The organism is Moritella sp. JT01 (assembly GCF_001574435.1).
In the GTDB taxonomy this organism is placed as follows: Bacteria; Pseudomonadota; Gammaproteobacteria; order Enterobacterales; family Moritellaceae; genus Moritella.
Map to the genome: position 1 here is coordinate 75,300 of NZ_LOCN01000015.1, position 57,671 is coordinate 132,970.

Sequence of the window (57,671 nt, forward strand, 5' to 3'; positions counted from 1 at the left end):
ACGACTCGATGCCTATCACTTGGTTTTCGTTTATAAGTGTCGTCGTCATTTTATGGGTAGAATCTGTATTTATACGCGTTGCGGTTAAGGTACTCAGCATATAAATACGCCTAACTGTAATGATTTCTTAGTGCCGCTAATGCTGTAACGAAACAGGTAACGCTTACAACCTTGTCGATTAACAATGAGCTTTAAACCTGAACATCCTTCATCTGTGTATTCTGTTTCTCGGCTTCTACTATCGGGTGACGTTGGCGGTAGATTGTCCATTTTTAAATTTACGTGATTGCATGAATCCACCTTAGCCATGATTCGACTCATTGATACCTAGTATTTTCATTAATTCAGTCTAGAGTGATTGAGGAATTAGTTATGAATAGCATCAATTTTCTTAGTATTACAATCCTTCCAATTGTGAAAAATTATTGCTCACCCCCTTGCGTCTGAACCTACGCGTTTCGCTCAATCTGGATCAACAACCATTGACAATTTATTTTTCAATATGTGTCTATCAGGGAAATTTTGTATTCAGCAATTCCCTTCTCAATACCTGCCGCGATCAATTTAGTCTGCTCTCTGCTTTGACCTGGTTTTTTAATACCGTTAGCAATGCGTGTCGATTCAGTTTGCACTTCTGTTGATACTTTCTGTGTCATGGATTTTTCACTCTTAATTCAGTTATCTTGATGATAAATAACTCAGGTCCATGTTGCAAAGCGAGACTTGCACGTTTGACGGATATATTTGACGTGTTGGTAATCCGGTGAGGAATAACTGAATTTTTACGCTCATGAGTTGGATTGAGCAAGATAATAACTTAATCACGGTTTCAACTTCAATAGCTCTGAGAGTATTGGTCTTTAATAATTGAGCCCATCCATGATTATGGATGGAGGTGTGTTTCGTACTGCGTGAGCGAGAAAAAGTAGGTAATGCATATGGGTTTAAAATAAAAAACAATATTATCAACTAGATAACATACCCCTTTATTTTTCACTGTCGTGCCTAATGCTCCTTTATAATCACTTGATATCAAATTGATATTCACTTGAAATTAATTTGATAATCATTTGATAGCCATTGTATTGAACTAGCAACAGACCCCTATATCATCCTCCTGGTAATTTAAACCCAAAACCGCACTTTAATACACCAAGGAAAAATAAAAATAAAATGAAACTAATTAATTGGCTAGCTTTGTCGTTTATCAGCCTTTCCACATACGCGAATGAAGTTCAGCATTCTTCAGTCGTTAATTTGACTTATTATAATAATATTGAAATGCAATATCATGACAATCTATATCTCTTTCAGCTCTTACTTTCTAGGCACTGTGTAACATATAAACAAGAAGAACAGACTTGCCGTCAGTATTTAGACAATAAAATACCGAACATACTATCGGCTTATCAAGCTGCGCCCGCAGGAGGTAAAAAAGAATACTTAAACATTAAACTTAAAATGGCCGTTGATACAAGCTTTATTTTAGCGGGTTTTCATCATGGTTTCCCGCACTACATCAGTCCTATTGTTGAAGATACCATCACGATTACGCAGGAAAGGGTCAATAATAAACGTAAGGTCATTCGAAAACAGGAACTCGATAATAATAATGGTCGAACAGGCCTTGATTTTAAAGGTTTAAATCAAGTGTTGCATGAAGACTACATCGATAAAGTGCTTGACTATAAAGTTGACGTTATCGACTATAAAATTAGAAAGATCGGGCCTAACCATGTGATTATACCTCCGACAAAATCTGAGAAAATTGAATATAATACTTTACAGTTCATCGAGAAATACCTTGAACTTCAACTCTCGCCAACGTCAGGTAAAAAAGAGTTAGATGATTTACTTAAAGGGGTTTTTAGAGACTTAACACGTTGCGCAGAATGTACCACGAATATTATTGTAAAAATTAGCAAGCATGACTCCACATGGTATGACGAAATAGCAATCTCAGAATATTTACTTTTTGGGTTTAGCAAATTTGGTGATGGCACAGGTACGTTTGAATTGCTTTATCCTAAGGAATATCTTACACCTAGATACGCAAGTACATCAGTAATTCAATTTATCCATTACTTACATCAATATATTGTACAAACACACGGTACTAACTTTGTATCTAGAGATATAGTAGAGCGTGATAATAAGCCTGCTAATATAGACCAAGTATCGTGGAACATGATGAGAGCCATTCTTCACACCCAAGATTGGGGGAAAGATGCACTAAAAAAAGGCTTTGTGCCTAATATTCGCAGGCTATTCAATTCACTTGTCAAAGTATTAACAGGCCCAACAGGTATCACATTTATTGAGCCAGTATCAGCAGCATTGAACAAAGCAGTCACAACGAATTTTAAACTCGCGCATATTGGAAAAACGTTTACTGCGGTCAGTGCTATCAACGCGACAGTTAAACACATACCAAAAGTTATATATGGCGAATCTGTGAAAAAGCTTTGTAACAGCAACCATTTTACGGGTTCGGGCTTTTCTAATGGTGTATCACTTGAGGATATCTGTATTTACGTGCCGAGTTTTAATTCCCGAGTTTTTCCAATCACTATTAGTACTACAATGGACACAGATGAAGGTTCCGCTGCTATTTCACTACTGACGAATAAAGACCCACTTAGCCTCTTTATATATGATATTTTACCTTCATCAGTAAACCCGTGGGAATCATTTTTTTCTGCTGTGAGTATCGTAACTGACGTTGACTTACGACAATATGGACAGGATCTGGTGGGTTACACCGTTATGCTTATTCACGATAGTGGTTCTATTGTTTATCGCAATTTCGCGTTTGCGAAGCAAGAAATCAAAATCAATAAATCTGATTTGATTGACAGTCACGTTGAACACTATAGCTTAAAAATAATCAACAATCTTAATGGTGTCGAAGTATCTGATTTCCCACTCAATGAAGCAATGTTTACTTTCCCTGTTGGTGGTGTAGTCAAAGGCAATAACTTTTACTTCGTAGAACAGATTGAAGATAACCAGAAGCGTGAATATTTAGATCTCTGGCGCGTACCGAAATATTGTGAGGGGGATGATGCATACGGAGATTCGTTCGACTGTCTAGACGATAAATTCCATCCTAATATTATACCTGATTTTTATCTTCAAAATATGAGAGAAATTCCGATGCCACACTAATACCAATTGTCCATCACCACAGGATAGGGTTTAGAAGTCAACGACCAATCAAGATGGACTGAGATAAAATTGGAATGCAAGTCTAGTCCACTAGGCCGTGATTATATAGCGTTTTCGATGTCTAGTCGTGACTATGGAAATGCAAAATACGTTGAGGTGAGTAACCGTTTGATTACGGTTACTTTCGATAATTCGATTCAACGGGTAATTATTAATTCGGACTCTTCAGTGAGCATTGATACCCACGAGACGTATACAATTTACACTTCTGTTGATACTTTCTGCTGTGTCATGGATTTTTCACTCTTAATTCGGTTATCTTGATGATAAATAACTCAGATCCATGTTGCAAGTTGGCAACATGGACTAATAAAGCCAATTAATGATTGGCGCCAACACTAACAAAAACATGCTCCCATGGGAAAAACTACCTATAAACCGTCGAATACTTAGCCATTCATACGTTGTATTATACGTTTTATAAAATCTTTCAATTTCGGTTTATTTTCTGGTGAAAAACTGATCGGTCGACAAGCTGTAATCGCAGCCAAACCAATACGTGCAGTATACACGCCAGCACCAACACCTTGGCTTAAACGAGCACCGGTTATTCCCGCTAAACTTGTTGTGCCAAATTCTTGCAACATTTCATCAAGCGCAAGTTCACTCACACCAATTAATGCCAAATAACGCAGCACGCTCTTTAATAGCTTGTAACGGTTGGCCAACGAAGGACGCATACCATATACCTGCCCTACCTCGTCAATCATTTTCATACTACGCCATAATGCTAATAACATATCAACAGCTGCCCACGGGCTCGCAGCCACCACCACGCCAGTTTGTAAACTGTGTTTAGATACACGGCGTAATGCTTCTTTATCCAGTGGTGCTAAAAACACATGTTCAAGATGCACCATAGCTTCTTTATCACTACTATAATCGGGCATTGTTTTAATGCTTTTAGCCAACAGTGGCGCTTGTGGTTTGCCTTTATAAAATTGCGTGAACTTAGCGATGAAGCCTTTCGCTTGACCAACATCATTGGTCATTTTTAATTGCTCGGCCTTATCTTGTAACCCTGCTAACGCAGCCATATTTTCTTTGTCAGCCATAAAACTAAATACGCTACGTAAGGCCAACATAGCAACAATGATAATCAATCCTGAAAAGCCAGCAGCAGCGATCCAATGCAGGGCTAAGGCACTTTGGAATACGGTATAGATTTGCCATAACGACATCACACCAAAGATACTCGCAATACCGATAACAAACGATTTTAACCCTTTGATTGGTAATGCTTCGAGCGTTAATCCGCGGTAAGTATCATCAACAACATCTTCAGCGCTAATGGATGCAGGGACTTTACTCAAGTCATTATCGAGATCGGGCATAAATATTTTTGCTTCACGGCTCACCGTAACCACAGCCTCTTCTGCTTGCATATCGATGGTTTTACCCTGATTACGTGTCATACTGCTATCAACTTGCTTGGTCATAGGCATTTGTCCCCTATTAATTCATTTAAAATAGTATCAATTCGAATATGTGGTAATACATCCTGATTACTGTACGACAGCCCTTGTGGTGGATTTAACAAGGGTATTTGCCAATCTAAAAATGGCTGCCACTGTTCTCCCTCGGGGATACGCGTTGGTATGGTTGGATGAATGTAACCAATCGGTTCACCATTCACACCGCGTCCCGCTATACCACGATCGCCTTGATGCTTTATCTCTTTAGAAGAACGAACCGCCGCTGTTGCTTCACAAATTGGTTGTACACCTTCATGCTGCGCGCTCTTATAAGCTTGTTTGACAATGACACCCAATAACTGACGAACCGCGTCATGATCTTCACCTAATACTTGATCGATTTTAGTTGCGGCAAACACAACCTTGTCTATTTTAGGCTTAAATAATTGCACTAATCGATTTTGACGACCATACGAAAAACTTTCAGTAATACTGGTTAACGCCTGACGCATATCATCAAGATATTCAGGCCCTGCATTTAAGGTATTAACCACGTCCACCAGCACTAATTGTCGGTCAATACGGCTAAAGAATGTTTTGTAAAAGGGCTCAACCAAATACTTCACATAACCTTGATAATTACGTTGGCAATACTTGTAATAACTGTTGTCAGCCGCACCATTAAGCACATCTTCACTGTATTGCTGACAGCAAAGTAAAGGCACGAAGTTCAATAATTCTGTATCCTCAACCGTACCCGGTAATAAAAAACGCCCAGGTTGGATCAAACTTAAACTGCTGTTTTTGTATTTACAGTCATGAAGAAACTGCACAAATTTGGTGTTCAATGATGTCAATACGGCGTCATCAACGGCTGATAATGGGTCTAGCTGTGTTAATTCGTCGAACAATTCCCCCATCAACGCCCGTCGTGGTGATACTTGATACTGCGCTTGGCATTGTTCGCTCCAACGTGCAAAGCTCATTTCACGTAAAGGTAAATCGAGTAGCCACTCGCCCGGATAATCGCGGATTTCAAGAAACAAAGAGAACTGTTCTGCTTTTAACGGATTTAAACGTCGTCCCGAACGCGATAGTCTTAGCTCAAGTAAACAACCACTAATATTAGTGGTTGATGCAGGCCATTTAGCTTCTGCTTGCGTTAAACTTTGGTAGTTCTTCTCATACGGAAATACCGGAATACCGGCATCCGCTAGCGGGTGCATTTTAACACCAAGAAGGCGTTCACTCAATACTGGTGAAAAACCAGCGAGGTTCGCATTTTCATGGTGCATCAATTGATTAATTAAGCTGGTGATAAACGTCGATTTACCACTTTTACTCAAGCCCGTTATGCCGATACAAAAGTAACGATTCTGCAATTTAGCAAGACTCGCTAGCCCGTCAGCTTTAAGAGACGATGCTTTGTTCATTAATTTATAAAACTTTTTGTCTGGGTCTCGCATATACCTACTTCATGGTTAAAGGAAGGAGAACAAGGAATTACCTTACTGTATATTTATCTTACTATAGATAGAGAGTATGCCCAAACAAACTGAACAGGAGATGAACTCGATAGGTTTATACTCTATATCTTACATTTATAATATAAAGCATCCACAATTCATATAACAAAAAATGGCTAAGGTATCTCAACCTTAGCCATTCATACAAACTATGATGTCGAAGTACTATAAAACCAGTACGACCGATATAGTGAATGTAACCTTCAATTATGTAGGAGTATATTACTGCTCTATTCTATAGAGACCACCGCTAAAGAATGACGTCACCAATAGATTTCCTTCATTAAATAAAGGGTTACCTTCTGGTAAGTTTGGCTGATAAACAATACTACTCGGTATCACTTTCATGCGGATGGTTGAATACTTTTTAGCGGTATCTTCAAATTCAGCTGGTGTCAAGATAACAACAGCACCTGGTACAGAAATTTTAGAGTAGGCTATATAGCCTTCATGAATAGCAAAATCATCAATGGTCGCAAGTTTTGACCCCTTGTAATGAACATTTACGTCACTCGCCGAAAAATTTGGATTTATTTTGGCTTTAAGGATATTTGAGCCACCCGTATAATAAAGAGTATCCCCTTCTATTTGCACACCATTAGGAAAGATCTCGTTTCCTGAGATCCACGTTTTATGGCTAAAGTCCAAAAAGCTAGTATCACCATTGTCTGTGATCGTGACTTGCGAAATTGTATCTCCGTTAGGTGCAAAAAAGGCCTTGGTATTACTGATATAAAGATGCCCTTCACTATCAACCGCCATACCGTTTGCCATAAACCAGTTTGGGTCAAACGGTTTTTCAGCGTCCCCTTGAATGAAATTTCTATCAGTCATATGACCTGTTTTGATTCTTTCACTGTTTAGCGTAGTTTCTACTTGGAATAAGGAAACAGCTTCAGTCCTTAAGCCTAATAAGCCACTAGTCTGAATGCACGCAGCATAAAGCAATGAGCCACTAGCCGTTAACCCAGTAAAGGTACATTTTTCACCTTCAGGAGCGTCATTGATACCACCTAACGCTGTCCCATCAACCGTTCCTTTAACATAGGGAGTATGCGTATATGAACCATCATGATTTTTTATAATTTCAAAAATCCAACTTTCTTTATCTCTATTTTCCCCCACAACAAACAAGCGACCATCTGTTGTAAAAGCACTATTCTCAGTTGCTTTAATCTCTTTATGTGAAATCGGTTCAGAGACGATACAACCCTGCAAAAGGCCCGTGAGCGTTAGAATTAATGGGAGTTTTATTATTTTATTCATTTTTATTTCCTTATCATCGGCAAAGCAATAGGTATATAAAGCCAAATGCTTGCCATCCTTTTTATTTTTACCTTATCAGGACTTAGTTTCTTTTTTGCTATCTAGCAAAATTTAAGCGGTCGCACATAAGCCCTGCACCTTTAGTTTGCCAAGTTTTTCGACTCAATCCACCAATAAATGGGTTATATCCTTCGATTTGAGAACCTAGTCTCAAATTATAGGCCGGTTCTTTGGGAAATAAGTCCTAATCGACTGATTATGCTGAAATTTAAAAGATAGAGGTTATAGCTTAAATTAGAAAGGACAATATGACGGGGTAAATCACAACTCTTACTTTTAGAGCAAGACGCTATGTCACAAGCTGCCAAAGGATCACAACAATCAAACCATTTTCAGGTTATGGTTAGAAATCGAGTAAAAAAATGGCTAAGGTCTTTCAACCTTAGCCATTCATGAACTAAAAAGAGTATCCAAATTAATGATTTGGCTTAGTGTCTTTCTTCGCACGATTATTTGTTTTTTTACCATAAGAACGGTTTTTAGCACGACGTTTGTCATCAGTACGGCTATTGCCTTTACTTTTACCGCCGCTATTACGACCATCATCAGCAGGCTTACTCAGGTCAGGTTCATAACCCGGTAACCATTGCGCCACTAAACGAGTATCAAGCAGTGTTTCAATTTCTTCTAACAACCAGTTTTCACCAATGCTCACTAATGACGTAGCAGTACCAGATAAACCAGCACGACCGGTACGACCAATACGGTGAATGTAGTCTTCTGCTTTAAACGGTAATTCAAAGTTGATTACGTGTTTAAGTTGTTCAATATCAAGACCACGGGCAGCAACATCTGTCGCCACTAATGCGCGTATTTTACCATTTTTGAAATCTTCAAGACCACGTTCACGTGCGCCCTGTGATTTGTCACCGTGTACAGCAATTGTCTTAATACCATCTTTGCACATTTCTTTTGCTAGGCTATCTGCGCCCTGCTTTGTACGCGTAAAGATAAGTACTTGGTGCCAGTTGCGAGAACCAATCAAGTAAGACGTTAATTCACGTTTACGATCGGTATCAACAGCATAAACAATCTGTTCAACTTGTTCAGCTGCAGCATTACGCGTATCAACTTCAATTAATAATGGATCGTTTAATAAGCTCTTGCTTAGTTTAAAGATTGCATCATCAAATGTTGCCGAGAACAACATAGTTTGACGTTTTTTCGGTAGGTGTTTTAGGATACGACGAATTTCTTCCATAAAGCCCATATCGAGCATACGGTCGGCTTCATCGAATACGATCTTTTCAACAAACTCAAGTGTTAGCGTTTCACGATCTAATAGATCCAATAAACGACCTGGTGTTGCCACTAAAATGTCAGCACCTTGTGCAAGCGCTTTAACTTGTGGGTTAATGCTTACGCCACCGTAAACAAGTTCAGCCGTTAATTCACTGTCTTCACTATATGTAACAAAACTTTTGTGTACTTGCTGTGATAATTCACGCGTTGGCGTTAATACTAAAGCTCGAATTTGTTTTTTAGCTGTTGAGTTAGCAGTTAACTGCTGGGCCATTAACTGGTGAATTATGGGCAATGCAAATGCTGCCGTTTTACCTGTACCAGTTTGAGCACCACCCATGATGTCACGCCCTTCCAAAATTGCCGGAATAGCCTGAGATTGAATTGGTGTAGGCGTTTCATAGCCTAACTTGGTAACAGTATTAATTAAATTTTGATTAAGATTTAAAGCAGAAAAACCCATAATGACCTTACTAAACACAACAACAAAAACGATATGCCGCGCAGTTTAGCAGAAGTATTACAAGATTGCAGATAAAGTCGGTAAAGCAATGATTTTAAGAACTAGAGGGAAATTTCTGCATATAAAAAAGCCAACTACATGTACAGTTGGCCACAACTTAAAGACTTAGTTAATTTTAAAACTTATATGCAACGGAAGCATAGAATGAGCTTAAAGTATAACTATCTGAACGATAGTAATTATCAATAACAAACAGATCTACTTCATATCCAAGACGAGCGCTCAAACCACGAAGGGCGACAGGTGCGTATTCGAGTCCAAAGCCATAGCGAACACCAACGCTAACCTCATCACTTGGATAAGTAACAGACTCACCTAAGTCGATAGAAGATAAACCAATCACACCAAACGGTCGTAGCCCATTATGGAATGAGTAGCCTAAGTTAGTTGCAATTGAAATAGCCGACGGAGACCAAGAATAACGATTATTGTCATTCCTAATGTCACCATATTGAGTATATTGACCTTCCAGTGAAAACACTCGGCTGAACTGATAGCCCGCTATAAATTTGAACGTATTACCATCTTCTTTAAAATTAGGGGCATCAAAATCAAGACTATCAAATTTAGTACTACCTACACCGGCACCTAGATAGAAGCCTTTCACTTTTTGCTGGTCTTGCACTACGACTGGCGCTGGTTGTGCCTTCACTGGTACAGATTTTTGTGCAGTATTGTCTTCAGTCGTTACTAACTTCGCATGCGCAGCAGAACTTGCTAAAACTAAAGCCATCAGCCCAATTGTTTTATTCATAATTATTCCTTTAATTATTATAATGTTAACCAAATAAATTATTGTTGATTTATAACACAGCCACGCTAACTAATACTAACCAAAGTAAGCCTAAATCAACCTTTCTCATGAGTAAATGGTACTAAGCGCTTAGATTTACACATCAATAATCTAATGACAATAAACACAAACGGTATACAGATCATTTCAGCAGAAGTCTTACACTATTGTTGATAAAATAATGATTGTAAGGATTATCGACAGGGTATAAAAAAACCAATCGCATCTGCGATTGGTTCTAATTTCAAATATAAGGGTTATCTAGAATTTATAAGACGCTGATACATAAAATGCGTCAAGCGTATAATCATTTGTTACACTACCAAAATCAATTGCGAAGAAATCAACTTCATAACCAACACGTACAGCAAGACCCTTTAGTTGTACCGGTGCGTATTCAAGACCAAGTCCATAACGAATAGCGCCACTACTATCGTCTTCAAATTTCTGCCCAGATTCATCTAAATCCAACACGGCTACACCAATTATACCAAACGGACGTAAACCATTATCAAAGCTATAACCAAGGTTAGCGCTTAACGAAAAAGATGTTGGTGATAACGAATAACCAGGAGTAGCTAGTTTACTGTATTTTGTATACTGCCCTTCTAATGCAAATACTTTACTGAACTGGTAACCAGCCAATATTTTAACTGTTTGACCATCGTCTTCAAACTGCGATGTAGTTAGATCGTCACTGCTATCTAACTTGGTACTACCAAGACCGGCACCAACATAAAAACCTTTATATTTAGGTGTTAGATCTTCATCAAAATTTTGCTGTACGTTTGCATGAGCTGTTGAGGTAGCTAAAAGTAAAGCAGCTATTCCAATTGATTTTTTCATCATTAGTCCTTTATTTATTATTGTTTTATGTGTTCTTATTCAGGGTTTTATAACCCTTTATTCTTCATATTAATAAACTACAACAGCCACTGCTTTTAGCTCTATTTATATATACCTATAAACTGGTAATTACATTGGTGATTAATATCACGTTTTGGATGTTTAATATGTGTTCTAGATCTGGTCGACCTATGAATAGAAACAAGAACGCCCCCTTACATTAAGGAGGCGTTTATCAATAATTATGTCGAGAATTCTAAACTAACCTTTTAAAAACATCAGATTAAGCTTTGGCAGCTTTACGTACAGATGTTCTTTCTTGTGCTGCTACAGGATTTACCATCGGACGTTCTGCCTTTGGTGTTGAGTACCAGTAACCTAGCCCCATGAATGCAGTACCAGAGATGATATTACCGAGTGAAACCCATAATAGGTTATGGCCAATACCAACGAGGTTGAATCCTTCTTGGCTATCACCGAAATAAGACATAGCAAAGATAGTCATGTTAGCGATTGAATGCTCATAACCAGACGCGATAAACGCTAATAGGCACCACCAAATAGCGATGAATTTAGCAGAACCTTCAACACGTTGACACATCCAGATTGCGAGACAAACTAACCAGTTGCATAATATACCTTTGAATAATAGAACCATTGCCGGTGCCGTTGTTTTCGCTAACGCAACCTTGTGTACCAAGCTTTCTGAGTTACCTAATAATTTACCGCCACCCGCGTAATAAAATAACGCGGCCACTGCGATTGAACCGATCAGGTTATATAACCATGTTTTTGGTAAAATACGTAAGTTATCACCCCAAGTAATGGCACCTGTTTTAGCGCCTAACGCTAAAAACATAGTGTGACCAGTGAACAGTTCAGAACCCGCTATAATAACGAGGGTTAAGGCGATACCAAATGTCGCGCCCATCACTAATGGACGAATTGATGGATCAACCATATTGCCTAACGTGAAGATCAAGATAATACCAATACCCACATACGCACCAGCCATAGCACCGCTGATAAGAAAGCTAAGTGGATCTGTCTTGTCTAGTTTTACAATACGGGCAGCGTTGGCTGAGCATTTTTTAATTGTATCTGCATACATAAGGGACTTCCTTTTAAAATTAATCGCTAATCTCAACGGTATCTTTGTTCACTCTGATTTTATACGTTGCAAGTGACACAACATCGTTCTCCAAACATTGCCCTGTCGATAAATTAAAGCGTTGTTTCTTCAACGGACTTGCCACCCAAAGTTGTTCTTCATGTTCACAAATTAAACCACGTGAAAGTACATTTGATTTAGCAAACGGGTCCATGTTGTCGATAGCAAATAACTCATCATTGTCACGTGGACGGAAAATCGCAACTTGTTTACCATTAACCAGTGCACACACACCTGTATTTGGGTTGATATCGTTTAGTTGGCAAACGCTAATCCATTTACTCATGCGTGTTCCTCCACTGTGATTGTATAAGTATCCGCTTTCTCTGCAATTGAAGCAGGACGATGTTGGTCACGTGCACTCACAAAGCGCACATTGCTGTCTTGCTCATCGCTATTAATAAAGTGAGCGAAACGTTTTTGCTGTTCCTCACTTTCGACTACCTCAGACCATTCACATCGGAATTCACTAATCAGTTTATTGATATCAGTTTCTAGTTGTTCATTGATACCCAGTTTGTCATTAACAATCACTTCACGTACGTAATCAATACCACCTTCTAAGTTATCCATCCATACCGACGTACGTTGTAGCTTGTCTGCTGTACGCACGTAGAACATGAAGAAACGATCGATGTATTGCAGTAACGTTGCTTCATCGAGATCCGAGGCAAGTAAATCAGCGTGACGCGGGTTCATGCCACCGTTACCACACACATACATGTTCCAACCAGAGTCAGTCGCAATAAGACCTAGGTCTTTGCCCTGTGCTTCAGCGCATTCACGCGTACAACCTGATACACCAAACTTCATTTTATGTGGTGTACGAATGCCTTTATATCTGTTTTCAAGTAACACACCGAGACCAACACTGTCTTGCACACCAAAACGGCACCACGTACTACCAACACAGGTTTTTGCCATGCGTAGTGCTTTTGCATACGCTTGACCGGTTTCATAACCACCTGCAATCAGTTTTTTCCAGATTGTAGGTAAATCACCTTTGTGAGCCCCGAACAAACCAATACGTTGTGCGCCAGTGATCTTGGTATACAGATTATATTCAGCGGCAACATCTGCCAGTACCGCTAATGCTTGTGGTGTAACCTCTCCGCCAGCCATGCGTGGGATCACTGAATAAGTTCCGTCTTTTTGCATGTTACCTAAGAAGTTATCATGGGTATCTTGCAGACCAACATTATCACGGCTTAATACATGGTCACCCCAGCAGGATGCTAAAATTGAAGCAACAATGGGTTTGCACATTTCACAGCCGTAACCTTTACCGTATTTAGTCAATAATTCGTCAAAGGTCTTAATGCCTTCAATGCGGATAAGGTGGAATAATTCTTGGCGAGAATATTCGAAGTGACCACATAAATGGTTTTTCACTTCAATGCCTGATTTAGCCAGTTCCGAATTCAGTACCTGCGTGATAAGTGGTAAACACCCTCCACAACCTGTACCCGCTTTCGTCACAGCTTTGATTTCACCGATTGTTGTATGGCCATCGGCAACTGCTGCAACAATTTTACTTTTGGTTACATCAAAGCAAGAACACAGTACCGCAGTGTCTGGTAATGAATCTGCGCCCATTGTTGGCTTATCGCCACCCGCATGCGCCGGTAAAATCAAACTATCTGGATGTTCAGGTAAATCCATGTCATTCAATTTAAGTTGTAATAAGTTACCGTAATCAGAAGTATCGCCGATTAATACCGCACCCAGTAATTTCTTACCGTCTTCAGAAACAATAATACGTTTGTATACTTCCTCTGTTTCATCTAGGTATACGAAACTCTTACAACCTGGCGTACGACCATTTGCATCACCGATACTCCCTACTTTTACGCCAAGCAATTTCAGCTTTGCACTCATGTCTGCGCCTTCAAATGCACTTTCATGACCTAATAAATGATCAACAGCAACTTGGGCCATTTTGTAACCCGGTGCCACTAATCCAAAGAATTGTTCGTTCCAAGATGCACACTCACCGATCGCATACACATCGTTATCGCTCGTCACACATTGGTCAGAAATAGTGATACCACCACGGCGGCCTGTTGCTAAACCTGATTGATGTGCCAACTTGTCTTGTGGGCGAATACCGGTTGAGAATACGATAAAATCAACTTCAAGCTCGGTACCATCAGCAAACTTCATGGTATTACGTGCCGTTTCACCTTGCGCCACAATTTCTAATGTATTCTTACTGGTATGCACTTGCACGCCCAGTTTTTCAATTTTTTTACGAAGCTGTTCGCCACCTTCACGATCTAGTTGCTCAGCCATTAATACCGGTGAAAACTCGATAACGTGTGTTTCGACACCCAGCGCTTTTAATGCGCCTGCCGCTTCTAGACCTAATAAACCACCGCCTACAACGACACCGCTTTTGCTACGCTTTGCCGTTGCTTCAATGGTTTTTAAATCTTCAATGGTGCGGTAAACAAAACAATCTTTACTTTCGTTGCCTTTAATTGGTGGAACCCAAGGCGTTGAGCCCGTAGCCATAACCAATTTGTCGTATTTTATTTCACGGCCTGAGTTTGAATAAATGATTTTCTGTGAGCGGTTAATAGTGATAGCACGTTCACCAATTAATACATTAATCTTATGCTTGTCGTAAAAACCTTCTTTTACCAGAGATAATTCATCGGCAGTATGATGAGAGAAATAAGACGAGAGATGGACGCGATCATAGGCAACGCGGGGTTCTTCACAAAACACGGTTACATCAAAATTTTCAATTTCAGCTTTTTCTACTAAGTCTTCAATATAACGGTGGCCAACCATACCGTTACCAATAATAACCAGTCTGACTTTGCTCATAAGTATTCCTATATATTTATTATGTAGGTATTTTGAGGTATTACTTAGGAGTTAATAATGATGCAGATCAATCTTAATTATGAGGTAACATGAAGGAGATCAAAAGTGTGAACTTGAACGTAATTTTATAACGTAACATGGCGTTTAATAATTAAAAATTGATAAATACTGCCATTAATGTAATTTAAAAACAACAATAACACCAACTAAAACACTCACAAATAGGTATTTATGAGTGTTTTGTTATTTAATTACAAATGTGGCAAATCGCTAATCGGAGCTATTTATATCGATTATCTTTTGATATAAATAGCTCTAAGCTCATCGACATCAACAAAATCAAGTTGTTCAGGTTTTAAGTATTCATCTGCATAAGATTTGTAAACGCCTTTTGTTAAAAACAAATCAAACACATCATGATCAAGGTGCTCGTCTTTTACCATAAATGCCATTATTTTTAATGCTTGGCTTAATTTTTTAGCGTCTTTATAGGGACGGTCAGATGCTGTCAGCGCTTCAAAAATATCAGCGACAGCAATCATACGACCACCCATCGGGATCTCTTCCCCTTTTAATTTCAGAGGATAACCTTCACCATTCATTTTTTCGTGATGACTACCAGCAATTAACGGAACATTCTTTAAGTATTCAGGATACATAATCTGATCCAGCATTATGTATGTTTGCACAATGTGATCGTTAATGTGGTAACGCTCTTCCTCTGTTAACGTTCCGGCCTTAACAATAAGGTTATGTATTTCACCACGATTAAAGCGGTGCGCGGGTTGCAGTATTTTAAAATCACGTTTACTGTGTTTATTCTGCTTTTGCTTTTCTTCCCATGTACATAAATGTTCTAGTTTGTCCGCTAACACATTCTCAATGGCAGGCAGCTGATTAAAACCCTCTGGCTTTTTCGCTAACGCTTGTTGAGATATACCAATATCATCAGGTAATGTTCTTAACCAAGTACGTTTTGATATCTCGGCTAAGCGTTGCTGTTTTTCCGGTGCTAAAAACTCACTACCCGGGTTACAACTTGCTATAAATGCAAATTCTTCATCTAATTCCGCTTTTAGTTCGTGACAAACTTGCTGCGCTTGAGTCTTATTTATACCCTTTGCTATCGACTGCCAATATACAACGTCAGCATCTCGTTTTAACACTTCATAACGCATACGTATTTCATGAATACGATCATAAATAGTTTCAAGCTTCGTTGCTTTATCCATCACATAATCAGGCGTTGTAACTTTACCGCAATCATGTAACCAAGCGGCAATTAACAGCTCTTCCCTACTTTTTGAGGTTAGCGAAAAATCAGCAAATCGGTCAGTATCAGATTCAGCCGCCTCGGCGATTAATTTGGTAATTTCCGGTACCCGCTGACAATGACCGCCAGTGTAAGGGGATTTTGTATCTAACGCGGTCGCGGTCATCATCACAAAAGAATGGAATAATTCCTGCTGTTCCTGCTCTTTCTCTAAATGTTCTAACACTATTTCGTTAAAACCAATAAAATTTCGTACCAAACGAATGCGATCGTAGACGGTTTTATCGATTTTGTCTTTAAAGCCGATAACTAAAACACCGATATTTTCTTCTTTACGGTTCATTAAAGGAATAATAAAGCCTGTTTTACACGGCCCACCAGAAAAAATGATTTGGCCATCTTGATTTGACACTTTATATACATGTTTATCTAATACGTCTTTATTCTCACGAGCGAAAGACTGAAGTTCAAACTCAGGAATAGAACCCGAATTAGCAGCGAGATGAAATTCTTGTCTATTTGTTCTATTAGTGATGAACAATTGGCAACTACTTGCAGATAAAATAACTTCTGTCTGTTCCACAATCGAAGCGGATAACTCTTCAGGCTTAGATGAACGAGCCACATGGTAAAGGTTATTAAAGAAATCAACGAGCACGCTTTCCATCAATAACATGGTTTCATTAAGTTGATCGATCTCCGTAATATTTGATGGTTTATATTTCTTATGGCGATACTTAAATGTTTGAATATTAGTTAAAGATTTGTTTAAATATATAAGCGGCCTCGCGATCCGCCTAGTCGACAAAATACTAATAATAAAGAATATCAGCGTTAAAAACAGCATGTTTTGAACATTTAAGTGAGAACCAAAATAGGCTGACGTAGCTAAAAAATCTTGTTCTTTAAGCAGGTTAACAAGATAAATAACGTGTTCGTCTCCAACATTCAACGGGGTTATTAATAACCGTGATAGTTGACCGTTATTAGTAATAGATTGCATTACCGTATTATTAAAGGGGGCTAAACGATCTAAGTTTACCAGCGCTTTCATTAGCCCAGGTTCACTACTTTCTAGTGAATAGTCATTATCTATATCAATGTTACTGGCTATCACATCTTTCGTTGGGGTTAACAAGAAGGTCTTTGCATGTTTCGAGTACTTCATATCCTGAGCTACTCGTGATAACGACTTATAATCAAAGTCGGCACCAACAACACTTTTACCGTCATAGGCACGACGTGAAAATGTAATACCTAAATGTTGGGAAGGGTAAAACTTATACGGCTTAGAAATTAAAATACTGCCATCAAGTTTTGTGTTTTTAAACCAAGGGCGAACTCTTGGCTCATAACCACCATTGTCATAATACTCCCAAGAAACAACTTCTAATTCCTGATTCAAAAATACACGACGTTGCTTCCCACTAACCTGATTAAAGTTAACACTGAATACAGCATTAGCAGGCAGCGTATTTACAGAACTACGCATATCTTCTGTGACGCGATAAATAAAAACCGACTTGCCTGTTTGATTCGCTGCATAAAGTGAGGTTATATAAGGGTTCTTAATTAACGTAGTCGCTATAGGCGCCAGCCATGTTAAATCGTTGTCGTTATTTTCAACTAAGTTAACGACTATCAACATATCAAGGGAAGTGATCGCAGGGATCGAAATAAGTTTAATTTGGCCTTGCAAATTACTGGTATATTTCTTCACATATTCATTTATGAAATTCTCTCTTTCTGATTCCATATGGCTTATACCAGCCAGAATTGTCGTTAAGCTAAATATACTAAAGAGTAAAATGAAAATGCCAGAAATATAAGTTCTAAACGAAATAGGTTTCATGATCCATATAATGTTATAAATATTTTGTGATGGCATTGTATAGTTAAAATGACTATTAACGAGGAATATTGAATCGGCTAAGTTTTCACCTTACAAATCTTACAAACAAAATGATTTTCCGTTCTAATTTTAGACTAAGTGAATACAAAAAAAACACTTGGTCTAATCAAGGATTTAGCTTGTTAAGTAGATAGCCCGTAATACATCAACATCGTCAATTTTCTCTGCGTTAAGTATTCGTCAGCATATTCTTGATATATATCATCTCACTCATCTGTCCAGACAATTAATATTACTAATTGGTTAGTTTTTAATTAGAATATACCTGAAAACCTCATTAAGCATAAGAAATGACGCATTGTTACGAATGAAACAAAGAAAAGGTGATGTACGTCACAATACGGATAGTAATAGCTTTAATTAACATCAAACCTTAATGATAATACCCACATATAGTTACCTCATTGGGTAGATAAACTTAATTTAAACGTGTAAACGAAACAGGTTTGATTTGTTAAACCGATGACATACGACAAGGAAGATAACATGTTAAAAAAACGTTTTTTTAAAACAAAGGCCGAGGCCGATGTTACTTTTGAATTCGCCTGCGATACCAGTACATCATTAATTAACAGTGATATTGTCGAACTGCATGCTGACTTTAATAATTGGCAAGCAATACCAATGAAGTACATAAAAAAAGATAACGTTTTCCGCACTAAGGTTCGTTTACCCACAAACCAGCAGTTTCATTTTCGCTACTTAATTAATAGTAACGAATGGCATAACGATCACAAAGCCGATTTATATTTACCTAATACCTACGGTACAGAAAATAGCGTTGTATCAACGTTACGTTCTTAATAGATAGCTAACAATACGTTTAATCCAGGATGGATCATGACTGACATTTCGACGACTGCAACAAAAATGCCAAACCTTGAAGAACGCTTCAGTCATCAAATAGATGAACTAAATCAAGGCAAACTCTATGACCCTTTTGCTTTCTTAGGTCCACACAAAATCACAAACGATGAGTACGAACTTAGAGTTTTCATCCCCGGGGCGCAACAGGTATTTTATCAAGATAAAAACCACCAACGGCGTTATCAACGTGTTGGTACTAGCGACTTGTTTGTTCTTAGCTTGTCAAAAAAACAATACCATGCTAATTATCAACTCACAATCGCATATCCATTTTCGACCATAGACGAGCAAGACCCTTATAAATTTGCGTCAACCCTAGATCCAAAAGCCATCTACTTATTCAACGAAGGTACGTTAGAACAAGCCCAACGCCATTTAGGTGCACATTGGACTATCACCGATAATGTTGAAGGTGTTCGTTTTACGGTATGGGCGCCAAACGCAAAGTCGGTAAGTTTGATCGGTAATTTTAACCATTGGAATCCAACGCGTCATCCAATGCGTAAACACCTTGGTGCAGGTATCTGGGAAATATTCATTGCCGATATTGCTGATTCTGATACCGACAATAATTACAAATTCAGTATCATTACCGAAAATGGTGAGCGCTTAGAAAAAGCTGACCCATTTGCCTCGTCGATGCAGTTACCTCCGCAAACAGCATCGTGTATCCCCACGAAGGCCACCTCTGGTGTATGGCAGAAATCACCCGCAAAAGCATGGGCACAACGTGCCGAGCGAAACGCGATTAATGCACCGATTAGTATTTATGAAGTGCATGCAGGTTCGTGGAAACGTGACAAAAATAATCAGTTTTTAAGCTATAAAGCCTTATCTGAACAGCTTGTGCCTTATGTAAAAGAGCTTGGATTTACGCATATTCAATTAATGCCAATCTGTGAGTTCCCGTTTGATGGTTCGTGGGGTTATCAGCCAGTTGGTTTGTTTGCTCCGACCAGTCGTTTCGGTAGCTTAGCTGACTTCCAATTTTTTGTTGATGCTTGTCACGCTGCCAACATCGGTTTATTAATCGATTGGGTTCCAGGACATTTCCCTGCTGATGCCCATGGGTTAGCACAGTTTGATGGCTCACATCTTTTTGAACATGCGGATAAACGTCAAGGCTTCCATCCCGATTGGCAAACCCATATCTTTAATTATGATCGCGCCGAAGTACAAAGCTTTCTAATTTCAAATGCGCTTGCTTGGTTTGATAACTTTGCCATTGATGGTCTACGTGTTGATGCTGTTGCATCCATGTTGTATCTCGATTACAGCCGTAAAGAAGGTGAGTGGATCCCAAATCAGTATGGGGGCCGTGAAAACCTAGGGGCCATTGAATTATTAAAGCAAGTAAATCAACGTTGCTATAAAAATCATCCCGGCATCATGATGGTTGCCGAAGAATCCACAGCCTGGCCAGGTGTCACAGCATTCACTGACCAAGGTGGCCTTGGATTTGGTTATAAATGGAACATGGGCTGGATGAACGACAGCTTAGAATACATGAGCTGCGACCCACTCTATCGTCAACATCACCATCACGAAATGACCTTTTCATTAGCTTATGCATTCAGTGAAAACTTTATTTTACCGCTAAGCCATGACGAAGTTGTACACGGTAAAGGCTCACTGCTTAACAAGATGCCCGGAGATGATTGGCAAAAATTTGCTAATTTACGTGCCTATTACGGTTTCATGTGGGCACATCCAGGTAAGAAGCTACTGTTTATGGGTTGTGAGTTTGGCCAACGTGCGGAATGGAATCATAACCAATCACTCGACTGGCATTTACTTGAGCAACCAGAGCATCAAGGTGTTCAAGCGCTCATAAAAGCCTTAAATAACAGCTACTGTCATCAACATGCCTTATTTGAGTTAGACACTGACCATCAAGGTTTTGATTGGATCGACGCCAGTAATGCCGAGCAGTCCGTGTTTAGTTTTTTACGTTATAACAAAGCAAAAGATGAACATGTTGTCGTTGTATCGAATATGACACCGGCATGCCACTTAAACTACCGTATTGGTGTACCGAGTCTCGGTGAATATGAGGTTATCGTTAATACCGATGATACTCAGTTTGGCGGTAGCGGTTTTGCAAACCAAGCGAGTTACACAGCCGAATACGTTGAATGGCAAGGATTTACACAAAGTATTTATATAGCGCTACCACCGCTATCAACAGTGTACTTAGCACCCAAAACGAATAGCAAAAAATAACCACAGCAATAAAAGAATAGTTAGCCCAAATGTCATAATAAAGGAAGTAATATGTCATTAAAAAAGCATAAATCTAAAACAAACAAAGTTTGTACGTTAGAGACAGATAATGGGCCAGTGGTGAATGCCAAAACTTTGCCTGAAGATTTAAAGCGTCATTTCCATTATACCCTTGGTCGTGACGAAGTGGGTGAATCACCACAATATCTATACCATGCTCTGGCATTAACAATCCGTGATCGCTTAATGGAAAAATCACGCGCGACAAAAAAACGACAGCAAACGCAACCGACACGTCGTGCGGCTTATATCTCATTAGAATTCTTAATGGGTCGCGCATTAGGTAATGCGGTGCTAAACCTTGATTTAGAAGACAGTGTTCGTAAAGGCCTGAACCATTACAGCTGTGAATTAGAATCCATTGCAGATTCAGAACACGATGCCGGTTTAGGCAATGGTGGTCTAGGTCGATTAGCCGCTTGTTTCCTCGATAGTTGTGCAAGTTTAGCACTACCAGTGACAGGCTACGGTATCCGTTATGAATACGGTATGTTTAATCAAAGCATCGAAAATGGTCACCAAGTAGAACACCCAGATAACTGGCTACGTGATGGTCACCCTTGGGAAGTTGCCGCGCCAGAGCATAACCGCCGTATTAAATTCTTTGGCCATGTCGAAACCTATCAAGACAAAGAGGGTCGCACGCACCATCAATGGATTGGTACTGAAGATGTACTCGCAGTGCCTTATGATGTGCCCGTTCCGGGTTATCAAAACGGTATCGTTAATACGCTGCGCCTTTGGAAATCAGCGGCAACAGATGAATTTGATCTCGGTGAATTCAACGCTGGTAGCTACACCGAAGCGGTTGCACGTAAAAACTTAGCTGAACAAATTACCATGGTACTGTATCCAAACGACGCCAGTGAAAACGGTAAAGAGCTGCGTTTACGTCAGCAATACTTCCTTACGTCTGCTAGCTTACAAGACATCCTTGCTGAATGGGTAAAAGTACACGGCAGTGATTTTACTGATTTTGCTAAATACCACATATTCCAACTTAATGATACGCACCCAAGTGTGGCGGTTGCAGAACTTATGCGCTTACTACTGGATGAACATGATCTAGATTGGGATCTCGCGTGGCAGATAACAACGTCTACAATGGCGTACACCAACCATACCTTGTTGCCAGAAGCATTAGAAAAATGGTCTGTACGTTTATTTGCTCACCTATTACCCCGTTTACTTGAGATCATTTATGAAATCAATGCGCGATTCTTAACGGAAGTCGCTTGTCAGTGGCCAGGTAATGTTGATAAACAACGTGCGTTATCAATTATTGAAGAAGGCGATGAGCCACAAGTCCGCATGGCTTACCTTGCAATTGTGGGGAGTTTCTCGGTAAACGGTGTTGCCGCATTGCATACCCAGTTATTGAGTGAAGGTTTATTCAATGATTTCTATCAGCTGTCACCAAGCAAATTCAATAACAAAACCAACGGTGTAACGCCACGTCGTTGGTTAGCACATTGTAATCCAAAACTAAGCGAACTGATTAGCGACAAGATTGGTCATAACTGGACACGTGACTTAAGCGAAATCAGTAAATTACGTCGTTATTATGACAACACTAAATTCCATGCCAAATGGCAAGACGTTAAACAGCACAACAAACAACAACTCGCTAATTTAGTAAAAGAAGCGTGTGGTGTTGAATTCGATACCAACATGATGTTTGACGTTCAAGTTAAACGTATGCACGAATACAAACGCCAGTTGCTTAATATCCTGCATGTTATCCATCTTTATGATCGCATCCGTCGTGGTGATACCGAAGGTATGACACCACGCTGCGTATTAATTGGTGGTAAAGCGGCACCGGGTTATTTCATTGCGAAGTTGACGATCAAATTAATCAATAACGTTGCCGCAACGATCAATGCCGATCCGCTAGCACAGCCTTGGTTACGTATTGCATTCTTACCAAATTACAACGTAACAGCGATGGAAACTATCTGTGCGGCAACCGATTTGTCAGAACAAATTTCAACCGCAGGTAAAGAAGCGTCTGGTACAGGTAACATGAAATTCATGATGAATGGCGCTGCCACAATCGGTACGTTAGACGGAGCAAACATTGAGATCCGTGATGCTGTAGGTGCAGATAACTTCTTCTTGTTTGGTGCTCACAGCGAACAAATCGCCGATATCCGTGCTCACTATAATCCAGCGCATATCATTGCTAATGATGACAAGCTCAACAGTGTGATGGCATTACTCAACAGTGGTCATTTCAACTTATTTGAAAATGGTTTATTCCAACCATTAATCGACTCAATTTTAAACCCGCATGATCAGTGGTTAGTCGCCCATGATTTTGCAAGCTACTGTGAAGCGCAACAATCAGCCGCCCTCGCCTATCAAGATAAAGAAGCATGGACACGATTAAGCATTCTGAACACCGCAGCAAGTGGTACGTTTTCAAGCGACCGAACAATTAATGAATACAATCAAGATATTTGGAAGCTAACACCGCTGAACGCTTGATTTAATACTATTTATTAAGCCCTTGATTACTCTTACCTTCACAATGAAATAACTTAAGGTATTGATTTAAAGTTAATTTCAAGGGTGAATAATTGAACCGAATTTCGACACAAGCTTATGGAGAAGTAATATGTCAAAAGGTACACATCGTTATATTAGTAACTTAACTAAAGATACTTATGCCTTGATCCTTGCAGGCGGCAGAGGTAGTCGTTTACATGAGTTAACTGATTGGCGCGCAAAACCAGCCGTATTTTTCGGTGGCAAATTCCGCATTATTGATTTCCCATTATCTAATTGCATTAACTCTGGGATCCGTCGTGTTGGTATTGCAACTCAGTACAAATCACATTCATTAATCCGTCACGTAAACCGTGGTTGGGGACATTTCAAGAAAGAATTATCTGAGTCTGTCGAAATCTTACCGGCATCACAACGTTACGGTAACGATTGGTATTCAGGTACGGCAGATGCAGTATTTCAAAACATCGATATTATTCGTGCAGAAATGCCAAAATACGTCATGATCTTATCTGGTGACCACGTATATCGTATGGATTACGGTGATTTACTTGCTAAGCACGTGGAAAATGGGGCTGACATGACGGTATGCTGTATCGAAGTCGCAACAGAAGAAGCGGCTGGCCAGTTTGGTGTAATGACAGTAGACGGAGATAACCGCGTTAAGCGTTTCGACGAAAAACCTGCTCAACCAAATGAGATCCCAGGTAAACCAGGGCAGTGTTTAGCATCAATGGGCAACTATGTATTTAATACTGAGTTCTTGTTTGATCAACTAGAAAAAGATGCGACGCGAACGACATCTGATCGTGATTTTGGTAATGACATCATACCTGCAATCATTGAAGATCATCAAGTATTTGCATTCCCATTCAGCGATCCAAATAGTGATCAACAGCCGTACTGGCGCGATGTAGGTACGCTTGACTCGTTCTGGGAAGCAAACATGGAACTGGTTACACCTGAGCCACAGCTTAATCTTTATGATTCAAGCTGGCCAATTTGGACGTACCAAGAACAACTTCCACCAGCTAAATTTGTTTTTGATAACGATGTGCGCCGTGGTATGGCTGTTGATTCAACCGTTTCTGGTGGTTGTATTATTTCTGGTTCAACAATCCGTAAATCACTGCTATTTTCAAATGTACATGTGCATTCATACTCAACAATTGAAGAATCGGTAATATTACCGGGGGCTAATATCGGCGAACATTGTAAATTGCGCCGCACTATCATCGACAGTAAATGTGTATTACCAGCCGGATTAATCGTAGGCCATGATAAAGAGCAAGACTTAGCAAACGGTTTCCGCGTATCCGCGAAAGGAATCACCTTGGTAACATCAGGTATGCTTAAAAGAATGACAGAAAAAGACGCTAAAGCAGCACGAGAAAAAGCCGCTAAACAAACTGTAGAACTCGTTTAATCGATAACTGAAAATCAATGTTCTATAAGCAATAAGTCACTTAACTAAGTGACTTATTGCTATTTTTGTTTTATAACAATAAGTCTCTTTAATTCCACGATTATATTTCAATAAGACAACTTTAATATTCTGCTTTTAAGGACAATTTATTCATGCACGTTTTAATGATAGCCGCCGAAAATGATGCGATACCAGGTGCTAAAGTTGGTGGCGTTGCTGACGTCGTTCGGGATTTACCAAAAGCTTTACCTCACCATGATGTAAGTGTTGATGTTGTGATCCCTGATTATGGTCATTACGCGAACAAGTTTGAGTCACGCCAACTTGCAAGTGTAAAGGTTGAGTTTTCAGGACAAACAGAAACCGTTACCCTATTCGAACTGTTCTTACCCGAAACACCAAATAAAGTACGTCAATTTGTACTGCAACATCCCTTATTTGGTCAAGGTGGCCATGTTTATAGTCATGACGAAGGCAACCGCCCTTTTGCTACTGACGCAACAAAATACGCCTTGTTTAATCTTGCTGTATGCCAACTTCTTATCGAGTCTAAATTCACCCGACCTGATGTATTACACTTACACGACTGGCACAGTGCAACAATAGCCGTATTAAACCAATACGCGCCGCAATATAAAGAACTTGCTAATATTCACTCGGTTTACACAGTGCATAACATTGCCCTGCAAGGTATCCGCCCAATTGCAGGCGATGAATCCAGTTTACTACATTGGTTCCCAACACTTAATTTTGATAAAAATACCATTTGCGATCCGCGTTATAACCACTGTTATAACCCAATGCGCGCTGGTATCAATCTGTGTAACAAAGTCCATGTGGTATCACCGACTTATGCGGAAGAGGTATTACACACCAGCGATGCTAGCAATGGTTTTTTTGGTGGTGAAGGACTAGAGCAAGATCTGGCAAACGCAAAACACCAAAATCGTTTAGTCGGTATTTTAAATGGCTGTGAATACACAGACACGGTCAGTAAAAAACGCATTAAACCACCTGCACTAAGTACTTTTTTAGCCCCTGCACAGCAACAAGTTAAGCGCTGGTTAGCACAGTCTGAACATTTAAAAACGGTACATTACCTTGCGAATGAACAGATCAACAGCTGGAATAGCCAAGCACCTTTTACTGATTTTTTAGTGACTAGCATTGGTCGTTTAACCGATCAAAAAGCACTGTTATTGCGTCAGCCTTATCAAGGTAAAACAGTATTGTCTGTGTTACTTGATGATCTTGCACGCGTGAATGGCCGCATGATCATTCTAGGTTCTGGCGATACACGCATTGAATTTGAATTCATGCAGCTAATGGCAAGTCACGATAATTTCTTATTCTTAAACGGTTATGGCCAAACATTATCTGATCAAATGTATCTACATGGTGATCTGTTCTTAATGCCAAGTTCATTCGAGCCTTGTGGTATTAGCCAAATGCTAGCCATGCGAGATGGTCAACCTTGTCTCGTTCATGCTGTTGGTGGTTTAAAAGATACTGTTCAGCATTTAGAAAATGGCTTTAGTTTTAACGGTTCATCGCTGCAAAAACAAAGTGATAACTTGATTAATGCCTTTAACGATGCAATCAAACTGCATGCTAGCAAACCTAAAACATGGGCTAAGATTGCAGACAACGCAAAATCCGCTCGTTTTAGCTGGCAAGAAAGCACAAAGCAATATCTAGAACTGCTCTATGCACACGAATAGGCTAACTGATTTCAGAATAATACAGTGATAAATGTCTAAACCACCCTGCTATGCTCGGTGGTTTTTTCTATCTTCTACAGCTACCATTTCAACATCCAGTTCACCTGGTAAGTTCCTACGCTATACAGTGGTTATATGTAATTGATGTATTTCCACTTTATATTCTTACATGACCTGACAAAACCTTACAACTGGCCTCTGCTGCTAAGTTACTTAAAAATAAGCTATTTCTATAATTACGACCCAAATGAACATGTATGAATACAGCATGATTACCGACAACATAAAATCACGGTAAACATTTGAATTTAAACAAAATATCATTGTAAAAGTTGATCTATTTCAACTTTGTATATTGATATACAAGCCTTTACACTACCTGACAAAACCTTACAACTAACCAGTCCTATTGAATTGTTTAAAAATGAATTTTCCCTATAATTGCGGCCATAAATTATTATATAACATAGAGAAATACGACATGAAATCGATTATAGTTGCAGGTACTTTAGCGGCGCTTTCATTAGCAACAAGTGTTCAGGCAAACCAAGATGTTTCAGGCTTCTACCTTGGTGGTGGTGTTGGTAAATCAGCAATCGGCACTGATGCAAAAGGGATTAAGAGCAAAGCAGATGGTACTACACTAAAACTTATTGGTGGTTACCAGTTTAACCGTATCGTAGCAATTGAAGCTCAATATACAAAGTATGGTAGCATGACTCTAAATAAGGCGAATAAATCGAATAAGTGGGATCCAAAAACTTTTTCTATAGCTGCTAATCTTGGTTACACTTTCCAAAACGGTTTACGTCCTTTTGCTACTATTGGTCTTTCATCAATAGATCTCGGTCAATCAGCAAAAATCTACAACGATAAAGATGCAAAAGCTATACATTGGGGCGCTGGTTTAGAATATACACCCGCTGCATTTTCAGATATAAGTTTCCGTATTGGTTATGAAGCTGATTCTTTCAAACTTGAACAGAAAAAGGCTAAGGATACTAACGTAACGATTGCTTCGGCATACCTTGCTGCAACATACAAATTCTAATTTTAGCTGGCAAGAAAGTACAAAAAAATATTTAGAACTACCTCACACGAATTAATCTCTGTAAACGAGTTCAAAGCCACCTAATATTATTAGGTGGCTTTGAACTGTTATTTAACGCTAACTATAGAGAGCGTAAAAAGGCAATCAAAGCTTGTTTATCAGCCGTTGATAGGTTTTGGTAATTTTCATTAGATAATTGACCCTCACCGCCATGCCACAGAATCGCTTCTTCAATAGTCCTTGCACGGCCATCATGTAGATAACTTGCATCTGGCGAACAAATTTCACCGCCTTGTTTATTACGATTTACGTCAATAACACCACCAGTGACACAAGATGAAAGACCTAGCCCCCAAAGTGGCGCAGTCCGCCATTCTGCTCCTGTAGCTTGACCCTCACCTAAGTTATCAGCCAAGCCAGTCCCCATATCATGAAGTAACAGATCCGTATAAGGATGAATAGTTTGGTCTCTAAGTTCTGCAAATGGTGCATATGAACTTGTTTTCATCGTATCTCGATGACAACTTTCACAGCCAATAGCATTGAACTTCTGCTTACCAACGGTGACCTGTTGTTGCTCAATATCACGCTGAGGTCTAACACCTAACAAAGCAATGTATTTAACTAAATTGTCAAGATGCTCATCAGAAAGCTCAGCGCCTTGATTATTACTACAATTTGTCTGTTCCGAACCACAATCAGGCCTAGGTAACACACTCGTCATCACACCCATATCAGTATTTAAAGCACCTGCAATTTGATGCTTCAAACTAGACGCTCCAGCTTTGTAACCAAACCGACCTAGACGAATTTCGCCAGTAACGGGATCAGTTACCTTTTGAGCTCGACCTGAAATACCATCTTGATTTGTATCTTGAGGATCTTCACGTTGTAAAATGACATCCTCACTAACCGCTTCGAGTAAGCCTAAGCCTACAAGTTGGGGTGCAAGTCGTGCAGAAAATTTGGCGGGTTTATTTTTAGAAAACGCATAATTTGGTGAACGTAAACCATTAGATTCACTCCAAGTACCAAGCGTAACTGATCCTTCACCATTTTGTTCCGCAATGCCAACATTATTTGCTTGCAGTACAGAACCAATAAGTGGATGTGAATTACCATCACTATCAGCAACCTTAAACACCCACTTATCTAATGTCTCACCAACTTCAGCAACAGGTGCGCGACCATTTCTGGCATGGCAAGAAGAACATGAGTTATTAACGTAATGCGTTCCAATTTTGTTTTTAAGCTCCTCAAAAATCCCATTTTTTACTGACTCATCATGCTCTCCACTGCTCATATTCGTGTGGTGAACACGGCGGCCTAAAACAAAAGCTTGGCCATTAACGCTAGATAGATTTGTCGCCATCTGCATAAAATGATTATCAGGCTCAGCACTATATTGATAAGGTAGCGTTGTTTTACCACCTAACCAAGCAGCCTCATTAATAGGTTTAGAATTTTCACGTTCAGAAGACTGGTCAGCAAAGTCGCCCACTGTTTTCCAAGGAACCATACCGCCTGCACCAACTTGATAGAGGTAAGTTGTGCCGTAATAGTTATCACGACCTTCTGGGGCATTATCAAGAAATTGACTAACTTCAATCTCCATATACTGACCTAACGCTAAATCACTTCTAGTACCATCAAGAGCGATAAATTGATCAATAGTAAGTCGATATTTATATTGGTTTCCATCATTACTTACCAGCTCCAAATTATCATCGAAAGTACCATTAGCAATTTCTTGAACATGATTCTCATAATTACCATGATATTCGGCTACAGTGCCAATTCCTCTATACCAAGCCCTAAACTCTTTAACGCCCAGTTTCCACTCTGTAACAAAAGTGATTTCAATATCACTGCCACCTTTAGCGACAGTATCAACAAATTTAAAACGAGCCGTTCTATGGGTCCAATAATGTGAAAGGTAATGATCGTATGCTTGGAAATGATCTTCTTTTGCGTGACGGTCACGACCACGATCTGAAAAACGGGTTATCACAGCATTATTCGTCTCTGACATAACACTTGGTTCCAATACTGTGTCAGCATTAAATAAAGGCGTGATATCAGCGTCATTGATAGGACAACCGAACTCATTGACTGGAGTACCCATTGGCGTATTTGCACACTGATCTATTGCATCGTTAATACCATCACCATCAGAGTCAATTTCAGGCTCGACTTCACAACCAACCTCATTAACAACTACATCTGGTCGAGTATTAGGGCACAAATCAATACTATCAATTACGCCATCGCCATCAGTATCATTTACAGAACTAGATTCAAGCGTATAAGTTTTACTTTCAGTGTCAGTTGCAGACTTTCCAGTCCAGTAGGTAAAGCTATAAACAATCGAATCACCAATAGACAGGTTATTTAACTGAAAGTGATTACCATTTCCAGATTCAAGCATGCGAATATTTCGCAGCCCTCCTCCGTTGACCTTGAAATGAACGTCAGCCCAGGCATTATTATTCACATAAAAATTAACAGTATCTGAGCCAACCTGTTCGATCCCTGTCATTTCAGTAGCCACTTCACAACCATTTGTATCAACAGCCTGACCACTTTGAGTATTTGGACACTGGTCTAAACTATCAACCACACCATCGTTGTCACTATCAAGTTCACAACCAACGTCATTAACAGTGGCTCCTTGACGAGTTGCCGGGCATTGATCAATGCTATCAACTACACCATCATTGTCTGTATCTTTAGCTTGTTCAGATTGGAGAGTATAATATTGAACGGAAGTAACAATCGCAAATCCTTCACTTCCCCAATAAGTAAATCGATAGCTAATTGAATCCCCGCTAGATAAATTGTTTAACTGAAATCTGTTGCCATTCACAGATAACGTCATACGGATATTTCTTTGATTTCCGCCGTTAACCTTATAGTGGACATCAGCCCAGTCATTACTATCAAGGTGGAATTCAACCGCATCGTCGTTAATCTGTGTGATCCCAGACACTTCACCAGCGGCTCTCACTTGGTCTACATTTAAAATTAAAATACCCATAATCATCAATAATTGAACAGTCATTCTATTCATTTTTTTTATTATATTATTCTTTATCATTGCTCACACTCAGCATAAAAAGTGGAATTCAGTTATTCATTGCTAATAACTAAATGTATTTAAAATATCTAAACCGCTTATTACATAACGATTTAACTGACATTAGTTAACCCGCTTACACTAGCCAACATTAACTGACACTAACTGACACTAACTGACACTAGTGCATTTTTAAAATTCACTTTATTTTTAATAACATTCTTTAAATTCCATCTATTTCCATCCAAATTTCTGCACATATTCCGACTTAAACGCTGCTATTTTATTGTTATATAATAATATTTGAGTATGAACACAGCCCAAGTACGTCAATAAATAAAAATAAAGGAATTGTGAAGTCAACAATCACAATATAAATACTGAATAACGGTATATTTCAAAGAGAAAACCAAGCTTACTGAAACCTTTAAAAGTTGGTAGCATAACAAGATCGATCAACGAATGAGCAGCGATGATCACATAGCGATCACCTAGTTAGTCACGCTATTGCATGATGGTCTACTCATTACTATGCTAGTGATTAACGATAATTAGGGTTAACACTAGGATTAAACATGACTGATATTAAAAGCTTATTTGATCAACTCACCGCAGATTTAGACCTATTAACAAAACTGTTAGGAAACACACAGCCTGTGCAGGCATTAGTTAGCCGGATCCCAGCGGTACTGAAAGGCCAAGAACAAGCAATAATAAACGAAATCATTCCCGAATTAACGACCGATATGTTGGCAATGAAGTTAGCAGCAGAAGCCTTTAAAGACATTCACATTAAACACCCATTTTCGCAAAAATCAGCCCGCCGCTATGTCGGTATTATTCATTTACATCCAGACCACGAAAATACAGAGAAAATCGTTACACAAATTAATGCCATTAATACGATCAAAGCGAAAATAGAACATGCTGTTGTCAGTGAGAATGACACACGCCAAGCACGATTCAGCGCAATACACGATAATTGTCCAGGGGTGATGACTGTACATCTCTATCGGAAAATACATTGTGTAGACGATGAGTTAGTTAAATCAGTGCGTTTTAGTTGGCAGCGTAAAGATTCATTACACCAACCTGATAAGGTAAAGTTATTAGCGCAAATCACGGTTGAACAAGAAAGAGCGACACTAGATAACCAATTAGCACTCGCGCAGCTATATCAAAAAATAGCCACGACACCAGAGCATGCATTACGTATTCGTCGACCTGTCAAAGTACAACCAGCAGCAAATATTGTAAAAGTAACGGGATTAAAAACAGTCACGGCACCATTACCAATAATAGTGGTGCAGAAAGAACCATTAGAAGCAAATGAAGTAGCAGATTTTGTTGCATCGCAGGTGCGAAAACAACGTTCAGATAAGCGTGAAAATACAGTATTAGGAACTCTGACTGGACATACTATTGAAAAAATAACCGCTGAATGATAACCCTGATAACTAGAACCAAGGACGGCTTTCTAATACATATTCTTGTTCAAATTCAACATCTGACTTAAACAAATAGATAACAAACTCAACCAAAGCAATAACCGCAATGACCATCGAAGGTAAACCGAGAAAAACATAACCTAATACAAACAACACCAACATGCAAATGCCTTGTTTATGGTACCCTAAATAAAATTTATGGAAGCCTAAAGCGCCAAAGAAAAAAGCCAATAATACCGCACCCATTTTCTTTGATTTCCCCACTGTTGTCATTGTGACTGAAACAAGTTCACCGGACTTTAAAGTGAAGTGAACTCGACGACCTACCTGAGGTAGTCTTTGGTACATCCACTGATTGATACTAAATATATAACGACATCCATCCTCACCAGAAATAACGCCGTTCTTACTTCCGATATCAAATTCAAGGATCGATCCCTTCATCACTAACTCCATCTATAAATATAAGTGGTTAAATTATCACATAATTATCAACAATAACACCGAAATGACATACTGTTACATTACGAAGCGAAATCAATAAAAAACTATAAAAAATATTAGAGCCAAACAATGGTTAACATTTTTACATGCTCGATCGGAAAGCCATTATATTTATTGAAACCAAAGCAAACAACAGTAAAATTTATTTTATATTGTTAATATGTATATTTAATTAAAAATTAATTTTTCTGGTTAATTTTCACTCGAAATGATTAAAATAAAATTTAAATAATCAACATAATTGCTATTAACTTACTGATAAATTGAACGAATTTATATTTACTTTAATCTTAAGATCGCATTCTATTTACATTTGGGTATACTAAATAAATCAATACAACAAAACACGGAGTTAATGTATGAAAGTAAGAGATATAATGGCAGACAATATTGTTTGTATTAGCCATAAAGCCAGTTTAAAAGATGCACATGAACTCATGCAAACCCGTGGTGTACGCCATTTGCCCGTTATCTCTGAAGACGATGGCACACTGGTTGGTATTCTGACTCACAAAAAAATGATCAGCACTGTCATTTCAATGATGAACAAATACGGCACTGACATACTCGCAAGAAAAGAACGTGGTCAGTTAATCGAAGATTTAATGGAATCAGACTTTCAGAAACTAACCGAAGATGAACCGCTTAAAATTGTTGTTGAATACTTTATTGGTAATAAACTTGGCTGTCTTCCGGTCATCGATAATCAAAATAAAGTCATTGGTATTGTTACCTCATCTGACTTTGTGAAATTATGCGCGCAGCTACTGAATGAATAGCACTCTATTTATTTTTCTACTGTAAGCAATGAGGCTGGTAGTTCCTTTATCAGCCCTTGTTCAATGTTGTTATGAAACAGTTTTACGAGAATAGGCTGCGGCAATTGTAGCACCCGTAAGCGCTATCATAGACGAAAGCAGCATCATGATAACGACGGGTTGCACTGAACCCAGACTTATAAATGCAGATAGTGCACTCACAGTCCCACCGATTGTATACTGAGTTGCTCCTAATACCGCAGATGCAGAGCCAGCATTACGCCCAAAACTCTTCATAAAACATGCACTCGAATTTGAGATCACCGCACCATTTGCAGAAATAGCAATAACAAACCCGACTACAGCCACATATAAAGCATCAGGTACAAGCACAGATGCTGTCACTAATATTATGCCACCAAACACTTGCAAGCTTAGAAACGCTTTTAATAAAGCTTCAGGTTCAAATCTCGATAATAAGAATGCATTTGTACGATTAACAACAACCAAACCGCAGATATTCAAGAAAAAGAGTAATGAAAACTGTTTTGGCGTTTGACCAAACACTTCCATGTACATCATCGACGCATTCGTTAAAAATATCATCATCACTGAAAAAGCAAACGCTTGCGCAACCATAAAACCTAATGCGCGTTTTTCACTGAATACCGACAATAATCCGAACTTTGGCTGTATTTCTGAAGATTCGGGTTCAGGTGTAACCTTTTCCGTTGGCTTAGGTATAAAGCACATAACGAGTATAGCCACCAGCACAGCCATGACCGCAAGTGTATAAAAGATCCAACGCCAATCCGCTAGCGACATGATAATAGTCCCCACTGTCGGGGCTATGGAAGGTGCTATCATCATAATCAGGCCTATCAGCGAGAATAACTTAGCGGCTTCTTTACCACTAGTCTTATCCCGGATCGTTGCAGGTACACCAACAACAGCCATACCGCCACCAATAGCTTGCAACACACGCCATAACCACAAAACTTCAATTTGATTTGCAGTGGTTAATAATATGCTCGCAATCGCAAACACAGCTAAACCGACAATCATCGCAAAACCACGGCCTTTCTTATCTGACAAGGGCCCACCGATTAACTGCCCTATAGCCAGTCCAAAAATGTATAAGCTTACCGTCACTGACATCAAAGAAATATCAACGCCCATTACCTTAGCCATGGTTGGCATTGCAGGCAAATAACTGTCAATGGTAAAAGGGGTTAATGCAAATACTGCAGCCAGCGTTACAATCAGTGTCTTATTCATTTTCCCGGTATTATCTATCGTATCAATTTTTATCTCACTTGTGGTAAGTGAAGCTCCATTGCTTTGTGTCATTTTAACGCCTCTAACTTACCTTTCTGGAAAGATAGTAGCTGGACTTTACCTTCCTGGCAAGATATATTATATATGCAATTAAACAGACAGGGGTGAATAATGACGAATAGCATTAACAATATACTTGAAGCAATAGATGAAAACTGGCCTCAATGCGCTAACAAAGTTTCTCCCGCATTATTACGTTTACTCCGAGTTAGCAATCTATTTGACAATAAAATAGAAGCGCTTGTTAAAAGCCATAATTTACAACGTTCAGAATTTAGTGCGTTAGCGACGTTAAGACGTAGCCCGATACCTTATTGCCTGTCTCCAACAGCACTCTATCAGTCAATGATATTTAGCTCTGGTGGGTTATCTAAAGTATTAAATCGCTTAAACCAAGCAGAATTGATTGAAAGAGTTGATAATCCTGAAGATAAACGCAGTAAACTGGTACAACTGACGAGTAAAGGTAAGCAATTAATTGAAATTGTAATGCCAGAATTACATCACAAAGAAAGAAAGATATTAAGTGTGTTATCACCAGATGAGCAGCAACAACTTGACTCGTTTATGCGACGTATTCTAGAGGCGCATGAGTCGTAAGATAATAACAGTGCAGAATTACGATCACCCTGCACTCTTTATTTTTACGTCACCTAAAATGTACCCATACTCATTTCTATGCGAGCATTATGGAACACCTGCAAAGACGGTAATTCAGGGATTTCCATGGCCGTCACTTTATGTTTGATAAACAAAGAAACTGGAAATTGTTTAGACGATGCAAAATAAATTGACAATAAATGTAGTCCATTCTCATGATGTAGCGGTTGGGTTTCGAGTGACAACGCTTCCAATTTATCCGCATTTTCAAGCCAAGTTAAAAAACCTTTAAAATCATCTTCCGACACGTCTTTACTGACAAAGCTTATGCGTAAAAAATCCAATTCAAGGAATGACCATAAAGGCTCTAGTTCTGATTCATCACACATATCTATTTCGATATTAATACCATTAATACAATGGCCATAATGTGTCAGGTGCTTGATTTGGCTTATATCACAGGCATGCTTAGTATTAGCAATGTTGATTTTTGCACCAGGCGTTTGTTGTAATAACGTTTCCACTTCCTGCGTGGTTGGCACATATTCGAACATGATTTCTTTGGGGGGAAATTCCATTTAGACACCTTATTTATCCATATAAACGGCATGAGTAACCAAATATAAACACACTGTCTTATTTTGACATGACTATTACACAGATAAAATGTCACAAATATGTCATTTATGAAAAATATGATCTAAACGACATAAAAATGGAAATAAAGAGGTATTTATGTGATGAACTCTAAAATAAAATGAGTCTCTACCTCAAGGGTAAACCACAAAAACACAACAAGTAAGAATATAAAAACTGTTTAATATACAATTAGATATGCATCTAATTTACCACTTACCTCCCTTTTTACGTTTTTATAACACCCAATAATTCTTATTCGACGCGGTTATTTATCACCTAATATCTGCTCCATTACCCAACTGGTATGTAAGGCCGTTTCACCGCTAGATGGGTGGTTAATATTATTGACAAGATGCTCCCGCATATTCTGTACATGATAGAGTTGAATATTTTCAGGATTCTCAATGATAAATTCTTGGCGTTGAGCAAGTGTTTGCAGAATAACGGCGGCTTCATCAAAAACAGAAAAACGGATTTCACCTTTACTGCCAGTGATCACAACACGATCTTCCCGCGTGCAGCCACCAAAATTCCAGCTTCCAACGCCTGTCACGCCACTTTTATGCTGCCAGCATGCTGATACCGAGTCTAACGATGAATACAGCCCTTGCTGATTAGTTCCAAGCCCCTTAACAATATCAAATTCACCCAGCAAATAAGCAAACAGATCGAGTCCATGACTCGCTAGATCGTCAAAGTAACCACCAACAGCAACGTCTTTATCTGTTCGCCAATTAAACTCACCCGATAAATCTAATGCATTGGCTGGTTTATTCAAAAATGCATTAATCGTTCTTACTTGGCCAATAGCACCGGCTTCAAGCAACGCTTTCACTTTATTAAAACGTGGTAATGAGCGACGGTAATAAGCCACAAACAAGGGAATATGCTTATCATTAAACGCATTATAAATGTCGAGACTATCCGCATAATTTGGTGCTAACGGTTTCTCGATACAACAAGGTTTACCTGCTTGCGCAACTTGCAAGGCATAAAGCTTATGACTGTCAGGAGGAGTGGCGATATAAACAGCATCAATATTATCGTTATTAATAATATCGTCCGGATTTGAGGAGTATGCTTCAACCTTATGTCTTAGGGCATAATCTTGGGCAAGATCAAGATTACGTCGCATCACAGCCGAAAGTTCAAAGCCCGCTACTTTTTGATATGCAGGACCACTTTTTAATTCCGTCACACTGCCGCAACCGATAATTCCCCAGCGAATGGGTAATGTTATTTCATTTTTACTCTGCATACTCTATCCATGAAAGGTTAAATCGAGAGTAATGGAATATAGGCTATTCATATTAAGAAGAAAAGAGGATTAACAAGGAAAGGCAAAAAGAATCAAAATTGGCTGTACACATTTCAACATGCATACAACCATTCTGTTCGGTAACAACTAAACCGTTAATGTATGCAAACGTTTAAGTGCGGCATCGACACCAACGTCAATTTGCTTAGTACCGGCGAGATAACGTTCACGGAAAACATCAAACCAGCAAGCAAGAATATCCGCATTCCGTGTTTCACCATGATGACCGAGTACCAGCGATGCAACTTCAGCCGTTGCGAGCTGATTGTCTTTTGCTGCTTTACGGATTTGATATTGGGAAACCACATCAGGATCAAATGAGATCACCGGAATATCCTCCAACCACGGGCTCTTTTTAAACATTTTCTTCGCTTCACGCCAGCTACCATCCAATAAGATGTATAACGGTCGTTTACCTGGTTCAATTATTAATGGCCCTGTTTGTACCCGCTCACGCTCAACCACATACTCTTCAGGGAAGATAATGAATGGCTGCCAACAATCTTGGTTAATGATATCGATCATCTCTTGATTGGGCTCTGTACGTGACCATTGGTAAGCAAATGTATCTTCGATAACATCCGCAATCAAACGGCCTGTATTACTCGGTTTTATCATTTCATAATCAAACATCACCAGCATAAAGCCAGCAGTCGATTTTACTAACGGTTGGTGTTCACAGATACAAAATTGCTTGCCTAACATGCAGTAATAGCAACGAATTAATCGGCCGCCACGAGCTTTGAAAGGTTTGGTACTGTCAGCTAAACGCTGGGTTGCTAATCGATGAACATTATGAATGCGCATAAAGTGATACCACTTAGAAATAAATTGCTAAATTGCAGATAAAAAAATGACCCAGTAACAAGTTCTACCTCCACCGTCGTGGGATAATACCTGCTACTGAGTCATTTACATATTTAGGTACGCGTTTAGCGTCACTTAATTATGGTGCTTACGATCTTCCAATTCAGATTTAGTCGCACGAACCTGACGCATAAAGAAGTTAGCCATCGATGCAGCAGCAGGTTTCTTTTCTGGTGCTGGCATTTTTGACGTAATTACACGTGGTTTCGGTGGCGCTACTGGTGCAGCCGCAACAACAGGTTTTGCAACTTCCAGCTTAATAGCAGCTGGTGTTGCAGTTGCATGTACAGGACGAACCTGACTTGTCGCAAATTGTGACGATGCAACGTGTTGTCTTTGTTGATGTACTTGTTGCCCACCCACTTGTGGACGAGTTCTAATCACTTCTATCGAGTAAAGTTTACTTGAGATAGAGTTTGTAGACTGTGAGACTTGCTCACGACGTAAGCGTTCACCCGTTGATTTGAATGCTTGGTATTGTACTGATAACCAATTCTTCAAATGCATTAACATACCTGCTTCAATTAACTCTAGGCAAGTTCGGTTGTTATACTCAACCAGTTTCGTTTCTGAAAAATACGTCTTGGCTTCTGCTTCTGAGCCGATGCGTTCGACTAGTTCGAACCATGTTGATAAACCTAAAACTGTGTAATGACTCATTGTCTACCTTGCAGATAACCAGCTACATTTTAGTAGCTTTCTCGAAAAATTAGGAGGCGGATTCTATACCTTTGTCGCTGAGATTAAAAGCATATTTACGAAAAAAACTTAAAAATAATGTGATTACTCATAAATGTGCAGTTTCAGCTCCATTTAGACTAGACTAAATTAATTTTTTAGTGTTCGAAAAAGCTAAAAATAATAACATAATTTTTTAACCTAATGAGTATCGATTAAAATTCTAGAATCGATTATGTCAGACTTTTCTGATTATCCTTGAGGTTTCGAATTGCCTCTGTGAGAATGACCAGACTAAATTTTATTTATTAAAGGAAATGCGAAAATGCCTGACTCTTTATTACAAATCCGCCCTCAAACACACAAGGTTCAAATTTATATCGGTCAGGTTAAGCATCATTACGGTTTTGATTCTGCAATTGATAAAGAAACGATCAATACCGGCATTTATCTTTCTAAGCTTGGACTCGCAAACGACACGACTGCCGATAAAAAATACCACGGTGGTCTTGAGCGTGCTTTACATCAGTACCCTGCCGAGCATTATTCATTTTGGCAGCACGTATTTTCACCACGCAATGACAAGCAACCACGATTTGAAGCGCCGGGCATGGGCGAAAATATCAGCGCAATAGGGATGACAGAAGAGAATGTTTGTATTGGAGATCAATACCAATGGGGTGACGCTATTATCGAAGTGAGTCAACCTCGCCTGCCTTGCTTTAAATTAAACAGCCGTTGGGATGTCACCGATATTTCAGTTCAGATGCAAACATTAAATCGATGTGGTTGGTTATATCGTGTCATCAAACCGGGCATAGTCAGTCAAAGTGATGCACTGCTCCGCATTAAACGACTTGAATCTGCAACAACAGTGAAACAAGTATGTAAATTATTCTTTAGCGAGCCATTAAACAAAGCTAACCTGATTCGATTGATAGAAATGCCAGCGCTTACGCCTATATGGGGTGAAACAGCAAGCAAACGCTTAGAAACCAATACCGTCGAAAATTGGAACTTTAGATTGCTCGATCATCCTTAACGAATAGAGAAGCAAGATAGATAGTATTATAACTCGCTATCTATCTGTGCTTAACTCAAACATAGGTTAAGATCCTACTGTACTTCCTTGCCACCTAATTTTACTTAGCTGCGGCTTTCAAAATCGAATCAAAATTACGGATCCATGGGTAGTTCGTTTTCAGGCGAAGTGGTAAAACACTCATTGCAACCTGCGCCTCAGTAAAACTTGCAAAGTCACCGTAGTACAAATTATACCAATCACGCTGAATATGCAGGCTCTTATTAAAAGAAAGCAATTTCCCACTCAATCCTATTTCATTTTGATTCACATAAGAAACTAAGTAGCTTTGGTCATAAGCACCCATCAACTGAATCGTATAATGAGCAGGATTACGCTGGGCTATCCAGCCGACATTATTGAGTGGTACTAACGGTTGTGTTACTGCTCCATTTTTATTTCCTGGGCCTTCAACTTGAAACTTCAAGTCATCCATACCCGTTTGAACCGATGTAAGAGTCGCTGTGAGATGACCTAGCTGAGCAGTGCTCTTTTCTATCTGGGACTGTAATGCTAAGCCCTCTGCACTACGTCGTTCATCGATGGTTGCAGTCTTGGCTTCGAGTTCAGCAAATTTTGTCTTCACATCTGCAACATCACCTATTAATTCGGTACGAATTTCGGACTGCAGTGCAGTTTCAGTTTTAATTTCTGTCACCGAATGATTAAGTGTCGATAACGATAATGTTAATTCGGACAGTTCAGCTTTTACAAACTCAGGTACGGCGGTAGGATTCAGTTCAAGCAAAGTTATCGCAGATGCCAGAGCAATAGTCACCCCTGCGCCTACACCCGCAACAATTTTAAAGCCTTTGCGCGTGTAGCGTTTCAAACTGCTCGCATTCAACTCAATGCTATAGACTTTATCAGCCAGATCGTTGACCTGGCCTTTCAGTACATTATGTTCTTCGGATAATATGACAAGTGATGCTTTCTGATCTCGATGCTGCGCTTCCAATCCTTCAATATGGGCTTTGTTCGCCTGAATTTTTTGATAGGATTCCCGTGTGTGAGCTTGTAGGTCCTCATCGCTATCATCGGCATGTTTTTCAAGTCGCTTTTGCATTTCTTCAAAAGCAGTTTGAACCGAGAACAAACGCTTGAGCTGCTCACCCTGCTCAATAATGGATTCATTTGCATCCTCAAAACCGCCCGTTAACGCATTCAGTTTAGCCTGTATACGCTGTTCTAGAGCATCTGATAACTTGACTTGTTCCAAGGTAGATTGACTTAAATTAGAACCTACACTTTCAATCTTCTTATCAAGCTTGGTGTTACGGCTTCGTAATGAGCGAATAGTGGCGCCCAAGTCGTCCTGAGCTTCAGAGAAATCTTTAGTTAGCGTGTCAAAATGGATTTCAAAATCACCCATTTTACTATTAATATCCCTCGCAGAAAGTAATTTAGCGTCCTGCTCAGGAAGCTCAATAATGCGTGAATCATCTTGACCCGGTATTATAGGTTCTTCTATTGTCACGGATTCAGGGTAATCGATTTTTTTTTCAGCAGACATGGTAAACCTCCAACCTTGGAAAATAAGTCATTTTATGAATATTTAATATTCGACATAAAAGTAGGATCTCACCTACCTACAATAAAGACACTCGTAATCACACCCGAAGTACTTCAAAGTTTTGGCTACCAATACACCTTAGATTTATCCATTAACTGCTCAGGAATTTAAAATCTGAACCTTTTCTTCGTCGGCTTATTACTCGTACCCTCGATTAACACTTGGCCACATCAACACTAGGCCAATAAATTAGAATATTCATCCAACGTAGGCTCCTATATATTACATCTCACAACCAAACATTTAGAATTGATGATTATTCTGAATAAGATTGCGGATCATTACCATCAAACATAGCTTTACGACGCTTAATAACTTGCTCTCACGCTTCGCTTAGATTAATCTCTGGATATCATCCTAGAGACATTCCAAAATCACTAGAAACGAAAATTAAACGTGATGTAAATTGTAATGCAAGTTTATGAACCAACTAAGCATAACAAGAAAAAATAAACATCTAATTAGATAAAAATGAATAAGAACAAGGCGTAGTATGGATAACAATTCGAACAAAACAGCAACAGATCAGCCTACTTTTTACTGGCATGACTATGAGACTTTCGGATTAAGTCCGTCACTGGATCGCCCTTCTCAATTTGCTGGTATTCGCACCGACATGGACTTTAACGTAATCGGCGAACCAGATATGTTTTACTGCCGCCAATCAGATGATTACCTTCCTTCGCCAGAAGCTGCCATGATCACTGGGATCACACCTCAAAAGACCCAAGCTGAAGGTGTAAGTGAAGCAGAATTTAGTAAACGTATTGAAGCGCAGTTCAGCCTCAAAAACACCTGTATCATTGGTTATAACAACATCCGTTTCGATGATGAAGTAACACGTAATATCTTTTACCGTAACTTCTACGACCCATACGCACACACCTGGAAAGATGGTAACTCTCGTTGGGATATTATCGACTTGATGCGCGCTTGTTATGCGCTGCGTCCAGAAGGCATTGTCTGGCCAGAAAATGACGACGGCCTGCCAAGTATGCGCCTTGAGCTATTAACTAAAGCGAATGGTATTGAACATGCTAATGCACACGATGCAACCTCTGATGTGTATGCAACCATTGCTATGGCTAAATTGGTTAAAGAAAAACAACCTAAGTTATTTGATTTCTTATTTAACCTGCGTAGCAAGCGTAAAGTAGAATCACTGATTGATATCATCAACATGACGCCATTAGTGCATGTGAGTGGTATGTTTGGTGCCGATCGCGGCTTTACTAGCTGGGTAGTCCCACTGGCTTGGCATCCAACCAACAACAACGCCGTTATCGTGGCTGATTTAGCCCAAGACATTACGCCGTTATTAGAATTAAGCGCGGATGAATTACGTGAACGTTTATATACGCCAAAGAAAGATCTCGGTGACTTAGCCCCTATCCCACTGAAACTTATTCATATCAACAAGTGCCCAGTGCTAGCACCAGCTAAAACTTTATTACCTGAAAATGCAGAACGTTTAGGGATTGATCGCAACGCCTGCCTTGCAAACCTAAAACGTTTAAAAGAAAGCGCAACACTGCGTGAGAATGTTGTGGGTGTTTATCAAGTAGAACGTGAATACCCGAAATCGAACAATGTTGATAGCATGATCTACGATGGTTTCTTTAGTGCCGGTGATAAGGCTAATTTCGAAATATTACGTGAAACAGCACCCGAGCAACTTGCTGGACTGCAACTGAAAATCGGTGATGCGCGCTTTAATGAATTGTTCTTCCGTTATCGTGCGCGTAACTTCCCGCATTTGTTATCAATGCCAGAGCAACAAAAGTGGCTTAATCATTGCCGTACCGTGCTTGAAGACGCTGCACCAGCCTACTTTGCGCGATTAGATGCGTTGGCCATTGAGAATAGCCATGACGAACGTAAGATGAAACTGCTCCAACAATTATACCTGTATGGTCAGACGATCATTGGCGCATAACATTTCGTGAATAAATTGACGGTGAACATGATTGTTCGCGCATAAAAAAAGCCTGTTAGTGACTTTTAATAAGTTAACTAACAGGCTTTTTTATTGTAACGAACAGTTAAATATTAAAAGAGTCTATTAAGCTCTTTAAAAAATTTTCCTTTAAGTTCATCTTTTTTCTCGTCAGAACCCAAGTACTTCTCAAGTAGTTTGTCTTTTTCCTTTTCAGCAAATTGTTTGGTAATCGCACCAAAATCAACCTTAATACTTGGCGCTGAAAAACTGCCTTTTACATCAATTGGCAAACGTAAGTCACGTACTTTTTTCATTGTTGAACTCGACTGACCACCAATATTTTCAGCTACGGCTGCATTAAATCTAAAATCAAGATGTTCACGAATCAAGTTAACATAACCCTTACCATCAACCTTGATCGCAGGCGATGCCAGATCAATCTTAGTCGATGTTAACTTACCACCGCCCAATTTAAAGTTTGCCACCATTACACTAAAGTCTGTTTGTTCAGCTTCATCAGCAGTCGTCTCTGATTTGCTGCTAAACATGGCAATCGCTTTACGCACTTCTTGCGCGACGTTCATACCCAACACGGCACCATCAGTGAAGCTGGTATTGATTGTGCCCTTAGTCGCCGATTTAAGTTTAGTCGTCGTCAAGCCTTTACCACTTATACGCACATCAACATCAACCAAACCAGTTAACAGTTTTTTACCTGCCGCGATCGTAACCAATTGCTCAGATTGCACTTTTTCAAGCGTACTGTTCACATTAAATGTAGCGGGTTTCTTGTTACTGTCTAATAACGCTTTAACCATTAACTTGCCTTCATAAAGATCTGACGATAATTTGGTTAACTGGAATACGCCGTCTTTTAACTCACTCTGCACCTTAATATTATTCAAGACATACTCGCCTTGTTTAATTTGAGTAATCGTTAATGACCCTTTTTGATTCACACTTGATAATACACTCAAGTCAGGTTCGACGTCTGCCGGTGATTTTTTACCGCTCTGCTTACCTGTCGAGGTTTGAGTCGCGTTTTTACTTGTGGCTATCGCTTTCGATCCATTCTTTTTCTGTACGGGCACAGACTCAGTCTTAGGCAACCAATCATCAACAACAAGTGTGTTCATGGCTAAGTTGTATTCAAGGCTCGGCTTTGAAAATACATCGACAGACAGATCACCGGTAATACTAAGTTCATCAACGTCTAATTTAAGTCCTGCCAATGTCATTTTTTTATAAACATTGTCGTATGTCATGTCACCTTGCAGTGAAATATTCATTTCTGGACGCGGTAATAATTTGCCCGTTAGCGCGAGTTTATTATCAAGCAGCGCTAATTTTATTTCATTAAATTGCTCATCAATCGTCAGTATCATGCTTGTTTTGAGTTTAGCCGTTAACTCATTGGTACGGTAATTTGCAGCTAACGTAATCGCAACAGGCTTAGCAAAGGCAAACTCACCGACGGTTAAGCTACTGTCAGACAATTTATGATAGGTACCATCTTGACGGTTATTCAATGATAATTGTGCGTTGGTGATACTCACCGCTTTAATCACAAACTTATATTCGCTCTTTGCAATGTCACCTTCTGATGTGACTTTAATCGATTGAATGTCTTCGTTTGATAATGGCTTTTCTGGTGGTGATAATGTGGCTAATAATACATCCATGTTATTACGGCCATCTGCTAATGTTTCAACATTAATGGTTAAACCATCCACGTCCACATTTGTAACCACAATCGTTTTAGTAAAGAGTGACATCAGCTCGACAGCTACCTGTATGCTTTTAACTTCAATTTGTTTTGAATCTGCATATTCATGCTTATTGAATAAGGTAACTTTTCCGAGCTCAAAACCAATTTGTGGATAGAAGGTTAAATTTAAATTACCTTCAATTGTGACGTCTTGTTTAGTGAACTGCTTTGCTTGTGTAATTAAGTTATCTTTAATTAGCTCCTCATTAACTAAAAACTTAATCGCAATAAATCCCACGACGATAATAATCGCAATGAGCCCACCAATACCAAGGAGTATTTTTTTCATCCTGAAACCACCTTATAGAAATATATCTTAATCAACTAAGACAACACATAGAAGATTATGTTTACGCTATCGACACTAAGAATATCATGTAATTACCAGAAAGGCAGAAAGATACACAATAAAACACCGAGCCGAGATAAAAGGAAAGGAAAGCGCATTTAGATTATACAAGAGAACTCATTATATTTAGCAATACGAAAAAATCAGCTTAAAAAAGGAACATAAAATCCACTTAGTTATTTACACATTATTCACAATTTTAGACGAAACACGAAAATATAATCACGTTTACTGCATATCTATTAAAATCCGATATATAAAACTAGAAAAATCACACTAATCAACACAATTGTCCGACATTAAAATCTATTTATGTGACATGGAACACCTAAAGTAAGATAAAAAAATTTATTTTCATGACAGCTGACACATGGTGTTAATAATATGTTTCTCACATGTATGTTCGCAGTTACTATCTCCAGCAATTAAGTTTACGGCAGTTAAAAACACCGAACCTTAAATAAATGGAAGATGGAATACTTAGTGACAATACTGTTATATCGAACTGGTGATCAGTAATTAGTCCTATAAAAGGGAACAATTCAATGAAAGATAATAATATTTACGCGGAAGCACCGCGTAATCTAAACAAAACAAACACAGATGCTCAGACACACACAGGTAATAAATCAGTATTACGATTTTTACTGCCTTCATTAATCGGTTTATTTTTATTTATGACCCCGGTGACCTATGAAGGAGACATGACGATCCCAGTCGCGTTGTTAGCAAAAGTGCTAATGGCAGCACTGGACGGTTATTTGCTTCATATCATTACCGTCATCATTTCATTTATGGCGGTGGCATCAACATTAGCGGTTTTACTTAAACCTAAGTTTATTACTCAGAGTAAATTCCTTCATGAATTATTCATACCGACACCGCTTTGGCTAGCCGTTCGAATTATCAGTTGTGTGTTTACTATCGCGACTGTATTTCAGATTGGTCCAGAATATATCTGGAATGAAAATACCGGTGGCCTTGTGCTCAATGACTTGCTGCCGACTCTATTTGCAGTATTCATCTTTGCAGGTCTGCTACTGCCTTTATTGCTTAACTTTGGGCTGCTGGAGCTGTGTGGTTCGCTATGTACAAAGATTATGCGTCCAATTTTCAATCTACCAGGACGTTCAGCGGTTGACTGTATCGCCTCTTGGTTAGGTGATGGCAGCGTAGGTATCTTACTGACCGATAAACAGTATCAAGAGAAATTCTATACTCAGCGTGAAGCAGCCGTTATTGGCACCACATTCTCGGCTGTATCGATTACATTCAGCCTTGTGGTTATCGCACAAGTGAATTTAGAGCAATACTTCTTACCTTATTACTTAGCAATTACATTATCGGGCATTGTGGCTGCGATCATCGTACCTAAATTACCGCCATTATGCTGGAAGAAAGATATCTATATAGATGGCACAGAAAAGACCCATGATTTAGAATCGATTCCTGCTGGCCACAATGTTTTTTCATGGGGCATTAACCAAGCAATTGACCGCGCATCAAAAGTAACCTCGTACCAAGCTGTGCTTATCGAAGGTCTTAAAAACGCGGCGCATATGGTGTTTGGTATTTTACCGGTAGTGATGGCAATAGGTACAATTGGTTTATTAATCGCAGAATACACCTCGCTATTTGCAATTCTTGGTAAACCATTTATGTATTACCTTCAATTCATGAACGTACCAGAAGCGGCACAAGCATCTGAATCGTTAGTGGTTGGTTTTGCCGATATGTTTGTACCAAGTATTCTTGCTACGTCTCTCGAAAATGACATGACTCGTTTCATTATTGCGGGTGTATCAGTGTCGCAACTTATCTACATGTCAGAAGTCGGTGCATTACTGCTAGGCAGTAAAATCCCGGTTAACATCGTTGATTTGTTTATTATCTTCGTACTACGTACAATCATAACACTACCGATTATCACGGGTGTTGCACATCTTATCTTCTAATTACGATTAGCTAAGAAAACGCAGTAAAATGCAGACAAAAAAATGCCCATCACTCTAACAGTGATGGGCATTTTTATATTCTATTTAAGTGATATATTAGTTGTTATACCAGTTAGCTAGTCATTATATGACTGAGTAATCATTATTCACTTTGATCAGTATTATCGTCTTGGTTGATACGACTTGAATCAGCACCATGTTGATTTTTATACTTCGCATCTTTACGTTTATTATAAGGACGTGCAGCAGGTGCAGTCAGTGTTTCAAAGTTTAACGCAGCAATCGTCATTTTCGGACGTAATGCTAGCGGCAATTTACCACTGTTATAAAACTCAAGCACGATACGACCAGACCAGCCAGGATCAATACGATGTGCTGTTACATGCACCATAAGACCAAGACGAGCGAGTGATGAACGTCCATCTAACCAACCAACGATATCCGCTGGCAACGTTACTTTCTCAAACGTCACAGATAAAGCAAATTCACCTGGGTGTAAGATAAATGCTTCACCGTCAGGTATAACGATTTCGTCGCTCATTACTTTATCAAGCTGAATAGCCACTTCTTCTTTAGGGCCACTCAAATCAATATAAGGTGCGTTATGCGCTTGGAATACTCGGAATTCATGACCTAAAGTAACATCAACGCTTACGCCACTAATTTTACTTTGGTCTGGTCTTGGTTCAATAGAAATTCGACCATCGTCTAAGTAGTTTTCAATATCTGTATCGCACAGGCGCATGTTTTCTCTCTTTAATAAGTGCAGTGTTAGTTATAATGCTTTTCGCGTTGATAATACAAACCATTTAAATTAGTCGTTAAGTAACTGACAAATCTTCGCTTTTAATGTATCAATCGCAAAACGGTTTTTACCACCACGCGGGACAATAAGATCCGCATATTGTTTTGATGGCTCAATAAACTGTAAAAACATTGGACGAACCGTCTCGTTGTATTGCTCAATTACCGATTCCATTGTTCTACCACGTTCAGCAACATCACGCTGTAAACGGCGGATAAAACAAATGTCTAACGGGGTTTCCATAAATACACTTGCGTGAATGATTTCACGGATATTTGGATCTGTCAGTAATAAAATACCTTCTAAAATGATCACTTTCTTGGGTGTCAATTTAATCGTCTCAGCCAAACGCGTATGTTCTGTATAGCTGTACGTTGGAATTTCAACTGCCTTGCCGTCACTCAAATCCTGTAAATGACTGCACAATAATTTATGATCCATCGCTTGAGGATGATCATAATTCGTTTTAACTCGCTCTTCCATCTCGAGGTGACTTTGATCACGGTAATAACAATCTTCGGTAATTACTGCAATTTGTGATTCGCCAAACTCAGCAACAAGTTCATTATAGATTGTTGAAGAAAGTAAGCTTTTGCCAGATGCAGAAGCACCTGCGATTGCGATGATCACACAAGAGTTAGATGTATTATTCATTAATAAGATGATCCGTTGGGAGCCTAAGACACCGCTATTATAGAAATTTATAGTCTGTCATTCTAGAGTAAACCGAAAAATACCTACAATAAGTTAGTAAATACCTATATTAAGTTAGTAAATACCTAGAATAAGCTAATAAATACCTATACTAGCTTATCAAAGTACCTATATTACGTTAGCTTAATCGGTATCTCTGTTGATATTGTGTGCGTTTGAAAAAACATTTTACTAACAATGTCATTTGCTAATTGCGCATAGATAGCTGCAAACTCAGAATCAGGTCGTGCAGCAACCGTTGGAGTACCAGCATCAATATCCGCACGCAGGTCAATATGTAACGGTAGTTGAGCAACACATTCAGTGTCAAAACGAGCCGCCATTTTCACTACACCACCCGTACCAAAAATGGCTTCTTCATGACCACAGTTACTACAAATATGCGTACTCATGTTTTCGACAACGCCTAATACCGGTACTTTAACTTGTCTGAACATGCTAATGCCTTTTGCTGCATCAGCAAGGGCAACATCTTGCGGGGTTGATACGATCAATGCGCCCGTCACTGGAATATTTTGGCTCAACGTTAATTGAATATCACCCGTGCCCGGTGGCATATCGATAAATAGATAATCCAGTTCACCCCAATGGGTTTCACTTAACAACTGCATTAATGCTTTACTCGCCATTGGTCCACGCCAGATCATCGCTTGATCATTTAGTGCAATAAAACCAATACTATTAACCGCTAAACCATGAGCCTTGATCGCCATCATGGTATTACCATCGTATGCTTCAGGGCGAGATTCGCTTACACCAAGCATGAGGGGAATTGAAGGGCCATAGATATCCGCGTCCATGATACCGACTTTCGCCCCCATTTTAGCCAAAGCAAGTGCCGTATTAACGGTTGTCGTCGACTTACCTACGCCACCTTTACCAGACGCAACCGCAATCACATTTTTCACACCGTGAATAGCTGGCGCGTCGTTACAACGGGCTAAGGTCGCAATATCTAATGTTATCACCCATTCTACGCTTTCCACGCCCTTCATGAGTGCTACTTTGGGTTCTAACTTGGTTTTAACGTCGCTTTCAAAATCCAACGATGGAAACGGTAACCGTATCTGGATCTCAACACAACCATCTTTGTTGCTAATTGTTTCTAATACATTACTGTCGCCAATATTTTTTAACCAATTTTTAGGTTGAAAAATACCAACGAGCCGAGTGATCTTTGCAATATCCATAACCGCCTCTTTATTTGAACTTGTAAGTGTTTAGCTTTTAAGCATTTATACTTTATTAATCTACTATATCAATGATAAAGCAAAGAATCACAAATAAATACGCTAAAAATAGCAGGGTTTTTAGCCTAACATCTATGCTTTATAGGTCGTATCAGGTAACATCGGATAACTTTATTTTTAACCACAAGATGAATCAGATTTTTATGACATCAGAACGCAAAATCTTAGTAACAAGCGCATTACCCTATGCCAATGGCCCTATTCATTTAGGTCATATGCTTGAGTATATCCAGACTGACATCTGGGTTCGTTTCCAAAAGCAACGTGGTCACACATGTACATATGTATGTGCAGATGACGCCCACGGCACGCCAATCATGCTTAAAGCGCAAGAGCGCGGCATTACGCCGGAAGCAATGATCGCGCAGACTAAAATTGAGCACATGGCAGATTTTGCTGATTTCAATGTTGGTTTTGATAATTACCATTCAACGCACAGTGATGAAAACCGTGAACTTGCAAATATGATCTACACGCGCCTGCGCGATAATGGTCATATCAAAACACGTGTAATTTCACAGCTATTCGATCCTGAAAAAGAAATGTTCCTGCCGGACCGTTTTGTTAAAGGTATCTGCCCTGAATGTAAGAGTGAAGATCAAAACGGTGATAACTGTGACGCTTGTGGCGCAACTTATTCGCCAACAGATTTAATCTCGCCAAGATCAGTTGTATCTGGTGCCGAGCCAGTACTTAAAGATTCTGAGCACTATTTCTTCGACTTACCTGCATTTTCTGACATGTTACAAACATGGACACGTTCAGGTGCGTTGCAAGATGAAATCGCCAATAAACTCGCAGAATGGTTTGAAACAGGCCTGAAACAGTGGGATATCAGCCGTGATGCACCTTACTTTGGTTTCGAGATCCCAGATGCACCAGGTAAATTCTTCTACGTTTGGTTAGACGCACCAATCGGTTACATGGGTAGCTTCAAAAACCTTTGTGATCGTCGTGACGATCTTGATTTTGACGAGTACTTCAAAAAAGACTCAACGACTGAACTTTATCACTTCATTGGTAAAGACATCGTTAACTTCCACAGCCTATTCTGGCCAGCAATGCTTGAAGGCACAGGTTTCCGTAAACCAACAGGTGTATTTGCACACGGTTTTGTTACTGTAAACGGTAAGAAAATGTCTAAATCACGCGGCACATTCATCATGGCCCGTACTTACCTAGACAACCTAAACCCAGAATACCTACGTTATTACTACGCTGCAAAACTCAGTAACAAGATTGTTGATTTAGATTTAAACCTAGAAGATTTTGCACAACGCGTAAACTCTGACGTTGTGGGTAAAGTAGTGAATCTTGCAAGTCGTACTGCTGGTTTCATCTACAAACGTTTTGATGCAAAACTAGCAAGCGAAATCTCAGAACCTGCATTATTAGCTGAATTCGTTGCTGCTGGCGATACTATTGCTCAATACTACGAAACGCGTGACTTTAGCAAAGCAATCAAAGAAATAATGGCACTTGCTGATAAAGCAAATGCATACATTGCAGACAAAGCACCGTGGCAACTTGTTAAGCAAGAAGGCTGTGAAGCAGAAGCGCACCTTGTTTGTACTATGGGCATCAACTTATTCCGTATCCTATCGGTTTACTTGAAACCTGTGCTACCAGAAATGGTTGCTGAAGTTGAAAAATTCTTAAATGATGAATTCAACTGGGAAAGCTACAAAACAGTATTAACAGACCACGAGATCAACAAGTTCAAACCGTTAATGCAACGTGTTGACATGGACAAAGTTGAAGCGATGGTTGAAGCATCTAAGCAAAACTTAGTCGTTGCTGAAGAAGAGAAAGAAGAAGTTGTTGTTGAAGAAACACCGCTTGATCTTGCTTCTGATAAGCACCTTAAAGATGAGCCAATTGGTGAAATGATCGCATTTGATGATTTTGCAAAAGTTGACTTACGTATTGCTAAAATTGTAAAAGCTGAACATGTTGAAGGCGCTAAGAAATTACTTAAGCTAACCTTAGATGTAGGCGGCGAAACGCGTCAAGTATTTGCTGGTATCAAATCAGCTTACGAGCCAGAGCAACTTGAAGGTCGCTTAACGGTTATGGTTGCTAACTTAGCACCACGTAAGATGAAGTTTGGTATGTCAGAAGGTATGGTACTTGCTGCAGGCCCTGGCGGCAGCGATATCTTCGTACTAAACCCGGATGAAGGTTCTGAACCTGGCATGCGCGTAATGTAAGACGGTTTAGTCATAAAAATAGTGTTTCATCGCTATTATTATCGCTAACTTTAAAGGGACTCGCACTGAGTCCCTTTTTATCTATCTACTATAGAAGAATAAGAGATTTAAATGACAGCTCAAATTATCCTTGCTAAAGGCAAAGAAAAAGCACTTAAACGTAAACACCCGTGGATCTTCTCTGGCGCAGTTTCAAAAGTCAAAGGCGAAGCAACCGCTGGTGAAACAGTTGATATCATGAGTGCGGGCGGCGAATGGCTAGCATCAGGCAGCTACTCTCCAGAGTCTCAAATTCGTGTACGTGTGTGGCATTTCGACCGTGGCGTAGAAATCGATCAAGCATTCTTTGAAAAGCGCATCAAACAAGCACAATCATTACGTGATGAGTTAATCGCAGAAAAAGGTCTAACTGGCTACCGTTTAATCGCAGCTGAGTCTGATAGCCTTCCAGGTATCACGATCGATCGTTACAACGATTTCTTAGTATGTCAGTTATTATCTGCTGGTGCTGATTTTCACCGTGACACACTTGTTGCAGCATTAAGCGTTCTTTACCCAGAGTGCAGCATCTACGAACGTTCAGATGTAGCAGTACGTAAAAAAGAAGGCCTAGAGCTAGTACAAGGTGTTCTTAAAGGTGAAGAGCCACCAGAAGTAGTTATCATCGAAGAAAACGGCGTTAAAATTGAAGTTGATATCAAAAATGGCCACAAAACTGGTTTCTATCTTGATCAACGTGATAACCGTCAAGCAGCTGCAAAATATGCAAAAGGCAAAGACGTACTTAACTGCTTCAGCTACACTGGTGGCTTCGGTGTTTACGCACTGCAAGCTGGCGCTAAATCAATCACTAACGTTGATTTATCACAACCTGCGCTAGACATTGCAAAACGTAATATGGAACACAACGGACTAGACCTTTCGAAAGCTGAGTTCGAACGTGCTGACGTATTCAAAATTCTACGTAAATACCGTGAAGAAGGCCGTACATTTGATACTATCATTCTTGACCCACCTAAATTTGCAGAAAACAAAGCGCAAATGAAAGGGGCTTGTCGTGGTTATAAAGACATCAACTTTGTGGCAATGCAAGTACTTAAGCCAGGCGGCACACTGTTAACATTCTCATGTTCAGGCCTAATGGAAGATGGTTTATTCCAGAAAATTGTGGCGGATGCTGCACTGGATGCTGGCCGTGATGCTTATATCGTTGAACGTTTATCACAAGCAGGTGATCACCCAACGGCTAGCTTCTATCCAGAAGGTTATTATCTAAACGGTTTAGTACTAAAAGTTTTATAATTTAGGACTTTGACCTTGTAATAAATTGGATTTAGTTGCAAAGTGGCACTCAGATAGAATTTAATTCTCTATTCAGTGCCACTTTTTAACAAGGCCAATTTTTATGAAAGAAAATCTTCAAACAGCACTTTCGTGCTTACCACTATCACTTCAAAGCCATGTTCACCCTATAATCTCTAAACCTGATTTTAAAGGTGTTATTAGCGCTGAAGATGTCGACTTATTACAACTGCATTCTGCACTTGAAACGCCTGAATTATTATTCAGTTTATTGCCCCTCGCGGCAGCCTATTCTGTTGCACCAATCTCTGATTTTAATGTCGGCGCAATTGCACGAGCAGGATCTGGTAATCTGTATTTCGGTGCTAACTATGAATTTACGAATCAAGCATTATTCAACAGTGTTCATGCTGAACAAGCCGCTATCAATAATGTATTTAGTCACCATGAAACAGAAATTTTAGATATTACAATTACCGCAAGCCCCTGTGGTCACTGCCGCCAGTTTATGAATGAATTAAGCTGTGCTAACGAATTGATTGTGAACCTTGAAGCCAGCGGTAGCAAACCACTGTCAGCACTATTACCCGATTCATTTGGCCCGAGTGACTTAGGAGTGACCTATCCCCTGCTTACCGCAGAGGCGGTGTCGCTTACGCTTAATAGCGACTCGGCATCCACAGTTAATGAGCATAATTCAACACTTACAGAGATGGCTCTTCAGGCAGCTAATACAAGCTATGCTCCTTACAGTCATTGCCATGCTGGCATCGCGTTAAGAACAACATCAGGTACTGTTATTACAGGTCGTTATATTGAAAATGCGGCATTTAATCCATCACTATCACCACTGCAATCTGTGTTAATTAATTTAAATTTAGCGGGATTTGGATTGGCCGATATTGAGGCGATGATCTTGGTTGAAAAAGCAGAGACTAAGATGAGCCATGCACAAGCAACACAAGTACTCGTATCTGAAATAGGTATTGTGAATTATCAATATTTATTGGCAAATTAAACAGTGAAAATGAAAGCATCAACCATCTGGAGAATACTTGATGCTTTCGTTATTAAATAACTTTTAGTCTAGAATGTTAAAGAACACCTAGCTCACGTAGTCTTTCTGTTAAGTATTCACCTGCGGTATAACGCTCTGATAATACAACCTCTGAATTAGGATGTAAAAATAGCGGTAGCGAAACACGCGCTTTAGTCATATCAGCACCTTCAGGGTTTATCACTCGGTGTGTTGTCGATGGAAAATAACCACCCGATGCTTCTTGCAGCATGTCACCAATGTTAATAATGATGTTACCAAAATCACTTGGCACATCTAACCAGCTACCATCTTGTTTCAGTACTTGTAAACCAGGTTCATTAGCAGCAGGTAACACAGTTAGCATGTTAATGTCTTCATGCGCGGCAGCACGAATAGCACCCACTTCTTCATTACCCGTCATTGGAGGGTAATGTAATACGCGTAGTAGCGTAAGCGAGCTTTCTTCAACCATCTTTGACAATGGCATACTGTATTTTGCAGATACTTCAGCTGGTGAAAATTCTTCAACCCAATCAAGTAACTCAGCGGCAAGAGCATTTGCTTGCTCATAATACGCTAGAATATTTTCTTTTAATGACTCAGGAATACGACCCCAAGTATATACATGGAAATATTCTTTAATATCTTTAACACTGTGGCCTTTTGCTGTTTCAGAAACAGTTGCAGGGAAAAAACCATCTTGCGTTTCAGGTTTAAACAAGAAATCATGTTTTTCTTCTGTTTCGAAAAACGCTTGCCATTCAGTATAAATAGCTCGAACTAGTTCCGGATTAATCGGATGATTAGTTAATACACCAAAACCTGTTTCACGAAGCGATTTTACAAACGCTTCAGCGCTGTTTTCTGCGCGGTAATCAATTGCTACTAATGTCATTATATATACTTCTTTGTCTGATATTACGAAATATAATAAAATTCATTAAACATAATGTCTACTGTTATCAACCATTTTTACCATATTATTTATTGAATGTTCTACAATAGTACCTACTTGCCATCACAAACAATACTATTAACTTTTGAGTGAAAGTCGATATAAAAACACAGAATAAACAACTAGCCGATATTTAACCCTACATAAATACAAAAAAGGGAGCCACATAAATGCAGCTCCTCAGTGTTTATATCTGTTATATCATGTGATTAAAGGCTATTGCTCTAGAGTGTTTAAGTAAGAAATAGTCGCAGCCAGTTCTTCTAATGTTTTATGCGCACCAGAATTAACTAAGTACTTACCTTTTACTAAGAAAACAGGTACAGATGCAATGTTAGCGTTAGTCACAATCTCTTCTGCTTTAACCATTTGCTGATATACCGCTTCATGTTCAGCTTCGTTTAAATCGATTGGGCTCTTCATGTTGTATTTTTTAAATATGGTTATCATCTGTTCTTTTTTCTGTGCTGGCGTCATATCTTCAGCAGGTTTTTCATTCTTTTGACCTTCACCATGATCATGGTTATCTGCACCCGCACCACTTTGCGTATAAGTAAACAAATCAGCCATCATCTCTGAACTCGGTTTACCACCATTTTGATTTGCTGCTGCATAATAAACATAAGCCGAACGCTGCGCACTTTCATTAAACGTTACGTGGGTTTTGGCAAAATCTATTTTAGTCATCTCTTCGATTACAGGAATCATCGTTTCCATGTTCTTACAATTGCCGCACGCAAGAGAAAAAATCTCTACAACATCAGGTAAATCAGACATAGGCGTCGGGATAATTGTATATTCGTTCCCTTCTTTTGGACTATTGTCCTCACTGCAGCCAGCAAGCGCAAAGAAAGAAACAAAAACGAATAATAACGGCTTAAAGATAGATTTCATAATAAATAGAGGACCATAAGTTGGAAAGTTCGAGAGAATATAATGTATTGTCGATAGTGTCGAATAATATTACCTTGGTTTACTTTCGGTATGATATAGATCAATTAAGTGACGCCATAACGACTATCATCTAATTTGGATTAGAATATTGTAATCTTCAAATACCAAGATAAATAGGTTCATAACACTATTCCACCGACTTTACTGGTCATTAAATAATGATAATAACCATAATTACAAAATTAATAGGTAGTTAGCTGTAATTAAAGTGATCTAGATACAGATTATAATATAAAAAAATATACAATAAAGAACCATATGGATACTATCCTGCGGGCTATATCTACAGGTACCATATCTACCACTCGCGACTTCTACTATCAATTAATACCGTTATGTAAGGATTAAGTTAACGTGAATTTTTTATCCAGTTTTAAAGGCCGTATCATTACAGTAGTGATACTACTCGTTATTTCCTCACTCGTGATATCGAGTTTTATTTCTTACCGACAATTATCTACTTCTATCGTAGGCAATATTGATAAATATTCACAGCTACAAGTCGATAGCACAGCCAACAAAATTAATAGTTGGTTTCAAAGTATCAAAAAAGGTTTAGCTTCAACAGCGCCTGATTTTGCAATCCCTCGTGATGATGAACAATT

General features: G+C 39.2%; 40 protein-coding genes and 2 pseudogenes (1 of these 42 only partly in view). 17 read left to right on the forward strand and 25 right to left on the reverse strand.

The window, feature by feature from the left end; all coding sequences use genetic code 11:
* Positions 1-521: 521 nt before the first annotated feature.
* Positions 522-656 (reverse strand): annotated as a pseudogene (locus AKG98_RS22270) (DUF2956 family protein); the annotation flags it as partial.
* A 517-nt stretch (positions 657-1,173) separates the two neighbouring features.
* Here AKG98_RS22270 and AKG98_RS13055 point away from each other — a divergent pair.
* Positions 1,174-3,168 carry a hypothetical protein gene (locus AKG98_RS13055; RefSeq protein WP_067046377.1) on the forward strand — a complete coding sequence of 665 codons (1,995 nt, stop codon included), beginning with the start codon at positions 1,174-1,176 and terminating at the stop codon, positions 3,166-3,168.
* Between the two features lie 449 nt (positions 3,169-3,617).
* Here the strand turns inward: AKG98_RS13055 and AKG98_RS13060 are convergent, their stop codons facing one another.
* From AKG98_RS13060 to AKG98_RS13105, 10 genes are all read right to left on the reverse strand, one after another.
* Positions 3,618-4,667 carry a TIGR01620 family protein gene (locus tag AKG98_RS13060; protein WP_228140291.1) on the reverse strand — a complete coding sequence of 350 codons (1,050 nt, stop codon included), beginning with the start codon at positions 4,665-4,667 and terminating at the stop codon, positions 3,618-3,620.
* Complete coding sequence (locus AKG98_RS13065) at positions 4,664-6,109, reverse strand: YcjX family protein (protein WP_198155519.1); 1,446 nt, start codon at positions 6,107-6,109, stop codon at positions 4,664-4,666. The genes AKG98_RS13060 and AKG98_RS13065 overlap by 4 nt, the downstream gene beginning before the upstream one ends.
* Before the next feature lie 282 nt (positions 6,110-6,391).
* Positions 6,392-7,435: a hypothetical protein gene (locus tag AKG98_RS13070; RefSeq protein ID WP_067046380.1), complete on the reverse strand. Its 1,044-nt coding sequence runs from the start codon at positions 7,433-7,435 to the stop codon at positions 6,392-6,394.
* Positions 7,436-7,910: 475 nt separating this feature from the next.
* Positions 7,911-9,200, reverse strand: a complete 1,290-nt coding sequence (locus tag AKG98_RS13075; RefSeq protein WP_067046382.1) for a DEAD/DEAH box helicase — start codon at positions 9,198-9,200, stop codon at positions 7,911-7,913.
* A gap of 175 nt (positions 9,201-9,375) precedes the next feature.
* The gene (locus AKG98_RS13080; protein WP_083543961.1) at positions 9,376-10,014 is read right to left on the reverse strand and encodes a porin family protein; all 639 of its coding nucleotides are present in this window, start codon (positions 10,012-10,014) and stop codon (positions 9,376-9,378) included.
* 300 nt (positions 10,015-10,314) lie between these two features.
* Positions 10,315-10,902, reverse strand: coding sequence for a porin family protein (locus tag AKG98_RS13085; protein ID WP_083543962.1), 588 nt, complete (start codon positions 10,900-10,902; stop codon positions 10,315-10,317).
* Between the two features lie 280 nt (positions 10,903-11,182).
* Entirely contained in the window at positions 11,183-12,010 is an 828-nt protein-coding gene (gene nirC, locus AKG98_RS13090) for a nitrite transporter NirC (RefSeq protein ID WP_067046386.1), read from the reverse strand.
* Between the two features lie 19 nt (positions 12,011-12,029).
* Positions 12,030-12,356, reverse strand: a complete 327-nt coding sequence (gene nirD, locus AKG98_RS13095; protein ID WP_067046388.1) for a nitrite reductase small subunit NirD — start codon at positions 12,354-12,356, stop codon at positions 12,030-12,032.
* Positions 12,353-14,902: a nitrite reductase large subunit NirB gene (nirB, locus tag AKG98_RS13100; protein ID WP_067046391.1), complete on the reverse strand. Its 2,550-nt coding sequence runs from the start codon at positions 14,900-14,902 to the stop codon at positions 12,353-12,355. The genes nirD and nirB overlap by 4 nt, the downstream gene beginning before the upstream one ends.
* Positions 14,903-15,195: 293 nt before the next feature.
* Complete coding sequence (locus tag AKG98_RS13105; protein WP_228140292.1) at positions 15,196-17,931, reverse strand: HD domain-containing phosphohydrolase; 2,736 nt, start codon at positions 17,929-17,931, stop codon at positions 15,196-15,198.
* A 642-nt stretch (positions 17,932-18,573) separates the two neighbouring features.
* Between AKG98_RS13105 and AKG98_RS13110 the strand changes: the two genes are divergently transcribed.
* The 6 genes from AKG98_RS13110 (at position 18,574) to AKG98_RS13135 (ending at position 27,946) form a co-directional block, all read left to right on the forward strand.
* A complete protein-coding gene (locus AKG98_RS13110; protein ID WP_067046395.1) occupies positions 18,574-18,891 on the forward strand; it encodes an isoamylase early set domain-containing protein in 318 nt (105 codons plus the stop codon).
* A 36-nt stretch (positions 18,892-18,927) separates the two neighbouring features.
* Positions 18,928-21,177 (forward strand): 1,4-alpha-glucan branching protein GlgB, encoded by a 2,250-nt coding sequence (gene glgB, locus AKG98_RS13115; RefSeq protein ID WP_157534129.1) that lies wholly within the window; start codon positions 18,928-18,930, stop codon positions 21,175-21,177.
* A 51-nt stretch (positions 21,178-21,228) separates the two neighbouring features.
* Positions 21,229-23,727, forward strand: a complete 2,499-nt coding sequence (locus AKG98_RS13120; protein ID WP_067046399.1) for a glycogen/starch/alpha-glucan phosphorylase — start codon at positions 21,229-21,231, stop codon at positions 23,725-23,727.
* A gap of 130 nt (positions 23,728-23,857) precedes the next feature.
* On the forward strand, positions 23,858-25,174 hold the full coding sequence (gene glgC / locus AKG98_RS13125) for a glucose-1-phosphate adenylyltransferase (RefSeq protein ID WP_067046401.1): 1,317 nt from the start codon (positions 23,858-23,860) through the stop codon (positions 25,172-25,174).
* Positions 25,175-25,326: 152 nt separating this feature from the next.
* Positions 25,327-26,895, forward strand: a complete 1,569-nt coding sequence (locus tag AKG98_RS13130) for a glycogen synthase (RefSeq protein ID WP_067046403.1) — start codon at positions 25,327-25,329, stop codon at positions 26,893-26,895.
* A 481-nt stretch (positions 26,896-27,376) separates the two neighbouring features.
* Complete coding sequence (locus AKG98_RS13135; RefSeq protein WP_067046405.1) at positions 27,377-27,946, forward strand: porin family protein; 570 nt, start codon at positions 27,377-27,379, stop codon at positions 27,944-27,946.
* Positions 27,947-28,067: 121 nt separating this feature from the next.
* On the opposite strand, the gene AKG98_RS22935 is transcribed toward AKG98_RS13135, so the two are convergent.
* Positions 28,068-31,007 carry a di-heme oxidoredictase family protein gene (locus AKG98_RS22935; protein WP_067046407.1) on the reverse strand — a complete coding sequence of 980 codons (2,940 nt, stop codon included), beginning with the start codon at positions 31,005-31,007 and terminating at the stop codon, positions 28,068-28,070.
* 590 nt (positions 31,008-31,597) lie between these two features.
* On the opposite strand from AKG98_RS22935, the gene AKG98_RS13145 reads away from it, so the two are divergent.
* Positions 31,598-32,467, forward strand: a complete 870-nt coding sequence (locus AKG98_RS13145; protein ID WP_067046409.1) for a DNA replication terminus site-binding protein — start codon at positions 31,598-31,600, stop codon at positions 32,465-32,467.
* A gap of 12 nt (positions 32,468-32,479) precedes the next feature.
* Here AKG98_RS13145 and AKG98_RS22485 read toward each other — a convergent pair whose 3' ends face one another.
* Positions 32,480-32,914: a TM2 domain-containing protein gene (locus tag AKG98_RS22485; RefSeq protein WP_198155521.1), complete on the reverse strand. Its 435-nt coding sequence runs from the start codon at positions 32,912-32,914 to the stop codon at positions 32,480-32,482.
* 419 nt (positions 32,915-33,333) lie between these two features.
* Between AKG98_RS22485 and AKG98_RS13155 the strand changes: the two genes are divergently transcribed.
* Complete coding sequence (locus AKG98_RS13155; RefSeq protein ID WP_067046411.1) at positions 33,334-33,753, forward strand: HPP family protein; 420 nt, start codon at positions 33,334-33,336, stop codon at positions 33,751-33,753.
* 69 nt (positions 33,754-33,822) lie between these two features.
* Here the strand turns inward: AKG98_RS13155 and AKG98_RS13160 are convergent, their stop codons facing one another.
* Positions 33,823-35,082 carry a multidrug effflux MFS transporter gene (locus tag AKG98_RS13160; RefSeq protein WP_067046413.1) on the reverse strand — a complete coding sequence of 420 codons (1,260 nt, stop codon included), beginning with the start codon at positions 35,080-35,082 and terminating at the stop codon, positions 33,823-33,825.
* Between the two features lie 99 nt (positions 35,083-35,181).
* Here AKG98_RS13160 and AKG98_RS13165 point away from each other — a divergent pair, with 99 nt between their 5' ends.
* The gene (locus AKG98_RS13165) at positions 35,182-35,670 is read left to right on the forward strand and encodes a MarR family winged helix-turn-helix transcriptional regulator (RefSeq protein ID WP_067046415.1); all 489 of its coding nucleotides are present in this window, start codon (positions 35,182-35,184) and stop codon (positions 35,668-35,670) included.
* A gap of 53 nt (positions 35,671-35,723) precedes the next feature.
* Here the strand turns inward: AKG98_RS13165 and AKG98_RS13170 are convergent, their stop codons facing one another.
* The 4 genes from AKG98_RS13170 to AKG98_RS13185 all read right to left on the reverse strand — a co-directional run bounded on the left by AKG98_RS13170 (position 35,724) and on the right by AKG98_RS13185 (position 39,154).
* Complete coding sequence (locus AKG98_RS13170; protein WP_067046416.1) at positions 35,724-36,248, reverse strand: hypothetical protein; 525 nt, start codon at positions 36,246-36,248, stop codon at positions 35,724-35,726.
* 326 nt (positions 36,249-36,574) lie between these two features.
* Positions 36,575-37,567 (reverse strand): Gfo/Idh/MocA family protein, encoded by a 993-nt coding sequence (locus tag AKG98_RS13175; protein WP_067046418.1) that lies wholly within the window; start codon positions 37,565-37,567, stop codon positions 36,575-36,577.
* Between the two features lie 147 nt (positions 37,568-37,714).
* Entirely contained in the window at positions 37,715-38,434 is a 720-nt protein-coding gene (locus AKG98_RS13180) for a tRNA-uridine aminocarboxypropyltransferase (RefSeq protein WP_067046419.1), read from the reverse strand.
* A gap of 135 nt (positions 38,435-38,569) precedes the next feature.
* Positions 38,570-39,154: a hypothetical protein gene (locus AKG98_RS13185; protein WP_067046420.1), complete on the reverse strand. Its 585-nt coding sequence runs from the start codon at positions 39,152-39,154 to the stop codon at positions 38,570-38,572.
* 343 nt (positions 39,155-39,497) lie between these two features.
* On the opposite strand from AKG98_RS13185, the gene AKG98_RS13190 reads away from it, so the two are divergent.
* Positions 39,498-40,214 (forward strand): MOSC domain-containing protein, encoded by a 717-nt coding sequence (locus AKG98_RS13190; protein ID WP_067046421.1) that lies wholly within the window; start codon positions 39,498-39,500, stop codon positions 40,212-40,214.
* Between the two features lie 100 nt (positions 40,215-40,314).
* On the opposite strand, the gene AKG98_RS13195 is transcribed toward AKG98_RS13190, so the two are convergent.
* Positions 40,315-41,766, reverse strand: coding sequence for a hypothetical protein (locus AKG98_RS13195; RefSeq protein ID WP_067046422.1), 1,452 nt, complete (start codon positions 41,764-41,766; stop codon positions 40,315-40,317).
* Positions 41,767-42,319: 553 nt separating this feature from the next.
* Here AKG98_RS13195 and sbcB point away from each other — a divergent pair.
* Positions 42,320-43,762, forward strand: coding sequence for an exodeoxyribonuclease I (gene sbcB / locus AKG98_RS13200; RefSeq protein WP_067046423.1), 1,443 nt, complete (start codon positions 42,320-42,322; stop codon positions 43,760-43,762).
* A gap of 113 nt (positions 43,763-43,875) precedes the next feature.
* On the opposite strand, the gene AKG98_RS13205 is transcribed toward sbcB, so the two are convergent.
* Positions 43,876-45,822, reverse strand: coding sequence for an AsmA family protein (locus tag AKG98_RS13205; RefSeq protein WP_067046424.1), 1,947 nt, complete (start codon positions 45,820-45,822; stop codon positions 43,876-43,878).
* A gap of 605 nt (positions 45,823-46,427) precedes the next feature.
* Here AKG98_RS13205 and AKG98_RS13210 point away from each other — a divergent pair.
* Positions 46,428-47,837, forward strand: a complete 1,410-nt coding sequence (locus tag AKG98_RS13210; RefSeq protein WP_067046425.1) for a YjiH family protein — start codon at positions 46,428-46,430, stop codon at positions 47,835-47,837.
* Between the two features lie 142 nt (positions 47,838-47,979).
* On the opposite strand, the gene dcd is transcribed toward AKG98_RS13210, so the two are convergent.
* From dcd to apbC, 3 genes and pseudogenes are all read right to left on the reverse strand, one after another.
* The gene (gene dcd, locus AKG98_RS13215; protein WP_067046427.1) at positions 47,980-48,582 is read right to left on the reverse strand and encodes a dCTP deaminase; all 603 of its coding nucleotides are present in this window, start codon (positions 48,580-48,582) and stop codon (positions 47,980-47,982) included.
* A gap of 69 nt (positions 48,583-48,651) precedes the next feature.
* Positions 48,652-49,296, reverse strand: coding sequence for a uridine kinase (udk, locus tag AKG98_RS13220; RefSeq protein WP_067046428.1), 645 nt, complete (start codon positions 49,294-49,296; stop codon positions 48,652-48,654).
* 173 nt (positions 49,297-49,469) lie between these two features.
* A pseudogene (gene apbC / locus AKG98_RS13225) lies at positions 49,470-50,549 on the reverse strand (iron-sulfur cluster carrier protein ApbC); the annotation flags it as partial.
* A 200-nt stretch (positions 50,550-50,749) separates the two neighbouring features.
* Here apbC and metG point away from each other — a divergent pair.
* The 3 genes from metG to cdd all read left to right on the forward strand — a co-directional run bounded on the left by metG (position 50,750) and on the right by cdd (position 55,136).
* On the forward strand, positions 50,750-52,816 hold the full coding sequence (gene metG, locus AKG98_RS13230; protein WP_067046469.1) for a methionine--tRNA ligase: 2,067 nt from the start codon (positions 50,750-50,752) through the stop codon (positions 52,814-52,816).
* A gap of 111 nt (positions 52,817-52,927) precedes the next feature.
* Positions 52,928-54,118 (forward strand): class I SAM-dependent methyltransferase, encoded by a 1,191-nt coding sequence (locus AKG98_RS13235; protein ID WP_067046432.1) that lies wholly within the window; start codon positions 52,928-52,930, stop codon positions 54,116-54,118.
* 103 nt (positions 54,119-54,221) lie between these two features.
* Positions 54,222-55,136 (forward strand): cytidine deaminase, encoded by a 915-nt coding sequence (cdd, locus tag AKG98_RS13240; protein WP_067046434.1) that lies wholly within the window; start codon positions 54,222-54,224, stop codon positions 55,134-55,136.
* 76 nt (positions 55,137-55,212) lie between these two features.
* On the opposite strand, the gene AKG98_RS13245 is transcribed toward cdd, so the two are convergent.
* Both AKG98_RS13245 and AKG98_RS13250 read right to left on the reverse strand, forming a co-directional pair.
* A complete protein-coding gene (locus AKG98_RS13245; protein ID WP_067046436.1) occupies positions 55,213-56,052 on the reverse strand; it encodes an isopenicillin N synthase family oxygenase in 840 nt (279 codons plus the stop codon).
* Between the two features lie 276 nt (positions 56,053-56,328).
* The gene (locus AKG98_RS13250; protein ID WP_228140293.1) at positions 56,329-57,006 is read right to left on the reverse strand and encodes a thioredoxin domain-containing protein; all 678 of its coding nucleotides are present in this window, start codon (positions 57,004-57,006) and stop codon (positions 56,329-56,331) included.
* Positions 57,007-57,420: 414 nt separating this feature from the next.
* Between AKG98_RS13250 and AKG98_RS13255 the strand changes: the two genes are divergently transcribed.
* Positions 57,421-57,671, forward strand: the start of a protein-coding gene (locus AKG98_RS13255) for a methyl-accepting chemotaxis protein (RefSeq protein ID WP_067046440.1). The gene runs 1,663 nt beyond the window's last position; only the first 251 of its 1,914 coding nucleotides appear in the window; the start codon lies at positions 57,421-57,423; its stop codon lies off the right edge, out of view.

Coding starts and splice junctions, on each gene's coding strand:
- sbcB (WP_067046423.1), top strand. CDS start 42,320: ATGGATAACAATTCGAACAAAACAGCAACAGATCAGCCTACTTTTTAC.
- udk (WP_067046428.1), bottom strand. CDS start 49,296: ATGAATAATACATCTAACTCTTGTGTGATCATCGCAATCGCAGGTGCT.
- nirC (WP_067046386.1), bottom strand. CDS start 12,010: ATGTATGCAGATACAATTAAAAAATGCTCAGCCAACGCTGCCCGTATT.
- AKG98_RS13070 (WP_067046380.1), bottom strand. CDS start 7,435: ATGAATAAAATAATAAAACTCCCATTAATTCTAACGCTCACGGGCCTT.
- AKG98_RS13155 (WP_067046411.1), top strand. CDS start 33,334: ATGAAAGTAAGAGATATAATGGCAGACAATATTGTTTGTATTAGCCAT.
- AKG98_RS13185 (WP_067046420.1), bottom strand. CDS start 39,154: ATGAGTCATTACACAGTTTTAGGTTTATCAACATGGTTCGAACTAGTC.
- metG (WP_067046469.1), top strand. CDS start 50,750: ATGACATCAGAACGCAAAATCTTAGTAACAAGCGCATTACCCTATGCC.
- glgC (WP_067046401.1), top strand. CDS start 23,858: ATGTCAAAAGGTACACATCGTTATATTAGTAACTTAACTAAAGATACT.
- AKG98_RS13165 (WP_067046415.1), top strand. CDS start 35,182: ATGACGAATAGCATTAACAATATACTTGAAGCAATAGATGAAAACTGG.
- dcd (WP_067046427.1), bottom strand. CDS start 48,582: ATGCGCCTGTGCGATACAGATATTGAAAACTACTTAGACGATGGTCGA.
- AKG98_RS13055 (WP_067046377.1), top strand. CDS start 1,174: ATGAAACTAATTAATTGGCTAGCTTTGTCGTTTATCAGCCTTTCCACA.
- AKG98_RS13060 (WP_228140291.1), bottom strand. CDS start 4,667: ATGACCAAGCAAGTTGATAGCAGTATGACACGTAATCAGGGTAAAACC.
- AKG98_RS13085 (WP_083543962.1), bottom strand. CDS start 10,902: ATGATGAAAAAATCAATTGGAATAGCTGCTTTACTTTTAGCTACCTCA.
- AKG98_RS13195 (WP_067046422.1), bottom strand. CDS start 41,766: ATGTCTGCTGAAAAAAAAATCGATTACCCTGAATCCGTGACAATAGAA.
- nirB (WP_067046391.1), bottom strand. CDS start 14,902: ATGAGCAAAGTCAGACTGGTTATTATTGGTAACGGTATGGTTGGCCAC.
- AKG98_RS13205 (WP_067046424.1), bottom strand. CDS start 45,822: ATGAAAAAAATACTCCTTGGTATTGGTGGGCTCATTGCGATTATTATC.
- AKG98_RS13245 (WP_067046436.1), bottom strand. CDS start 56,052: ATGACATTAGTAGCAATTGATTACCGCGCAGAAAACAGCGCTGAAGCG.
- AKG98_RS13235 (WP_067046432.1), top strand. CDS start 52,928: ATGACAGCTCAAATTATCCTTGCTAAAGGCAAAGAAAAAGCACTTAAA.
- AKG98_RS22485 (WP_198155521.1), bottom strand. CDS start 32,914: ATGAAGGGATCGATCCTTGAATTTGATATCGGAAGTAAGAACGGCGTT.
- AKG98_RS13175 (WP_067046418.1), bottom strand. CDS start 37,567: ATGCAGAGTAAAAATGAAATAACATTACCCATTCGCTGGGGAATTATC.
- AKG98_RS13250 (WP_228140293.1), bottom strand. CDS start 57,006: ATGAAATCTATCTTTAAGCCGTTATTATTCGTTTTTGTTTCTTTCTTT.
- cdd (WP_067046434.1), top strand. CDS start 54,222: ATGAAAGAAAATCTTCAAACAGCACTTTCGTGCTTACCACTATCACTT.
- nirD (WP_067046388.1), bottom strand. CDS start 12,356: ATGAGTAAATGGATTAGCGTTTGCCAACTAAACGATATCAACCCAAAT.
- AKG98_RS13190 (WP_067046421.1), top strand. CDS start 39,498: ATGCCTGACTCTTTATTACAAATCCGCCCTCAAACACACAAGGTTCAA.
- AKG98_RS13130 (WP_067046403.1), top strand. CDS start 25,327: ATGCACGTTTTAATGATAGCCGCCGAAAATGATGCGATACCAGGTGCT.
- AKG98_RS13120 (WP_067046399.1), top strand. CDS start 21,229: ATGTCATTAAAAAAGCATAAATCTAAAACAAACAAAGTTTGTACGTTA.
- AKG98_RS13160 (WP_067046413.1), bottom strand. CDS start 35,082: ATGACACAAAGCAATGGAGCTTCACTTACCACAAGTGAGATAAAAATT.
- AKG98_RS13075 (WP_067046382.1), bottom strand. CDS start 9,200: ATGGGTTTTTCTGCTTTAAATCTTAATCAAAATTTAATTAATACTGTT.
- AKG98_RS13145 (WP_067046409.1), top strand. CDS start 31,598: ATGACTGATATTAAAAGCTTATTTGATCAACTCACCGCAGATTTAGAC.
- AKG98_RS13065 (WP_198155519.1), bottom strand. CDS start 6,109: ATGCGAGACCCAGACAAAAAGTTTTATAAATTAATGAACAAAGCATCG.
- AKG98_RS13105 (WP_228140292.1), bottom strand. CDS start 17,931: ATGGAATCAGAAAGAGAGAATTTCATAAATGAATATGTGAAGAAATAT.
- AKG98_RS13110 (WP_067046395.1), top strand. CDS start 18,574: ATGTTAAAAAAACGTTTTTTTAAAACAAAGGCCGAGGCCGATGTTACT.
- glgB (WP_157534129.1), top strand. CDS start 18,928: ATGACTGACATTTCGACGACTGCAACAAAAATGCCAAACCTTGAAGAA.
- AKG98_RS13080 (WP_083543961.1), bottom strand. CDS start 10,014: ATGAATAAAACAATTGGGCTGATGGCTTTAGTTTTAGCAAGTTCTGCT.
- AKG98_RS13135 (WP_067046405.1), top strand. CDS start 27,377: ATGAAATCGATTATAGTTGCAGGTACTTTAGCGGCGCTTTCATTAGCA.
- AKG98_RS13170 (WP_067046416.1), bottom strand. CDS start 36,248: ATGGAATTTCCCCCCAAAGAAATCATGTTCGAATATGTGCCAACCACG.
- AKG98_RS22935 (WP_067046407.1), bottom strand. CDS start 31,007: ATGACTGTTCAATTATTGATGATTATGGGTATTTTAATTTTAAATGTA.
- AKG98_RS13210 (WP_067046425.1), top strand. CDS start 46,428: ATGAAAGATAATAATATTTACGCGGAAGCACCGCGTAATCTAAACAAA.
- AKG98_RS13180 (WP_067046419.1), bottom strand. CDS start 38,434: ATGCGCATTCATAATGTTCATCGATTAGCAACCCAGCGTTTAGCTGAC.